The following is a 55,422-nucleotide window of genomic DNA, read 5'->3' as shown; positions in this document are numbered from 1 at the left end:
TGATACGGCCCGCGAACCGGCCCCTGCCCTGTCCTTATCCGGATGACCGGAAAGGAACGCCAGCAGGGGCGGAAGAACCGCTTTCGGATTGGTTTCGAGCATGAAGTGGCCGACGTCCCGCAATTCGACCACCCGATAGTCGCCCTGCGCATAACGGCGGGACGCCTCGACCGTGCTTTCCGAGACGGCGGGCCCCTTGCTCCACAGGAACAGCGCCGGAACCCGGACGGGAGGAACGGCGGCGAACTCATCCGGCACCAGCGCGGTGCCCCAATAGAGGCCGCCCAGAAGGACGCCGGGCTGCGACACGCGGGCGACATAGCGCTCCACATAGGCATCGGGCAGGCCGCTCTTGCCGAGGAAGGAGCGCAGGCCCGCGGCATTGTCCTTCAGCAATTCCCGCGACCGGGGAACCACATTGGCGGGGTCGATCTGCTTGCGCACCTCTTCCCAGGCCGCATGCTGCTGCGGATCGTTCCGTATGCCGTCGATGAAGGCCGCCGGATGCGGATAGCGCAGCGTCGTCATCGAGATCACCCGGTCCGGGTGGCGGGCCGCGAGCATCCATGCCATCGCGCCGCCCCAGCCGAACCCCGCGACATGGAACCGGCGCATGCCGTTGCGGTCGGCGATCCGCAGCGCATCGGCCAGGAAGGTGTCGAAATTATAGTCGGACGGATCCTTCGCCAGGGTCGCGGCGGAGGCGCCGCGCTGGTCGAAGGCGACGACCTTGTATCCCTTTTCCGCCAGCCCCTCTGCGACCGGCGCCCAGGCATCGGCATCCTGCGGGAAGCCGTGGAGGAGAAGCACGGCCTCGCCGTCCTCCGGCCCCCAGCGGAGGGTCCGCCATTCCAGCCCGTCCGCGGCGATCCGCTCGACCTTCGGCTTGCAATCGGTTTCCGCCGCCGCCGGATGCGCAGCCATCATCACCATGCTGCAAATGCCGCAAACAGCTTCCTTCAATCGCAACCGCCGCCACATCATGAAATCTCCCGTCTGGCGATGCCGCCCTGCCCGGCCGGATAGGGCATGCCGATGCATGCATTCCGACCTATCGTTCACCGACTCCGCATCTTATCTGTTCTGCCGGTCGCTTGTCCCGCCTCTTCGCCTGCGATTCTCTCGCGGTGGCCGATTACTTACTGACCGTTCAGTTAGCTAATACGCTTCCATCCTCTTTGTCAAGCATCTTCCCTGCTTTTGATTCACGCAATTTCCAGGCGGCGGACGACGGCCCACGCACCCTTTCCCGCCGGCGGGAAAGGGAAGGTTCGTTTCCCTCCATGCCCGGCATCGCTGCGGATCCTTCGACCCTCGGCCCGGCCTTCCCCGCAATGAAAGCTTGACCATGGGCTCGCCGCTGGGCAGAGAGGCGCTGAAGAGGCCGTTCAGGCCGGGTGCCCGGCTTGACGATCCGCTCGGCGTTTTCAACATCTCCCGCGCGGGACCTTATTGACTGACAGATTTGGGGCGACAGGATGGAACCGGAAGAAAATACGAAGAACATGATTATTGAATCTTCAATAACCCTGTTCTACCGCAAGGGTTACAAGGGGACCTCGGTCGCGGACATCGCCAGCGAATGCGATATTACGGCGGCGGCCATCTATTATCATTTCAAGAACAAGGACCATATCCTGTGGGCCTGCTATGAAAGGCTGATAGAGGAGCTGGACCGGAAGATCGTTCAGGAGGTCTGGAAGGCTGCATCCCCGGAAGAGCGGCTGGAAAAGCTCATCACCACCATATTCGATCTGTGGTTCGAGCGGCCGGAACTGGCCCTTCTGCAATCGGACCCGATCGCGCCGCTGACCGAGGGGCGGGATGTGCAGTACAAGCAGCATCGCGAGAACTGGTATAAATTCGTCGCCAGCCTGATCACCGATCTGAGCGGCTCCTTCAAAAGCAACGCGGAAGTCGAAATATGCGCTTTCCTGCTGTCCAAATCCCTGTCCTATCCGGAAATCATCTTTTCCGGCGATGACTATCGGGTGATAAGCGGCACGAAGAGGAAGCAGATCCTGAAAGTATTGAAGAAATTCTACATGCAGGCGCTACTCGGAAAGACTTTCTGACACTTGACCGCCATCGACTGCGTGCGTCGACGCATCCGGAAATTCTGTCCGGGGCGGGTCGACATGCAGTTCAGGTGGAGCCGAGAAGCGTGATGTTCGAGCACCGGAGCGCAGCGGACTTGAAGGTCCGTGAGCACCGGAGCACAGAAAAGCGCGGTTCGCAGGCCCGCATGGGCTGGATGTCGACCCGCCCCTAGCGGGGCATCCAGACGCCGCCGTCCACGCCCAGCACCTGCCCGGTCTGGAAGCCGCCGGTGACGGGAGAGGCGAGATACAGCACCGCGTGGGACACCTCTTCCGGAGCGGCGAGGCGGCGCAGCGGAACCTCCGCCGCCAGCTGCTTTTCGACCGCGCGGAACTGCTCCATGTCGTCCATGAAGCCGCGGAAGCAGCTGTTCGCGCTCACCTGGCTGAGGTCCGAGGGGGGCGTCCCGCCCGGCGCCACGACGTTGATGCGCACATTATGCTGCCCGACATCCAGCGCGAGCGTCTGGGCCAGATGGATCAGGCCGGATTTCAGCGCGCCGTAGACGGGCTCGATCGGCGTCGGCTTGCGCCCCATGACGCTGCTCATCGTGATGATGCAACCGTCCTTCTGCTCGATCATGATCGGCAGGACGATCTTGTAGGCGGTAAGGACGCTCTTGAAATTCTGCTCGTAGATCTTGTCCCACAGCGCCGGGTCGAGATCGAGGAAATGGCACAATATGTCCCACGCCACGCCATGATAGAGCACGTCCACGCTGCCCAGCTCGCGGGTCGTGTTCACGGCGTTTTCGACCGAGGCCCAGTCGGTCGCGTCCACCGCGACGACCTGAACCGAGCCCTTGCCGAGCGAGCGGGCCTTTTCCGCCACTTCCTCGGCCCGCCGGGTGTCGCGCGCGCCGATGACGATGTTCGCGCCGGATTCGGCAAAATGAAAGGTGACATGCTGTCCCAGATTCGAATGACCGCCGATCAACAGAACATTCTTGCCTTCCAGACCGGGATAATACATCTTCTACTCCTTCTTTTCTCATCTATACTGTCGATATGATGTAAAGGCCTATATCCGCGTCTCGTCGATACCGTCCGGCGCCGCCACCACCCTATTGACGAGCGGCCCCAGCCCGTCCGCCCGCACCTCGATCCTGTCGCCCGCCGATACCCTGACCGGCACGGGGGGGCAGCCGGTCGCGATGATGTCGCCCGGCATCAGCGTCATGAAGCGGGAGACATGACTGATGCAGCGCCGGATGCTGAAGATCATGTCGCTGCTATGGCCGCCCTGCACCTGCTCGCCGTTCAGCCAGGTCGCCAGTTCGCAGCCCTCTTCCAGCCGGTCCGTGACGATATGGGGGCCGAGGGGCGCGAAGCTGTCATAGCCCTTGGCGAGCGTCGGATTGCCGCCGTCGAGATGATAGCGGGTCACGCTCATCAGATCGTTGGTCAGCGTATATCCGAATATCAGCTCGCCCGCTTCCTCCTCATCGACATGGCGGCCCCGGCGACCGATCACCACCGCCAGTTCCCCTTCGGAAACGACCTCGGCGCCGGGCGGCAGGACGATATCTTCGCCGGTCGCGACGATGCAGCTGGTCGGCCTCACGAAGACGAGGGGCTCGTCCGGGATCGCCATCCCCATCATCCGCGCCGTTTCGCGATAGTTGACGCCGATGCCGATATATTTGCCCGGCACGCAGGGCGGCAGCAGGCGCACCTCCGCCCGGTTCACGCAGGAGCCTTCATCGACCAGCTCTTCGGGATCGCGATATCCGCCCTCGCCCGAAAACGGATCGCGCCGCAGCGCCCGGATGACCTCGCCATCGATGACCCCGTGGAAAATCCGGCCCCGATGCTCGACTCTGGCAATTTTCATGCGCCGCCTCGCTGCTGTCTGGAAGGGGAAGAGGTCAGTCCGCGAACCGGGCGATATAGCTTCCATATTCGCTGATCGTCATATGCGTGCCGGGCAGCACCACCACGGTGGTCGTCGGCTCGTCGATGATCGCGGGGCCTGCTATCCGGTTGCCATGGGTCAGCCGGGTGCCGTCATAGACCGGCGTGTCGACATAGCCGTCATATTCCTTGAAGAACGCCTTGCGGGTGCCCTTGATCGCCTGCGCGCATTCCTCGCCGCCGAACGGCAGCTTGCGGATTTCCGGTTTCGGCGTCCGGCCGATGGCGCGGACCTTCCACTGGAGGCATTCGACGGGCTGGCTCAGATCGTTGACCGCGTACATCTTCTCGTGAATGGCGTGAAAGCCGTTCACCAGCGCGTCGAGATCGTCCGGCCCGGCGATGCGGCCCGACCGCAGCGGAACGGACAATTCCCAGATCTGTTCGGGATAGCGCGCCTCGACATAGAATTCGAGGCGGCGATCCGCCTGCGCTATGCCGTGATGATCGAGGAAGGCGACCGCATTGTCCTCCAGCGATGCGAGCAGCGCATTGACGCCGTCGAAATCGAACCGGTCGCTTTCCACGAAGTTGATCGCGCTGAACTCCTTGACCAGATCGGCGAAAGCCCCGCCATAGGCGCTCAGCACCCCGGCGGCCTTGGGGATGATCAATTCCCTGATCCCCAATTCCATCGCCATCGCCTGAATATGCATGCCGGCCGCGCCGCCGCCCGAAACCACGATGAATTCCCGCAGGTCGATGCCGCGCGAAATGGCGAGGTCCTGCATCGCGGAGATCATGTTGTTGTTGACGGTGCTCCACATCGTGAACGCCGCCTGGGCGACATCCAGCTTCAGCGGATCGGCGACATGCTCCTGCACCGCCTTGTGGGCAAGGGCGGGGTCGAGCCGGGTGCCGCCGCTGGCGAACGCGCCGGTATCCAGATAGCCGAGCACGACATTGGCGTCGCTGACCGTCGGCCGCGTGCCGCCCCGGCCATAGAAGGCCGGGCCGGGATTGGCCCCGGCGCTTTCCGGCCCGACATGCACCAGCCCGCCGGAATCGACGCGGGCGATGCTGCCCCCGCCGGAACCGACGCTGCGGCTGTCCACCAGATCGACGCCGAGGAAGCAGCCGCCCATCACGATTTCCCGCGACAGGTTGATCTTGCCGTCCTGCACGACGCTGACGTCGAAGCTGGTGCCGCCCATGTCCACGATCAGCACATTGTCGATATCATGTTCGAGTTGGACGGCCGTCTGGCCGGCGACCGGCGCCATGGAAGGGCCGGAATTGATGCTGAAGATCGGCCGTTCCATCATGTCGCCGACGCTGACGATGCCGCCGGCCGAGGTGACCAGCGACAGTGGCTGCGTATAGCCATTGTCGCTCAGCTGGGCCTGAAGATCGGCGACATAGCTCCTGATCACGTCGAGCAGCGACGCGTTCACGACCGCCGAGGAGGTGCGGCGATATTCGCGCAATATGGGGTTGAGCTGCGAACTGAGCACCACCGGCACTTCGGGCCATTCCTCCCGGATGATTTCGCCGATGCGCAGTTCGTGGCTGGCGTTGGTGATCGACCAGATGAGCGCGACGGCGATCGCCTGGACATCATAGCGCCGCAGCTGGCGCACGGCCTCGCGCACTTCATTCTCGTCGAGCGGGATTTCCACGCCGCCTTCGGAATTGATCCGCTCCGTCACCGGCAGCGTCAGATAGCGCGGCACGAACGGTTCGGGATAATCGACTTTCCACAAAAAGGGCTCGCTGCGCCCCTGCTCGCGGGTGGTCAATATATCCCGGAACCCCCTGGTGCAGATCAGCCCGACCTTGGCCACCTTCCCTTCGATCAGCGCATTGAGCGCCACCGTCGATCCATGGACGAGCGACACGCAGTCCCCCAGGAAATCCTTGAGGTCCATCCCATAATGATCCGCCGCCTGCCGCAGGCCGGCCATCACGCCGTCACTGGGCTTGCTGGGGACGGTGAACGCCTTGAAGATATCCCATTCCCCGGAATTCTGATCGAAGACGAACAGATCGCTGAACGTACCGCCAACGTCTGAGCACACTCTGAAACGCATGATTTACGACCCCTTGATCAATTGGCGAGCTGCGCGCGAAGCTGTTCGGTTTTCGGGTAGTCGACGGCGAAATCCTCGGTCGACATGTCGAGTACGACGCCGTAGACGTCGCGCGCCTTCTGCTCGGAAACCCAGCCGTTGCGGACGCGGAAGCGGACCTTTTCGGGGTCGCGCTTCAGCGGATCGCCGAAACCGCCGCCGCCCGCCCACAGGCTGCCGATCCACTCGGTCGGCCTGATCTCCTCGCTCGCGATATCGGGAAGCGGGATTTCCTCGCCCGTTTCCGACACCTTCCACGCGGCGGGCGGCGCGCCCGCCTGCCCGCCCTTGATGCCCTTGGGCGGGAACACCTTGGAATCGAGGAAATAGGACCATAGCGCCGGATGATGCCGCGGGCGCATCAGGCACCTGATGCCCGGCGCGCCGTCCCATTGCCCGGCGCCGCCGCTGTCCGGCTCCACCTCGCAGCAACCGAACAGTATCGGCATCTTCAGCTCGAATATTTCCGCGCTGATGAAATCGACCTGGCATCCGCCCGGCGGGCCGAGATAGGTCAGCCACCCGTCATGGCCGTGCAGCGCGGGTCCGCCGCCGAAGCCGTAGATGACGGCGTTCACGTAGAGACGGTCATTATACCGGAAATCCTTGCCGCAGACCGAGGCGACGCTGGGCGGGAAGGAATTGGAGCCTTCCGCCAGCCCCTTGTCCGGCCCCAGCTCCCCGAACAGCGACTGGATGAGGTTGATCAGCCGTCCGGCCAGCCCCACCGTCGCCATCGAGGTGCTGTACGGCGGTTTCACGCCGCCGATGATCGCATTGTCCGCGGTGAGGATGTCGATGCAATTATACACCGCATCGTTGCGCGGCAGGTCGGAGGAAAGATTGTTGAGGATGCCGGTGACGACCGCCGACCGGGTGGTGGCCTCGCTCAGATTATAGCCGGATTCCATCGCGGGCAGGTTGTCGCGCAGGTCGACCTCGATCCTGCCTTCGTCGGGCCGGATCGATATCTTCACGGCAATGGGGATGCCGTCGGGCGCGAGCCCTTCTATGGGATCGTGAAAATTGCGGCCTTCCAGCGTCATGGCGGGCAGGCGCCCGATCTCGTCCACCATCCGGCGGCGGGAATAATCCTGCCATTCCTTCACGAACTGCCTTACGGTATCGACGCCGTAGCGGTCGCACAGTTCGATGATGCGCTTTTCGCCGATGCGCACCGCGCCGACCGCCGCCAGATAGTCGCCATACCATTGTTCCGGGTTGCGTATACGGATCTTCGCCATCCGGACGACATCGTCGACATCCTCATAATCCCGCTGGACGCGGACGCAGGGGAAATCCAGCGCGCCTTCCTCGTAGAGGTCCTTGGCGAACGGCATGAAGGTCGTCGGCTGGCTGTTGCCGATATCGGCCTGATGCGCCACCGCCAGCGCGGTCATCACATGCTCGCCCTTGTAGAAGATCGGCGCGATATACGCGAAATCGCCATGATGGCTGGACCCGTAATAGGGGGAGTTGTTGAGAAAGCAGTCGCCGGGCCGAAGATCGTCGAAAAGCTCCGTCATCTGCCGCGCCGCGAGGCTGCACGAGGCGACGATGATCGGAATGGCCTGCGTCAGGCAGAACAGGTCGCCGCTATTGGTCAGGATCGCGGAGGAAAAATCCTTGGAAAGATTGAGAGCCGCCGATCGGGACACTTTCTCGATGGTGTGGTTCATCTCATTGACGACCACGTTGAACTTGCGGGCCAAAATCGCGAGCATATGCGGCTCAAGCTGGGCAGGCTGATCCATTGCGGCTTCCACCTTTCATGCAATAACTTACTTAATGTTCATTCAGTTCATTAGCGAGACGGTTCCGGCCTGTCAACTCCGTTTCGCCCCGCCACGGGACGGCGCCGGCATCCCGTCCTGCGGGCGCCTCAATCCTTCGGGCGGAGATCCACGACGCGCTGCGCCTTGCCGGTCGAGCGCGGCAGGCCATCGGGGGGCAGCACGTCGACGGCGACGCTGATGCCGATCATCGTCTTGATCCGGTGGGCAAGCTGCCGGGCATTCTCCTGCCCGTCGCCGGAGGTCGCGCCGGGCCGCAACTCCACCTTCAGCCGCACCTGATCCATCCGGCCGGGCCGGGTCAGCTCGATCCGGAAATGCGGGGAGAAGGCGGGACAACCGAGAATATGCTCCTCGAACTGGCCGGGATAGGCGTTGACGCCGCGCACGATCAGCATGTCGTTCGACCGCCTCGCGATCCTTTCCATGCGCCGCATCACGCGCGAGGTGCCGGGCAGCAGCCGGGTCAGGTCCCGCGTCCGGTACCGGACGATCGGCATCGCCTCCTTGGTCAGCGAGGTGAAGACCAGCTCTCCCTCCGCCCCGTCCGGCAGGACGTCGCCGGTCGCGGGATCGATGACTTCCGGATAGAAATGATCTTCCCAGATGGTCGGCCCGTCCTTGGCCTCGACGCATTCCTGCGCGACGCCGGGGCCCATCACTTCCGACAGCCCGTAAATATCGACGGCATCGATCGCGAAGCTCTGCTCGATTTCCCGGCGGACGGTATCGGTCCACGGCTCCGCCCCGAAAATGCCGGTTTTCAGGGATGTTGCGGTCGGGTCCAGCCCCTGACGGCGGAATTCGTCGAGTAGCGCCAGCATATAGCTGGGCGTGACCATGATGATGTCCGGCCGGAAATCGCTGATGAGCTGCACCTGCTTTTCGGTCTGTCCGCCGGACATCGGAATGACCGTGCAGCCCAGTTCCTCCGCCCCGTAATGCGCGCCCAGGCCGCCGGTGAAAAGCCCGTAGCCATAGGCGATATGGACTTTCATGCCGGGGCGCCCCCCCGCCGCATGGATCGACCGGGCGACGATTTTCGACCATGTCTCGATATCCTTGCGGGTATAGCCCACCACCGTCGGCTTGCCGGTGGTCCCCGAAGAGGCGTGAAGGCGCGCCAGCCGCTCCATCGGCACGGCGAAAAAGCCGAAGGGATAGGCGTCGCGCAGGTCGGCCTTGGTGGTGAAGGGGAAGCGGGCCAGGTCCCCCAGCGAGCGCAGATCGTCCGGGTGGACCCCGGCTTCGTCGAATTTCCGGCGATAGCAGGGATTGCCTTCATAGGCATGACGCAGCGACCGGTGCAGCCGCTCCAGTTGCAGGGCTTGCAGCTCATCCCGTGAAGCGGTTTCGATAAGGTCAAGTCCTTTCAAGGACATAATGGAAGCTCCCTCTCGTCCCGGCCGTCACGCAGGAAGGCCGTCTGGAATTTTCCGGGAGAGGAGCGTCGGCGCGGTTCCCGCCCCGCGACCATAAGCGGACGCAGGAATGGAGCCCGCGCGGCAAAGGCGGGCGTCTTTCTCCTGTCGCGTCGCGCAATTCGCGCGCCTCTCCCGAAGTCGGAAGCTTAATGAATGATCAGTTAGTTTAACTCAAGCGGAAATTTGCCGGATGGCGACCAGATCGCGCGGCTTCCCCCCGACGATGCAGGCACGATCTTCCGGTCGCGGCCGCCGGACAAAGCGAAAGGCCCCGGCGGTTTTGCACCGTCGGGGCCTCTTTCCGTCGATGGCATCCCACGCACGGCCGCGCGGGGCGCCTCTCCGTTCGCCGGGCTCAATAGCCCTTGGCGGTGTCCCTGGCGTCGACCACGCCGTCGCTGTTATTGTCGAGGCGCGAGAACATGCGGTTGCCCGATTCGTTGAATTCGGCCGCCGACAGGGTCGCGGACTTGTCGGCGTCGAGCACGCCGAAGCGGACATGCGCCTGACGGATCTGGCGTGCGCGCTGCTCGGCCAGTTCCTTGTCGAGGCGGAACGTATATTCGGTCACATATTCCACCTCGGTGACCTGGCCGTCGCCGTTGAGGTCCAGCCCCTTGTAGTTGTCCGCCCGCCTGGCGGAGAACTCGTCCTTGGTCACCTTGCCGTCCTTGTTGGCGTCATGGGTTTCCACGAAGCCGTCCTTGCCATGGCCCGGCGCAGCCCTGTCGCCCATGGTCGCGGGGGCTCCGGCGGCGCCCGCGCGGCGGCCCTGCGGCGCCTGCTGCGCGACGGCGGTCGAGACGACGCCTGCGGCCGCGACGGCGGCAAGGGCGAATTTCAGATAGTCTTTCATTATATTCTCCTCTTCTACACTAGAGCATTTTCAAGTCAGATGGACTCACCTGACGCCTCGGAAAATGCGGAAAACAAAAGATAATCAGAGCATGATCGCTTCAGTTGAGTGGATCATGCTCTGGCCTCAGCGTTGAACCTCGAAGGTGAGCGACGTGGTGTAGCTGCGCTCGTCGGTCTGCGATCCCGCCGGCGCGTCCGCGCGATGCCGCGTCATGATCTCGTAGACGCCGGCCTTGTCGAATTTCAGCGACAGGCCGCCGTCCGGGCCGGTCTTCAGTTCCTGATGGAACTTCACCTCGTCATAGTCCGCCCCGGCGCGATCGATCACCACCAACTGGTCGGCCAGCGGCTTGCCGTCGAACAGGATCTTCAGGTCGAACTTGCCGTCCAGATAGATGTCGTTGGGATGGGTGACGGGCTGGATCGCAAGCCGGCCGATCTGCCTGTCGACCGGCGCGCGCGTCGGCCCCTTCCTGGTGACATAGGCGTCGGCGACGGTTTCGGTCTGGCTCGTCCGCACCTGGGTCGCCCCGGCGGGCGCGGCGTCGCCGCGCACCGGTTGCCACTTGCCGTCGACCAGCGCCGTCTTGCCCACCCTGCCCCGCCGCACGCCGGTGGTGAAACGATAGGTGCCGTCCTGCTTCAGCGGGCTTTCGAGGATGACGACCTGCCGGTGCTTGCTGACCGTTTCGAACTCGGCGCGGCTGCCGTCGGGCAGGATGACATGGAAATCCACCGAATCCACCGCCAGTTCAGGCTGGAAGAACTTCTCGGTGAACGCGCTCTCGACCGTCACATGCTCTTCGGTGTTGGCGGTGAAGATGTTGGGCAGCATATAGGAGGTATGGGCCTGCGCCGGGACGCCGCCGGCAAGGACGAGCGCCGATGCCGCGAGGAAGCCGAAGCGGGTGCGTGGGAATAGTGGGTTCATGACGATCCTCGATTATGGAATGGCTGAATTGGGGCGGGGCCTTCAGTTCCCCTTGATCTCGAATATGAAGGCGCGGGCGACATGCGGCGGCGGCGCGGGGAACGGCTCTGCACGCCGGACCATCTGCAATGCCTCGCCGTCGAAGCGGGACGAGCCGGACGTCTTGACGATGGCCAGCTCCGTCACCTTGCCGCGATCCTCCAGCGAGAAGCCGACGAACGCGGAGCCGGGGCCGACGACATTGGAGCGCCGGAAACGCTGCAAATGCCGCCAGATCTTGCCCTTGTAGGTCGCGCCCTGCGCGGTTTCGGCGGCAGGCGAGGCCTTTGCCTCGGCGGCCTTGGCGGGGGCCGCTTCCGCAGGTGCGGGCGCGGCAGGGGCTTCCGGCGCGCGCGCGGATGGGCGGTTGTCGGCCACCGCGACTTGCACCTGTTTCGCCGCCGCCATGGGCTGGGGCGTATCAGGCAGGGTCTTTGCCGGCTCCTGCAACGGCGGGGTCCTGGGAGGCTCCGCCACCGCCATGGGCTTGGGCGGCGGCGGAGGCTCGGCGGGCGGGGCCTTGGGGGCCTCGTCTGCGCGCTGCCCCTCCGGTGCGGCCAGCTCGAACGTCGAGAGGCTGGGCCTTTCGTGGCGCGGGTGGCTGCCCGGCACGGAAAGGCCGACGAGCGCCACCAGCATGCCGGCGGAAAGCATCGCCGAAAGCGCGCCGGAAACGAACCGCTCGCCCGCTATGATCTTGCCTTGCCCTCCATACATTCGCGTCACTCCCTGCCTGCCGCCGGATTTCGCCCGTTATCGGGCGCCTGCCGTCAGAACAGCTTCGAAAGGGTCAGCTTGAAGTTCCGCCCGGCCGCGGGCCGGGTGGCGAGCGCCGGCACATAATATTTGTCGAACAGGTTCTCGACGCTCAGCCGGGCGGTGAACCCGTCGAGCAGCCCGCCCGCAGGCGTGTAGGCCAGCCGCACATGGTGCACGTCATAGCCCTCATGCAAGGTGCCGTTGGTGTTCCGGTCCTCGGCCAGCACGCCTTCCCAGCGAATGTCGAACACGCGGCCGAAGCGCTTGCCGATCGCCAGCCGGTAGGTGTTGGCGGGCAGGTTGGTCCAGTCGTCGATCACCAGATTGGTGCGCAGCCGTTCGCCATCGACGATATTCGCGTTGAAATCGACATAGATGCCGCCGGTCATCGCATAGGAGGCTTCGAGTTCGAGGCCCTTGAGATAGACCTCCAGCACACCCGAATAGGAGGTGTTGTCGGTCATCTCGGTGTCGTAATAATTGGCCTTGATCGCGAGGCGATCCGTTTCGGACAGCAGGCCCACCCGGTCGAAGGAAAGGCCCGCTTCCCAGCTGCGGCTCTTTTCCGGCTGGTTCATATAGGCCGGGACCTGCAAGTCGTCGAGGATCGGCAGGCTCTTCGTGCGCGCCCAGCTGCCGAAGGCCGCGAGCCCGATGGGCAGTTCATAGCGCGCGGAAACGCCGCCCATCAACGCCTTGTTGTCGTAGCTGGCCCTGGTGCCGTTATCCAGCGTGCCCTGGATGCTCTGCCCTTCCCAGCGCACCGCCGGGGTGAGCGTGAAGCCCCGGAACGGCATGACTTCATAGACCATGAACGCCGCCATCCGGTCGTCGGTGCCGCCCGGCGCGGAATTGGCGTCCAGCCGGTTGCGGTGGATATATTCGAGGCCGAAGCGGACATTGTGGCGGATCGACCCGGTGGAGAAGATCGAGCCGTTCTTCAGCGTGATCTTGGTGGTTTCATAGCGATGATCGGCGTTGAGCAGCGCGTTGTTCGGGTCCGCCGGCACCGCCTCCTGCTCGATTTCCTGATTGGCGTAGGTGTAGACGAGGCTGAGGTCGATCATGTCGTTGCCGACCGGCTTGAAATAATAGCCGGCGGTGATCGTCTGCGTCTTGGTGTCGCGGTCGACGCGGCCGAAATTGCCGATGCCGAACGCGTCGTAGAGGACGTCGCGGTCGCTGGTCGTGCTCTGGTTGAAGCTGACCTTGATCGCATGCGCATTGTCGGCGCCGAAGCGGACCCCGCCCTTGATGAGGAAGCTGGGCAGGCTGAACGCGCTGTTCTCGATGCGGTCGCCATGGCCGTCGCGCTGGTCGTCCTGCTCGCGATAGGTGTAGTTGGCGAGGAATTCGAACGATTCGCTCGGCATGAAGGCGGCGGTGGTCGAGGTGACGAAGCCGTTGCGGTTCGACTGGCCGGTCAGGCTCTGGTTCAGCGCGAAGCCGGGCTTGCCTTTCAATATGTCGCTGGCGTCGCTGGTTTCCAGGCGCACGACGCCGCCGATCACGCCGGAGCCATATTCGAAGCTGCCCACGGTGCCGCGAATGACCTCGGCCTGCTTGTAGAGCAGCGGGTCGGTGAACAGCTGGGTGCCGATGCGGTAGAGCTCTTCCGATCCGGTGGTCGCGCCGTCGACCATCACCAGCACCTTCTGGTCGGTGCCGTAGGTGCCGTTGGCGCCGAAGCCGCGAATGTTGATGCCGGAGCCGACCGGCGTGGAGCCGTTGATGAGCGTCACGCCGGGAATGGAATCGAGCAGCTCGGCGATGGTGTTGGCCTGGCGGTCCTCGATTTCCTTGCGGTTGATGACGGTTTTCGGCGTGGCCGTGTTGGTCTGCACCATGCGGGTGCTTTCGCCGATGTCGATCGTGCCGAGAAATTCCTTGTCGTCGGACGCGCCGCCCGATGCCGTGCCGCTTTCCTGCGCCCCGGCGATGCCCGGCGCGGCCAGACCGCAGGCGAGCGCGATCGAGCAGAGCAGCCGGGATTTCACGGAAGAAGAGATATGCATTATTGCCCCCAAGGTTGATTATTAAGATCGATTCGCATTTGCATTAGCATTAGCGACCGGCGTGTCAATGCTTCGATGGAACGCCCGTCCCAATGGCCGCTCCCTTCCGCGCCCGGATCAGTAGAAGTCGCGCCGCAACCGGCCGTCCTCCAGCGCGCTGTCGATCCAGTCCCTCCCCAGCAGGCCGGAAAGCGCGGTCAGGCACTGTTCCCCCATCGCCATGTGCCCGCACAGCAGGATGCGGCCTTCCCCGCCCAGAAAGGCGCGGATATCGTCCCCCCATCGGGCGATCACATGCTGCACATAGGGCCCGTTGCCGCCGCCCTGCGACAGCGCGAAGCCGAGCCGTTCTAGCCTCCTGTCCACCTGCCATTGCCGCATCTCCGCGAGCAGCGGGCCGTGCTCCTCCCCGGCGCGCTCGCCGAAGATCAGCGCGCAACGCTGGCCCCTGCCCATCGCCAGCAGCAGGTGCGGGCGCAGCCCCGCCCAGCCCGACCCCGCGCCGATGGCGAGCAGCGGCCCGGCGCCGGTCGGCGGGTGGAAGGAGCGGTGCGTGCGGATGCGGCCCATCACCGTGGTCGCGCCCGCCTCGGCATCGGTGAGGTGCCCCGAACCATGGCCGACCACGCCCTTGTCCACCACCCGCCGGACGAAAAGCACGATTTCGCATGCCTCCGGCCGCGCATCGGGCAGGCTGGCGATGGAGTAGTCGCGCACATGGCCGCCGGGCGTGCGCAGCTCGAACAGGTCGCCGACCTCCCAGAGCGGCGGCGGGCCTTCCGGCGGGCGCAGCGCGATGCGGTAGAGGCCGTCGCTGCACAGTCCGCCCTGAGGATTGCGGACCGGCTCCGCCACCCGCTCCCGGCTGGCGACGCGCCAGCGCTGCGCCGTTTCGGGCGCCGGGCCGGTCCGCCGCGGATAGCCCGCGCCGGTCAGCCGCGCATCCCACGCCGCGAGATCGGCGCGCGCCAGATCGTCCACCTCCACCAGCGTGAACAGCATGTCCGCCCCGCTCCGCCGCGCCCAGGCGTCGATGCTGCGGCCGAAGCCGCAAAAGGCCGGATAGCGCCGATCCCCAAGGGCCAGCACCGCGACCTGCTTCGTCGCCAGATCGGCATCCTCCGCCAGCAGCCTGTCCGCGAACCGGCGTGCATTGTCGGGCGCTTCGCCCTCGCCGGTGGTGGAGGCGACGAAAAACAGCCTGTCCGCCTGCGCGATCATCGCGGGGGTGAGCTGATTGGCCTCGACCAGCGCGCAGGGCTCGCCGCTTGCCTCGATGCGGAGCTGCGTCTGCTCGGCGATATCGGTCGCCTGCCCCGTCTGCGAGGCATGGACGACGAGGTTGCGGGCCGCGCCGACCGGAACCGGCGCCCGCTTTCGGAGCATCCACAGCGTGAAAAGGGCCCAAGCCGCCACCAGCATGGCCGCGATCGCCCAGGCGGCCGGATCGGCGTTCAGGCGGAAAGGCGCCTCACCCATGGGCCGCCGCCCCCGGTCCGGGAAACGCCATGGCCCTCATGGACGGATGGAAACCGAAACCTTGCCGAGTTCGGCATCGCCGCTGGCCGAGGCGCTGGCGGATTTGCCCCGCTTCAGTTCGAACGGCACCTTGACCAGCTCGCGGCCGCCCTTTTCGCGCGCGGCCTCGACCACGACCGAATAGCGGCCCGGCGCCAGCTGATCGATGCCGGGAATGCCGACGGTCTGGCGCCCCGGCGCCTGCGTCGGGCGGGAAATGCCGTCGGCGGGCATGGTCATCGTTCGCCCGCCGGTGCGCCACCAGCTGCGCAGTTCGGGTATCCAGCGCCCGCCGATCCGCGCCTGATCGTGCAGCACGGCGAGGGTCTTCACCTGTTGTCCGCCGCCGTCCTCCAGCCAGACCGCGACATAGGGCTTGCGATAGGGAAAGGTGTCGATCTTCGGAATCTCGAAGCTGACGGTGCCGGCCAGCGGCCATGTCGATGCGCGCCGCCGCGCCTGAAGGAACAGCAGGCCGAAGCCGGTCAGCGTGAAGAGAAGGAAGAAAGCCGCGCCGATATCGATGAGCAGCTTCCACGCCGGGCCGGTGTTGCGGCCCTTGTGCAGATCGTTGACCATCGCGACCGGGCCGCGATCGACCTCCTCCAGGAAGATCTTGCGGGCGTTGAGGTCGATCGTCAGGCTGGCGTCGACCCCTGGCCGGGCGAGGTCGAAGCCCAGCTCGCCATATTGATTGTCGATCGTCCGCGCGAACAGCTCCGCGCCGGTCTGCCGGTGCAGCTCCGCGGCGATCGCGTCGGGCAGGACATGGCCGTTCTCCAGCCGGGCCAGCCGCGCGGACATCTCCTCCGAAAGCGGGAATTCCCGCGAGACGCTTTCGCCCTTGCCTTCGAAATAGTCGGCATGGTTGAGGGTGATGCCGCTGGCGGCGAACAGCAGCATCAGCACGAGGCAGACGGCCGAGCTGATCCAGTGCCACTGGCGCAGATGGCGGGACCAGAACTCCCTCTTGCTTGCCCACCCGACTGTCATATGCGCTCTTCGATCCCCATGTGCGAACCTTGAAACCCAAGGATGCGGCTGGCCGGGAACAGGCGCCCGCCCTTTCCCGGCTTACCGGGATGGTTCGCTAATAAGAATCATTACTATTTGCAATAGTGGAATCGGGACGAGCGCATGGTGCAGGTGGCCGCGCGGCCGCCCTCCTTACCGGCGGGGCGTCATTTCTTCGGGGATGATGGCGCGCAGCTTCGCGATGGTGCTCGCCGCGTCGCGATGGTGGACGAAGATGCCGCCCGCTTCCTCCCACAGGTGGGCGTGCCGCAACTGGTCGTCGACGAGGATGTCGTCCTGCCGCGCATGGTTGCGCTTGTCGACCGCCATCACGGTCAGGATGCGCGTGCCCGGGAAATGCTCGGCAGCCCAGCGGACCTTCTGCGGGGCGGCCCATTTGCCGCGCGGCAGGCCGGTCAGGATGACCGGATCGAGATGCCGCACCGCCTCGAACAGCTCCATCGCGTCGGGCATCAGCGGCAGCGTGCCGTAGAAATCGGGATGGCGCGCGATTTCGCGCCAGAAGGCGGCGATGCCGTGCTGCTTCTCATAATGGCGCGGCGGCATGCCGAGCAGCAGCGTCGCCGCGCGGTCGAAATCGGCAAGCACGCCGTCGCAGTCGAGATAGAGCTGCATCGCTCAGCCCGTCCAGCGCATCGGCGTCAGGCGGACCGGCACCGGCGGTTCGACCGGCCGCCATCCCCGCTGCCCGATCACGTCGTTGCTTTCCTTCGCCGCCCGGCCGGGGCCCAGCGACCAGGTGATGTGGAAATGGCTGCCGTCGCCGCGTTCGGTGGTGCCGCCGATCCGCACGACGAATGCCTGCACCCCCTCGCCGTCATCCGCCTCGCCGACAATCTCCCCGGCGTCGGCGGTGGGCAGTGGCGTGTCTCCGTCGGTGCCGAAGCGCAGCGTGACATGATCGGCGACGACGCGCGCATAGCGCGGCGGGAACCGGTCGAGCAGCGCCGCGCGATCTTCTCCGTCGAGTTTCCATCCCGCGATCGAGCGCGCCATCGCAGCCATCCTTTCCGGCCAGCCCTCCGGAACTATAAACCGGAAGGATGAAGGATGTTCCGCCGCCGGAAAGGGCCGCCCCGCCGGGGCTGGCGGGCCGGGCCCTTCCCTCGACCGGGGTTCAGAAGGCGGTCCGCAGCCCGAAGGCGAAGTTGCGGCCGCGCAGGGGCGAGGCGTCGCGGATGAACGAGGCATGGTTGTAGGCCAGCGCGTTCGTCAGGTTGGTCGCGCGCACGAACAGCTCCGCATTGGCCTTCGACCCGAAGTCCAGCCGATAGGCCAGCGTCGCGTTCAGCATGTCGTAGCCGGGCGTCCGGCTTTCGAAATCCGCGATCTTCCCCTGGCCGAACATATGATAATATTCGGCATCGGCCGAGATCGGCCCCCATTTGCCGTCGGCGCGCGCGCCGAGGCGGCCCGCCGGAATGCGCGGCAGGTTGCCGAGCCCGTGCTTCAGCTTCGCGCGGACATAGTCGCCGAAGACGGAAAGCGCGAGGCCGGGCGTCAGCTGGTGCCGGATCTGGCCGTCGATGCCGGTGAAGGTCGCATCCGTCGCCACATAGCGGATCAGCCGGAAATCCTCGTACCGATCGAGCGTGCTGGCGAAGATATAATCGTCGAAATCCTGATGATAGGCGCCGATGGTGAAGGTCGTGGCGCCCGCCGTCTTGCGCAGGGTCAGGTCGATCGACCGGCCCGTTTCCTTGCCGAGCGCCGCCGTGCCCAGTTCATAGGTGTTGGTCGCCATGTGGATGCCGCGCGCATAAAGCTCCTGCGCATTGGGCGCGCGCTGCGACCGGGCGAGCGAGAGGGCCAGCGAATATCCGCCCATGTCCCACACCGCCGCGCCGGAAATCGAGAAGGGGCGATGGCTGACCTTGCGGTCGAGCGTGGTCTCGATCGTCTGCCATTCCTGCCGCGCCGCCAGCTCCAGTCGCACCGGCCCGGCCTGCATGGTTTCCATCAGGAACAGCGCGGTGTTGCGCGTCTCGCTTTCGGGAATGAACGCTTCCTCGCCCAGCGCGCTGAACTCGCTGTCGGAATGCTGGACGCCGACGACGCCGCGAAAGGCCCCGAGCGGCTTGTGGGTCAGCTCGAAGCGGATGTCGCGCGCCTTGTTGCGGAAGGTCGTGGCGACGGTATCGCCCTCGACCTCGTCATGCGCATAATCGGTGAAGGCCATGCGGAAGCGGACCTTCTCGATGCCGGGCAGCGGGTCGGCATATTCGCTGCGGATGTCGAAGCGCTCGCTGCGCAGCCGCACGAAAGGCACGTCGTCATGATCGTGGTCATGATCATGGTCGTGGTCGTGGTCATGATCGTCCTCGTCATGACCGTGGCCGCCGCAATGCAGGGTGCTGCCATGGGGGTGGCAGCCCTCATAGTCGTGGCTGTGGCCGGGCAGCCCGTAGCGGCTGCGCTGGCGCGTATAGGCGACGCCCAGATAGCCGTCCGGGCCGATCCACGAGCCGCCGACGCTGACGGTGGAGGTGTCGTTGTACGATCCGTCGACGCGGCTGTCCCCGAAGCGGCGGGGCACGCGATAGTCGTTCGAGTTGCGGTCGACCCCCTCGACATGGAAGGCGAACGGGCCGACCCCGGCGGTGAGGCCGCCGACCAGCGAGCGTTCCCTGTCGGCGGTGCCCAGACGCCCCTCGGCGACGCCTGCTATGCCGCCTTCGGGAAGGGCGGACGGAACCTTGTCGTCCAGCAGGTTGACCGCGCCGCCGATCGCGCCGCCGCCATAGAGCAGCGCGGCGGGACCGCGCAGCACCTCTATGCCCCGCAGCAGCAGCGGCTCTGTCGTCACCGCATGGTCGGGCGAGATCGCGGAGGCATCCTGAAGGTTCGACCCGTCCGACAGCGCCTGCACGCGCGGTGCCGTCTGTCCGCGAATGACCGGACGGCTGGCGCCGCCGCCGAAATTGTCGAAATGAATGCCCGGCTGCCCCGCCAGCGTGTCGCCCAGCGTCGCCTGCCTGCGATGCACCAACTCCTCGTCCGACAGCGTGATGACGCTCGTCGCCGTCTCGTCCGCCTGCTGGCCCAGCGCGGATGCCGTCACCACGATCGACGTATCGGCCGGGCTGCCCGCCTGATCGGCGAAGGCCGTGGAGGGAAGAATCGCCATGGTCGAGGCCACGGAACCGAGGAGAAGATGAATTTTCACGATCAGCCCTTTTTGCTCTTGAGGTCGGGCGCCTATTAAGTGATGATATAACATCACACAAGAGGGTTTCGAGAAATATGTGTTCCAGGAATATCCGGCGGGCCGGGGGGCGGCGCGCCGACATGGTGGAGGGCGCGGCGGTTTCCGCCTCGCTATTGTGCCTCGTCCATTGCCTTGCGCTGCCGATCCTGCTGCTGGCGCTGCCGGGCATGGCCGGCCTGTTCTTCGGGTCGGAGGCGTTCCACCCCGTTGCGCTGGCGCTGGTCGTGCCGCTCGCGCTGGCGGCATTCCGGCTCGGCTATCGGCGGCATCGCACGCGCCGCCCAGCGCTGCTCGGCCTTGCGGGCATGGGCTGCCTGATCGCCGCGCTGCTGCCGGGCTTCGGCGAGCAGGGCGAAACAGGGCTCACCGTCGCGGGCAGCCTGCTGCTGGTCGCCGGTCATGTGATGAACTGGCGGCTGCGGAATCGCGCGGCCTAGCATCGCCCTGTCGCATCATCCCTTGGCATACTGGCAAGCGCGGCGGGCCTGTATTAGAAGAAGGCCATGACGGTGCTTTCCCCCGCGCGACAGTCCGGCCTTTCCGGCGAGGGCGCCTTTCTTCGCCTCGGCACGCTGCGGCCCTTGGTCGCGATCATGGACGCCTCGCGCCTGGCGCCCGCGCGCGTGCTGCACCGGGCCGGATTGCCCGAAGACCTGTTCGACCAGCCCGACGACAGCCGCATCCCCCTTTCCGACTATTTCCGGCTGTGCGAGCAGATGGCATTGCAGGGCGAGGACGAAAGCTGCCATGTGTCGCTGCGCCCGCTGATGGCGGGCACGTCGGAGCTGATACAGGCGCGGCTGCACGGCTGCCGCAGCCTGTCCGACATGCTCGACGTGGTGGCTAACAGCTACAACATCATCCACGGCCGCAAATATAATCGCGTCGCGCGGCGCGGCGGGCGGACCGTCTATGAGATAGACGACACCGATTTCCCCTATGCGCTGGACCATGACGAGCCGTTCGTCATCCTGTCGCTGGAATGCCTGCTGATCTATGTGCACACGCTGCTCCTCTCCTCGGTGCCGCGGCAGGAGGATGTGCGGCTGATCCGCATGACGACGCGCGGCGCGGCGGCGGCCGCGCAGAGCCATCTCGGCTTCTGGCAGGTGCCGGTGCAGGGCGGCGCGCCGCTCTTCTCGCTGGTCTATTCGGGCGATCTCGACCGCATCGCCGTGACGCCGCAGGCCAGCCCGGTGATCAATGCGCGCACCATCTATGGCGGCGTCGCCGACATGCTCGACCGCCTGTCTCCTCCGGTCCGGCGGGAAAGCTGGGCGAGCCGGGTCGAGGAGCTGATCGCCCGCCACTATCGCGACCAAGGCGAGGTGGCACGGCTGCTCGGCCTGTCGGTCGCCTCGCTGCGCCGGGCGCTGAGCGCGGAGGGCACCAGCTTTCGCGAGCTGCGCGCCGATATCCTCAACCGCCATGCGCGGCAGGCGCTGCGGGACGGTCAGTCGATCCAGACCGTCGCGGAAATGCTGGGCTTTTCCGACGGCCGCAGCTTCGCTCGCGCCTTTCGCCAATGGAACGGCATGCCGCCCGGCGACTATGCGCGCGATCCCGGTCTGAGCGAAAATGTCCCATAGAAATTGATCCCTACGGTCATCGACGCTGCCGCGATCCTTCCCTATTTTCAGGATCATGGCGCGAAGATGCCGAAAAGGGAGAGAATTTCGCACATGCCTGCCCTCGCGAACCGATCCGGCGCGCTGATCCCGCTGCTGCTGCTGGCCGCCTGCGCCGCCCCCGCGACGCGGCGGGACGCGTCAGCCCCCGTTGCGTCCTCCGTGCCCGCCGCCTCGCCCGACCGGATGGTGGAGATCGACGGCGCGCGCCTGCGCGTCCGCATCGAGGGGCCGGAAACCGCGCCGCCCATCGTCCTCATCCACGGCTTCACCTTCAGCCTCGAAACCTGGGACGGCTGGGCCGCCGACCTTGCGCGCGACCATCGGGTGATCCGCTACGACCTGTCCGGCCACGGCCTCAGCGATCCGGACCCGCAGGCGCGCTACGGCACCGCCGACCGGGTGCGGCAGCTCAAGGCGCTGCTCGGCCGGCTGGGCATCGCCCGCGCCACCCTTGCGGGCAACAGCTTCGGCGGCCTCGTCGCATGGAATTTCGCCGCGCTCTTCCCGGATCGGGTGGACAGGCTGGTGCTGATCGACAGCGCCGCCTATTCGATCAACGGCGTCACCGAGCGGCCGGTGCCGGTGCCCCCCGCGATGCGCGCCTATCTTTCCGCGCCCAGCCCGCAGGCGGTCGCCTTCTCCGCCGCGCAGATCTTCGCCCATCCCGAACGGCTGACGCCGCAGCGGCTGGAGCTGATGCGCGCGATGATCGCCCGGCCCGGCAACGGCCCGGCGCTGATTTCCCATCTGGAACAGTTCACCCTGCCCGAACCCACCGCGCAGCTGCGCCGCATCACCGCGCCGACGCTGATCCTGTGGGGCAGCAAGGACAAGGTGGTGCCGGTCGACCATGCCGACCGCCTTGCCGCCGCGATCCCGAACGCGCGCCGCATCGTCTATGAGGATGTCGGCCATGCCCCGCAGGAAGAGGCCGCCGACCGCAGCCTCGCCGACCTGCGCGCCTTTCTCAACGACAAGCCATAAAGGGAGGACTCTCATGAGCCATTATCGCAAAACCTGCCTGCTTTCCGCCGCCGCTTACCTGCCGCTGATGCTGCTCGCGCCCACCCCCGCCGCGCTGGCGCAGACCGGGGCCGGGGAAGCCGGATCGGGCGACATCATCGTCACCGCGCGGCGGCGCGAGGAAAGCCTGCTCGACGTGCCGGTGTCGGTCAGCGCCTTTTCCGGCGAGAAGCTGGAGGCGCAGGGCGCGCTCGATATCACCGATATCGGCAACATGACGCCCAACACCACGCTGGAGGCCTCGCGCGGCACCAATTCGACGCTGACCGCCTTCATCCGTGGCATCGGCCAGCAGGATCCGGTCGCCGGGTTCGAGCAGGGCGTCGGCATCTATCTCGACGATGTGTACCTCAACCGCCCGCAGGCCGCCGTGCTCGATATTTACGATGTGGAGCGGATCGAGGTGCTGCGCGGGCCGCAGGGCACGCTCTATGGCCGCAACACCATCGGCGGCGCGATCAAATATGTGACCAGGCGCCTGCCCGACACGTTCGAGCTGAAGGCGCGGGCGAGCTACGGCAATTACGATCTGGCCGAGGGCGTCGTCACCGTCGCCGCGCCGCTTTCCGAGATGGTCCGCGTCGGCGGCTCGGTCGCGCGGCTGTCGCGCGGCGGCTTCGGCAAGAACCTGACGCTCGGCCTCGACAATTACAACAAGGATGTGTGGGCGGGCCGCGCCACGCTGGAAATCGGCGGTCAGGGCCAGCCCGGCCTCATCCGCATCTCCGGCGACTATACCCATGACCGCAGCAACGCGCGCGGCGGGCACCGCCTGATCCCCAGCTTCGTCAGCCAGGCGCCGGTGCTGGACGATGTCTACGACACCCGCGGCGGGCTCAACAGCCCGAAGCAGGACGTCAAGGCCTATGGCCTTGCCGCCAATGTCACGCTGGACCTGTCCGACGCGCTGACGCTCAAGTCGATCAGCGCGTGGCGCAAGGACAAGAGCGCCTCGCCGATCGATTTCGATGCGCTGCCGCAGGTCGACCTCGACGTGCCCGCCTTCTACAATAACGAGCAGATCAGCCAGGAAGTGCAGCTCCAGATCGACAGCGGCCGCCTGCACGGCCTGATCGGTGTCTATTATCTGGACGCGACCGCGCAGACGCAGTTCGACACGCGGCTCTATACCACGCTGCCCACGCTGCTGCCGCAGCTCAGCTCCTTCACCGATGCCGATATCCAGACAAAGACGGCCGCGGTGTTCGCCGATTTCTCCTATGACCTGACCGACCGGCTCAGCCTGTCGGTGGGCGGCCGCTACACCTGGGACAAGCGCACCGGCTCGATCCTGCGCCAGAGCTATATCCTCGGCGGCCCGCCGGTGTTCGGCGGCAGCGGCATCGCCTATGGACCGGCGGACACCGATTTCGACGGATCGCGCAAGTACAAGAAGTTCACGCCGCGCGCATCGCTGAGCTTCAAGCCCGGCCGGGATCACACGCTCTACGCCAGCTATTCGCAGGGCTTCAAGGGCGGCGGCTTCGATCCGCGCGCGATCGGCGCCAATGCGCCGGACGTGAATGGCGATGGCAGCGTCAGCGTGCAGGAACGGACCGACTTCATCGCCTTCGCCCCCGAAACGGTCGACAGCTACGAAATCGGCTATAAGGGCGCGCTGCTCGACCGGCGGCTCAATATCGGCCTCGCGCTGTTCCGCATGGATTACAAGGACGTGCAGATACCCGGATCGGCGGGCTGCATCGTCAGCGGCCGGCCGAATTTCTGCGGCGTCGTCACCAATGCGGGCAAGGCGCGCTTCCAGGGCGTGGAGTTCGAGGCCAATGGCCGCCTCGCCCGCGACATGGCGACGGCCGGCGACATGCTCACCCTGTCGGCCAGCCTCGGCTATATCGACGCCAAATATAAGGAATATATCACCAACGTCACCATCGGCGGCGTTTCCAGCCCGGTGGACGTGGCCCGCTACCGCAAGGTGCAGAACACGCCCGAATGGACGATGAGCGGATCGCTGGGCTACAGCGCGCCGGTGGGCGACGGGCGCGTCGCGCTGAACACCGGCCTGTCCTATCGCAGCAAGACCTATCAGTTCGAGATTCCCAACCCCTATCTCGACCAGAAGGGCTATGCGCTGTGGGATGCGAGCATCGTCTACACCGCGCCGTCGGACCGCTGGACGCTGGGCGTCTATGGCAAGAACCTCGCCAACAAGCGGTACAAGACGTCGGGCTATACCTTCCTCGCCGCCGATCCGGTGACGGGCGCGCTGACCCAGCCGCTCACCTCCGCGCTGGGGACGGAAGGCACGCTGACCGCCTATTACGGCAATCCGCGCCAGGTCTTCGCCACGCTTGGGGTGAAGTTCTGACATGGGCGGAGCCGGGTCGCCCCCCACCTTGCTGTCGGGCCTGAACGAGGGGCGGCCCGGTCGAACCGGCGCGATGATGGCGATGCTGCTCATCGCCTATACGCTGAACTTCATCGACCGGCAGATCGTCGGCATATTGGCGGTGCCGATCAAGGCCGATCTGGGGTTGAGCGACCAGCAGCTCGGCCTGATGGGCGGGCTGGCCTTCGCGCTGTTCTACAGCGGCCTCGGCATACCGATCGCGCGGCTGGCCGACCGGCACGATCGCGGCCTGATCATGACGGTGGCGCTCGCGCTGTGGAGCCTGATGACGGCGGTGTGCGGTCTGGCGCAGAATTTCTGGCAGATCTTCGCCGCGCGGCTGGGCGTCGGCATCGGCGAGGCGGGCGGCGTCGCGCCCGCCTATTCGCTGATTTCCGACATCTATCCGGCGGACCGGCGCGCGCGGGCGCTCGCCATCTATTCCTTCGGCATACCGATCGGCAGCGCGAGCGGCATCGTCTTCGGCGGCGTCATCGCGACGCTGATCGACTGGCGCTATGCGTTCTTCATCGTCGGGCTGATCGGCCTCTGCCTCGCCCCGCTGTTCCGCAAGGTGGTGCGCGATCCGCGCGCGGACGCCCCTGCCCCCTCGCCCGCCACGGCGGCGCAGGAGCGCGCGGGCATCGGCGCGGTGCTGGCGCTGCTCGCCCGCAAGCCCAGCTTCTGGCTGCTGGCGGTCGGCGCGTCCTGTTCCTCGATGATGGGCTATGGCCTGTTCTTCTGGCTGCCGAGCTTTCTCGTGCGCAGCTTCGGCATCACGCTGCTTTCCGCCTCGCTGCATTATGGCGCGATCCTGCTGGTGGGCGGCATTGCGGGCATATGGCTGGGCGGCAAGCTGGCCGACGACATGGGCAAGCGCAGCCGGGGCGCCTATGCGCTGATTCCTGCGGTGGCCTTCGTCGCGACCGTGCCCTTCTATGCGGCGGGCATCAGCGCCCAGTCGATCCTGATGGCGATCGCGCTGCTGCTGGTGCCGACCGCGCTCGGCCTCGTCTGGCTCGGCCCGATCATCGCGGCGGTGCAGGGGCTGGTGCCGGTGACGATGCGGACGACCGCCTCGGCGATCTTCCTCTTCATCAACAATCTGATCGGCATCGGTATCGGCACGCCCGCGATCGGCTGGCTGTCCGATTATCTGAAGGCCAGCCATGGCGGGGAGTCGCTGCGCCATGCGATCCTCTGGGGCACGTGCTTCTATGTCGCGGCAGCGGCGCTGCTGCTGTTCGCCGCCCGCTTCCTCGCCCGCGACTGGCATGAGGAGGCGTCTCCCTCGGCCTGATATTTGCCTATATTTGCAAATGCAAATGAACCCTGCTAGACGCCGGATCGGAAACACTGTTCCAGCAGGGAGAGGGAAAATGAACCGATCGATAGCCGGCATCATGCTGCTTGCCGGGCTGGCGGGCGCGACCGCCGCGCGGGCCGCCGAAACGCCCATGCCCCCGGCCGCGCCGCAGGTGCAGGTGGTCGACCCCAGGACCATCGCGCCCACCATCACCCCCGGCAATCCGGCGGCCGAAAAGGGCCTGATCGTGCAGCGGCTGGTGATCGGCGCGGCCAATGGCGCGACCGGGCTCGACATGGATCATAACAGCTGGAAGGGCGGGCTCGACACCACCTTCCCGCTCGGCTTCGGCTATCGGGTGGAGGAGCTGTGCTATCTCCATTCCGGCCGCTTCGAGATGGAAAGCGACGGCGTGACGACGATCATGCGGCCGGGCAATTTCCTCTGGCGCCCCGCCGACGCGCTGACCCAGCGCGGGCACATCGTCGAGGATTCGACCGAAATCTGCGCCTTCGCCCCGGTGCGGCAGCAGGACGGCTACCGGCTCACCAAAACGGAGCTGGAAGCGCTCGCCGCCAGGCCCGCCGACCGGCCGCGCATGCGCTTCTACGACTATCGCTATTATGAGGCCGTTCCCCGCCCCGGCGACACGAGCGGCCTCGCCACCACCCGGCGCATCGTCACGCGCGAGCGCGACGGCACGCAGCAGATCGAGGCAAGCCATGACAGCTATCGCGCGGGCTATGCCGACGGCCCCTTCTCGAACCGCGTGGACGAGATCTGCTGGGTCGAATCGGGCGAGATGGAGCTGGTCGCCAACAGCGCCAGGGCCAGGCCGATGCGCGCGCGGGCGGGCGATTTCATCTTCCGCCCGGCCAGGTCGGTGACCTGGTCCCGCAAGGCGGCCGCCGACACGGTGGAAATCTGCTTCACCGGCCCGGCGGCGGGCGCGGCTGGAGCGCATGTGAAGCTGCCCTGAACCTTACCCCGCCGCGCCCTTGCGCCGCCGGTCCACGCCGTGGCAGGGCATCTGGCATGGCTTGTCCCGCTCGCCGCCGTCCGGGCCGTCATCCTTGTCGACCGGCAGCGGCACCGTCCGGCCCGACCCGCAGAGCGATGCCGTCATCGTCATCATCGGACGCGCCGGGGCCGGGACGGCCAGCTGCGCCAGCGCCAGCGCGGCGAGGCTCGCGGTGATGCCGCGGCGGCGGGAAGGAGGACGGGCGGCGGCCATGGCGGTCAACCCGGCCCGTCGTCGGCGTCGTCGTCGATCAGGATGCGCAGCGCCGCGCCGTCCAGATCTTCGAACTGGCCCGCCCGCAGCGACCAGAAGAAAGCGACAAGGCCGCCAAGGCCGAGGACCAGCGCGATCGGAATGAGGAACGTCAGGCCGTTCATTGGGCACTCCCCGCTTTTTTGGCGACCGCGATTGCCGGGCCGGCAGGCGTTGCCGCCTGCTTCGCAATCACCCGGAGTTTCAGCGCGTTGCCGATGACGAGAATGGACGAGGCGGACATGGAAAGCGCCGCCACCAGCGGCGTCACCAGCCCGGCCATCGCCAGCGGCACGGCGAACACATTATAGCCGATGGCGATCGCGAAATTCTGCTTCACGACGCGCAGCGTCCGCCGCGCCGCATCGACGGCGACCGGCACCGGCTCCAGGCTGTCGCCCAGGAACAATATGTCGGCGGCGGTCTGGCTGACGTCGCTGGCCGAGGCGGGCGCCATCGACACATGGCCGGAGGCGAGCGCGGGGCCGTCGTTGAGGCCGTCGCCCACCATCAGCACCTTGTGCCCGGCCTCGCCCAGCGCGCGGATCGCCGCCAGCTTGTCGGCGGGGGAAAGGTCGCCCTTCCCCTCCGCGCCGACCTCGCGCGCGGCGGCCTCCACCGCTGCGGCCCGGTCGCCGGAAAGGATCAGCGGATGCAGCCCCTGCGCCGCGAGCCGCGCAACGGCCGCTTGCGCGCCGGGCCGCAGCCGGTCGGCGAAGCGGAACAGCAGCGGCGCTTCCCCCTCCACCATCAGCGCGCAGGCGAGCGCCTTGCCCTCGACCGGCAGCTTTTCCGCCCAGCCGGGGCGGCCGAGCCGGACCCGCCTGCCCTGCATCGCCGCCTCGACGCCCATGCCCGGCACCTCGGTAATGTTCTCGACCACGGCGGCGGCGACGCCCCGCGCCTCCAGCGCGCCGGTCAATGCCCTGGCGAGCGGATGGCGGCTCGCCCGCGCCAGCGCCAGCGCGATGCCGGCGGTGTGCGGATCAAGGTCGGCCGGCTCGATCAGTTCCGGGCGGCCCAGCGTCAGCGTGCCGGTCTTGTCGAGGCAGATGCGGTCCGCCTCCGCCATGCGTTCGAGCGCGGAGCCGTCCTTCACCAATATGCCGCGCCGCATCAGCGCGCCGGAAACGACCACCTGCGCCACCGGCACCGCCAGCCCCAGCGCGCAGGGGCAGGTGATGATCAGCACGGCGACCGCGATCAGCAGCGACTGGTGCCAGCCCGCGCCGGCGATCATCCACCCGGCGAAACTCAGCGCGGCGAGGCTGTGGACGGCGGGCGCATAATAGCGCGCGGCCCGGTCGGCGATGCGGACATAGCGGGACTTGGCGCCGCCCGCCGCCTCCATCAGCCGCGCCATCTCCGCCATCGCGGTGTCGGGACCGGCGGCGGTCACGCGCAGGATGACGGGCGCGTCCATGTTGAGCGTGCCCGCATAGGCGCGTCCGCCGCGCCTCACCCGCTCCGGGGCGCTTTCGCCGGTGACGAGCGAGCGGTCCACCGCCGTCTCGCCTTCCTCGACCGTGCCGTCGGCGGCGAAGCGCTCGCCCATGCCGACCAGCAGGCGCATGCCCGGCTCGATCCGGTCGGCGCGCAGCCATTCGGTCCGCCCGTCGCTGCGCAGCACCATGCCACCCGGCGCGGTTTCGCGCAGCAGCGCGGCGGCGTCACCCCGCGCCCGCTTGCGCATCGCATCGTCCAGCACCCGCCCGGCGAGCAGGAAGAAGATCAGCGACACCGCGCCGTCGAAATAGGCGTGCGGCCCGTCGACGATGGTCTCGAACAGGCTCATCGCGGTGGCGAGCAGGATGCCGATGGAGATCGGCACGTCCATATTGGTGCGGCCCCGGCGCAGCGCGCCCCAGGCGGAACGGAAGAAGGGCCGGCCCGCATAGGCGACGGTCGGCATCGCGATCAGCGCGGAAAGCCAGTGGAACATCTGCCGCGTCGCCCCTTCCGCCCCGGACCAGACCGAGACGGACAGCAGCATCACGTTCATCGCCGCGAAGCCGGAAACGCCGAGCGCGCGGAGCAGGCGCTGGTCCTCCTTCGCCTCGGCGGGGGATGGCGCGCCTTTCTCGATCACCGGTTCGGCGGTGAAGCCCAGCGCGCCCAGTTCGTCGCGCAGCGCCTGCATGTCGAGCGCCGCGTCATGATCTATCGCCACGCGGCGCGCGGTGAAGTTGACGCGGGCGGCGTGCACGCCGGGCGTCTTCGCCAGCCCCTGCTCGATCTTCGCGATGCATCCGGCGCAGCGTATGCCGGGCAGCAGGAACTCGCTATGGTTGGGCAGCGCGGTCATGCGGGCAGGTCCTCGATCAGGCGGACGCGGCCGTTTTCGTTGCGGATGTCGAGCCTGACGCGCCAGCGCCCGGCGGGCAGCGCCCCGGCCGAGCGGAAGCGTCCGCCGCCCAGCGCCTCGAAGCGGAGCGGAATGTCCTCCTGCAACCCCAGCGGATGCTGGGCGACGGCGGCGACGCGGGCATCGGCGAGCGGCCCGTGCGGCCCCGCGAGGGTGAGGAGCAGGCGGTCGCCGCTGCGCTGCGCCACTGCCTTCCAGCCGAGGTCGCGCTCGGCCTCCGCCTCGTCCAGCCAGCGGTTGAAATGCTGGCTCGCCACATAGCTGTTGTCGACCACCGTGCCGCCGAAGGTGCGGCTCGCCTGCACCGCCATCACCAGGTTGACGGTGACGATAGTGCCGAAAAAGGCGATGCAGATGGCGAGCATGTGGCGCCCCGTGAAAGTCCGCTTCATGGCTGTTCCTCCGGCCGTTCGAATTTGCTTTCGTCGCGGTCCCGCCCGCCTTCGCCGTCATCGGCGGAAAGGACGAAGGTGAAATCCTCGCTTCCCGCCCCGGCGGGCGCGCGCACGAAGATGCGCTGCTCGCTCACCCGGTCGGGCGGCAGGGTGAAATGCAGTGCCGTGCTGCGCTCGCCCTCATCCTGCATCGCCCCCCACATCGCCGCGCCGGGAAGCCCCTCCAGCGCCAGCGTGACGGCGCGCGGGCGCGATTCCATGTTGCGCAGCTTGACGGTATAGCCGTTGCGGATGCTGCCGTCGGCCATGCGCACCCAGAGTGGGTTGCGGTCATGCGCGACATGCAGGTCGAGCCGCGGGCGCACGCCCAGCGCGAACACCATCGCCAGCCCCACCGCGCCCCACAGGCCGAAATAGAGGAAGGTGCGCGGGCGCAGCACGGTGCGGCGGATCGGCACCGGCGGCGCGCCCGCCGCCTCCGCCTTGCAATCCTCCAGCGTCGCATAGTCGATCAGGCCGCGCGGGCGGCCGACCTTCGCCATCATCTGGTCGCAGGCGTCGATGCACAACGCGCAGGTTATGCAGGCCATCTGCGCGCCGTCGCGTATGTCGATGCCGGTCGGGCACACGGCCACGCAGGCGTTGCAGTCGATGCAGTCGCCGACCTTCTCCCCGGCCTCCGCATCGCGCTTGAGGCCCTTGCCGCGCGGCTCGCCGCGCCAGTCCTTGTAGGTGACGATCAGCGAGCGCTCGTCCAGCATCGCGCCCTGAATGCGCGGCCAGGGGCACATATAGATGCACAGCTGTTCCCGCATCAGCCCGCCGAACACATAGGTCGTCGCGGTCAGCACCGCGATGGTCGCATAGGCGACGGGCGCGGCGCTGCCCTCGACCAGCGCGCGGGCGAGCGTCGGCGCGTCGGCGAAATAGAATATCCACGCGCCCCCGGTCAGCAGGCCGATCGCCAGCCAGATGCCGTGCTTCGCCCCGCGCCGGACGATCTTGGCGGGACCCCAGGGCGCCTTCTTCAGGCGGAACTGCGCGTTGCGGTCGCCGTCGATGAAGCGCTCGACATGCAGGAAGAGGTCGGTCCACACCGTTTGCGGGCAGGCATAGCCGCACCATGCCCGTCCCACCGTCGAGGTGACGAGGAACAGGCCGATGCCCGCCATCACCAGCAGCCCCGCGACATAATAGAATTCGTGCGGCCAGATTTCGATGCTGAAGAAATAGAAGCGGCGGCGGGCCAGATCGATCAGCACCGCCTGATCGGGGGCATAAGGCCCCCGGTCCCAGCGCAGCCAGGGCGTGACGTAATAGATCGCCAGCGTCACCGCCATGATCGCCCATTTGAGCCGCCGGTAGAAGCCGTCGACCGCGCGCGGGAAAATGTCCGGGCGGCGGGCGTAGAGGCGCGCCTTCGCGCCTTCTCTCTTCGCCGCCGCCCGGTTCTGGTGGCTGGACATCACTCGCCGCCGCCCAGCTGATGGACATAGGCCGTCAGCATGTTGATCGTCGCCGGGTCGAGCCGCTGCCCCCAGGCGGGCATCACGCCGTAACGCGCATTGGCGATGGTCTGGTGCAGCGTGTCGCGGTCGCCGCCATAGAGCCAGATCGCATCGGTCAGGTCCGGTGCGCCGAACTGGCGTCCACCGCTGGCGTCGTTGCCGTGGCAGACCGCGCAATTGGCCGCGAACAGCCCTGCGCCGCGCCGCGCCGAGGCGCTGTTGCCCTCCAGCCGCGCCGCATGGCGGACGAAGGAGACGACATCGTCGATCTGGTCGGCGGGCAATATGCCGTCGCGGCCAAAGGCGGGCATTTGCGACGTGCGGGTGTCCGCGTCGTCGGGCTGGCGGATGCCGTGGATGATCGTCTGGCGGATATCGGCCATGGTGCCGCCCCACAGCCATTCGTCGTCATTGAGGTTGGGATAGCCCTTCGACCCCGCCGCGCCCGACCCGTGGCACTGCACGCAGTTGATGCGGAAGGCGGCGCGCCCGCCCTCCACCGCCGCGCGCATCAGCGGCGACTTGGGGTCGAGCGTGGCGATGTCGACCTTGGCGAGCTGCGCCAGCACGTCGGCCCGCGCCGCCTCCGCCTTCGCGGTTTCGGCGGCGAGCTGGCCCCGGCTCGACCAGCCGAAGCTGCCCTGCGTCGCCGAATTGAGCAGCGGGATCGCGGGGTAGACCACGCAATAGGCGATCGCGAACAGGATCGTCGCATAAAAGGTCCACAGCCACCAGCGCGGCAGCGGGTTGTTCAGTTCCTCGATGCCGTCCCATTCATGGCCCATCGATTGGGGGCCAGCTATCGGATCGTTCTTCTTGTCAGTCATGATGCGGTTCCTCATCCCGCAAGGGGATCATCTTGGCTTCCTGCTGCGGTTTGCGCGCCGAGGGGCGCAGCGCGAACCACACCGCCGTCAGGAAGGTCAGCGTCAGGAAAACCAGGCCCCAGCTGTCGGCCGCATGGCGGATCGCGTCATAGTTCATCGCGGCTGCTCCATCGGTTCGGCGGCGCGCGTGTCGACCAGCGTGCCGAGCATCTGGAGATAGGCGACCAGCGCGTCCATCTCCGTCACCTGCGACGGGTTGCCGTCGAAATCGCGGACTTGCACCTTGGGATAGCGGGTGGCGAGGCTGCCTGCGTCGGCGGTCGGATCCGCCTGCGCCAGCGCGTCCTTCGTCGCCTGCTTCACATCCTCGTCGGCATAGGGCACGCCGACGCGGCGCAGCGCGACCAGATGCTTGCCCAGATCGTCGGCCTTGAGCGGGCGCTCCTTCAGGAAGGCATAGCCCGGCATGATCGATTCCGGCACCACCGACTGCGGATCGGCGAGATGCTGCACATGCCATTCGTCCGAATAGCGGCCGCCGACGCGGGCGAGGTCCGGCCCGGTGCGCTTCGACCCCCATTGGAACGGGTGGTCGTACATGCTCTCGGCGGCGAGGCTGTAATGGCCGTAGCGCTCCACCTCGTCGCGGAACGGGCGGATCATCTGGCTGTGGCAGTTGTAACAGCCCTCGCGGATGTAGATGTTCCGCCCCGCCAGCTCCAGCGGGGTGTAGGGGCGAACGCCCTTCACCTTCTCCACCGTGGAGTCGATCCAGAACAGCGGCGCGATCTCCACTATGCCGCCGATGGCGACGGTAATGAGGGACAAGACCAGCAGCAGCGTGACGTTGCGTTCGATCCGCCCATGGTCGAGGATTTTGGTGCTCATCGATGGTTCCTTCACTCGGCGGCGGCGGCCAGCGGGGCCGGGGCGATTGCAGGCTCCGTCCGGGTCAGCGGCCGGTCGGCGGCGGCGTCATAGGTGGCGTCGTCCAGCGGCGCTTCCTCGCGCAGCCTGCCGCGGATCGTCTGCGCGACGTTCCAGGCCATGAAGACGGCGCCGGTCAGGTAGAGCAGGCCCCCGCTGGCGCGGATCAGATAATAGGGCTGCATCGCGGCGACCACGTCGGCAAAGGCGTAGACGAGATAGCCGTCGGCCCCATATTCGCGCCACATCAGCCCCTGCATGATCCCCGCGACCCACATCGACGCGGCGTAGAGGACGATGCCGATGGTCGCGCACCAGAAGTGCCAGTTGACCATGCGCAGCGAATAGAGCCGCTGCCGCCCCCACAGGCGCGGGGTCATGAAATAGATCACCGCGAAGGTGATCATCCCGTTCCACCCCAGCGCGCCGGAATGAACATGGCCGATGGTCCAGTCGGTATAGTGGCTCAGCGAATTGACGCTCTTCACCGACATCATCGGCCCTTCGAAGGTCGACATGCCGTAGAAGGCGAGCGCCAGCACCATCATGCGGATGATCGGATCGGTGCGGATCTTGTCCCACGCGCCCGACAGGGTCATCAGCCCGTTGATCATCCCGCCCCAGCTCGGCATCCACAGCATGATCGAGAACACCATGCCCAGCGTCTGCGCCCAGTCGGGCAGCGCGGTGTAGTGCAGATGGTGCGGCCCTGCCCAGATGTAGAGGAAGATCAGCGACCAGAAGTGGACGATCGACAGGCGATAGGAATAGACCGGCCTTTCCGCCTGCTTCGGCACGAAATAATACATCATGCCGAGGAAGCCGGCGGTCAGGAAGAAGCCGACCGCATTATGGCCGTACCACCATTGGGTCAGCGCGTCCTGCACGCCCGCGAAGGCGGCATAGCTCTTCGACCCGACGATCGACACCGGCATCGCCAGATTGTTGACGACGTGCAGCATCGCGATGGTGACGATGAACGACAGGTAGAACCAGTTGGCGACGTAGATGTGCGGCTCATGCCGCTTCACGATGGTGCCCAGATAGACGATCAGGTAGCAGACCCACACGACCGTCAGCCACAGGTCGACATACCATTCCGGCTCCGCATATTCCTTGCCGCCGGTGACGCCGAGCAGATAGCCGGTCGCGGCGAGCACGATGAACAGCTGATAGCCCCAGAACACGAAGCGGGCGAGCGCGGGCGCGAACAGGCGCGCGCGGCAGGTGCGCTGCACCACCCAAAAGCTCGACGCGATCAGCGCGTTGCCGCCGAAGGCGAAGATCACGGCGGAGGTGTGCAGCGGCCGCAGCCGCCCGAAGCTGGTATATTCCAGCCCCAGGTTGAGCGCGGGAAAGGCGAGCTGCAACGCGATGTAGACGCCTGCCAGCAGCCCGGCCAGCCCCCAGAACACCGTCGCGATCACGCCCCAGCGCAGCACGTCGTCATAATAGCCGGTTTCCGGCTCCGCCTTGCTGCCGGTGGCGGCGGCGGTGGTGGCGCCGAAGGCCGAATAATCGGCCTGCGCCATGCCGACGCCCATGGCGATCAGCGCCGCGAACGCGACGATCGCCATCTGCACGGCAAAGGCGGAATCGGCCGCCAGCGCGGTCGCCACGACGGCAAGGCAGGCGATGGCGAGCCATGCGCCGGATCGGATAAGTAAGCCTTCCATGAAATATAGTCCCCTGCACGGGCGGAGCATGGACCCCATGTGCCCGATCTGATTTGCCCGGCCCCAATCGCAGGGGGAGGACCGGACAACATTGATCGCCGTCAAATTGCGGAAAAAGGAAAGGGGCGGCGCGATGCGCGGCTTTCGGCCCGTTCCGGCGGCGGCCCGGCGCGCGGGAGGAACGCGGCCGGGCCTGCGGCGTTTCTTTTGGCACGGAGGGCGGCGGACGGACGGCGGAAAGCCGAGGAGGATGGAATGAAGAAGCCCGAACAGCGCCCCCCGGATCGCCCCCGGAACCGGCCCAAGAACAGGGAGGTCGAGAACGAGATGGTCCGCCCGCCCGAAGAGGAAGGCGAGCCGCCCCGCCCCGCGACCGAGCCAGGAGGGGTTTCGAAGCAGGTGGAATCACCTGCTGACCCGGAAATCACGGGAAGCAAGGAATATCCGCCCTCCGTCCGGGTCGACCCGAACCGGCCGGAGGCCAAGGATGCGGACGCAAAGCACTAATTCAGGGAAATGGCAGCCATGAAGAAAATCCCCTCCTCGCGCATCGCGCAGCTTTCCCTGCCGGAAAGGCTCGATGTCAGGATCATCGAGGCGCTGCGGCCGTGGCTCGAAAAGCGGTCGACGCAGCGCATCGGCAAGATCGGCAATCTGGGCGACGAGCCGCCGCTGCTGATCCTGTCCGCCACGCTGGTGGGCGCGGGGCTGCTGACCCGCAATTACCGGTTGCAGCGCGCCGGGCTGCGGATGGGGCTCGCGCATCTGATCGCCATCGCGATCAAGGAAATCGGCAAGAGCAGCGTCGACCGCACCCGCCCGGCCGAGCAGCTGGACAAGGGCCGCTATGTGATGAAGCCGGGCACGTCGCACGCGGCGCGCCTGCGGTCCTTCCCTTCCGGCCACACCGCCGGGTCGCTCGCGGTGGCGAAGGCGTTCGGCCGCGTCTTTCCGCGCTATAAGACGCCCGCGCTGCTGGCGGCGGGCGTGATCGGCGTGCTTCAGGTGCCACGCCGCGCGCATTTTCCCGGCGACGTGATGGCGGGCGGGGTCGCGGGCCTGTTCGCCGAACAGGCCGCCGACGTCCTGATTTCCCGCCTGTTGCCGCGCGACGGAAGGGCCCGCCGCCGCAGCCCCGCGCGCGCACGGCGCGGGCGCGGCCATGCGTTCCGGCACGACGGGCGCTGGGCGGCGGCATAATTGCATGGCCATGGGCGGTGCGGGGTGGTACGGTGCCGCTATCGGGCCTGACCGTCACGCGCGGCCTGACAGAGAGACATATGTGCTCCCGCGATAGAGGAGCATATGCATGAAGGCCGATCTCATCAGCTTGCAGGCGCTGATCGTCGCCGCCGCCATTCTTGGCGTGGTGTTCGGGCGCCGGGCGTTTTTCTCGTGGCGTCAGCGCGTCGCGGCGCGCCGGGCGGGCGGCGGTTTCGACCGGCCCGTCGATTGACGGGCCGCGCCGACATGCGCGCCGGGACATCCTCCCACTTCTATCGCCAATGGTCGTCCCGCGCCGCCGAGGTGGCGCTGACCAGCCGGGACCGGCGCATCCAGCTGCGCTGCGCCCATAGCGCGAATATCTGGGCGCTGATCGCCGACGCGATCGAGGGTGGCGACGAGCGCGGCTTCCGGCGCCTGACGCAAAATCTGATCTGCCTGCCGCAGGGCCGGTAAGCTGCGGGGCGCTCCGGCGCCCGCTCCTCCCCTCCAGTTCGGGATTGCCCAATCATGACGACCTCCACCCTCGCCCATTTCGCGATTCTGCCCGACGGCGATCAATATCGCCTTCGTCTTGCGATGAAGGACGGATCCACCACGGACATAATGGCGACGTTCGACCAGCTCGATGCGCTGGCCGAGGAAATCGACCGGCGGCTGGATGCCGATCAGGACATACCGATGCCCTCCGACGATTAGGACGGTTTCGGAAGATTGGCGGTTCGGATGATGCGGCCAGGCCGGGGCCTTCGGCAGAAGCCGCCGTCGACGGTGGCGAAGCCCTTGGCGTTGCGAATTGGCGGGATCGAGGGGCGTGCTGCAAGGCGGATCGTCATGGCCAAATGGTAAAGCGGCCCGCGCCTGCCCGCTTCATCGGCGGAAAGGCGCGGGCCGTAGCTGTTTCGGATGCGGCGCTTTACAGGCTCGCGTCCCGTGCGGCTTTCTCGGCCGCCTGGGTCCGCCGGTCCGCCTCGCTCTTGAGCACGCGGTTCGCCAGTATCTGCCACGCCGCCTGCGCGCGCAGGCAGCGCTCCCGCACATTGACGAGATCGGTTTCCTGCGCCTCGCGGCCGCTCTGGGCGGCGCGGGCGATGTAGAAATCACTGGTGGCGGACATGGCGGTTCTCCGGTGTGGGGTGCTCAGCCGACCATTTCGGCGACGATGCGGCGCAGATCCTGCGGAGACAGGGTGCCGCTCGCCTGCCGGGGCTTCGCCTGCAACAGATAGCGCAGCGGATGGAGGGCGGTGGAAATAGAAGACGTTCTGAAATTCATGATAATCCTGATCGCGCCTGAGGCGCGGTAATGATGATGGTTATGGGCGGCCTTTTCCAAAGGCTCGCGGATGCGGGTGCGCGCTTCGTGCGGCGCTGCCCATGGGGGCCGGCGGGCGCGATGATCGCGCCAAAGACCGGCATATGGGGAACCGGTGCGGTCCCGAAGCCGCCATCGGGTGGCGGCGGCAACGATCCGGGGATCGCTGCTCCGAACGGACGCGGCGCGCCCGTTCGGCAAATCTCTTGCGATATGCCATGGAGGATCGCCCGACCCTCCATGGCCCGGCCTTCTCAGGCCGCTTCGAGATTGACGGCCGACGACTTGCCGCGACGATCGGTTTCGATCTCGTAGCTCAGGCGCTGGTCCTTGTGCAGGGTCGCCATGCCGGCGCGTTCGACCGCGCTGATATGAACGAAGCTGTCATTGCCGCCATCTTCGGGCGCGATGAAGCCATAACCTTTGTCTGCATTGAAGAATTTGACGGTGCCGATGGGCATGGGATGTTTCCTTTCACGAAAACGGGTTACCCGCCCACAACAGCGCGAGCGGAGCTGGTAGCGCGAGAAAGGAAGGAGAGATCGCCCCGAAGGCGGTGTCAAATTCCGTCGCAGGCGACGTTAGCAGCCCCCATATGGGCGCTTTCTCTCCGAAAGTCAATGTCCGCCCGTTGCGGCAGCCCTTCCACCAGCCCGTCGCCGAGCGCGCGATAGAAACGGCCGATCGCTCCGATCGCGTCGGGCGACAGGCGCAGAAGGCCCGGCGGAGGGCCTGCGGGGGCCGCCGCTGCCTCCCTTCCCTCGGCCAGCAGCAGGTCGCGGTGGAGGCCGGGGGCGTGGATCGTCCCGGCGCAATGATGCAGGCAGGCGCTGATGCGGCCGATCGCCCGCAGCCGCGCCTCGTCCCGCGTTACCGCCGCCCGTTCCATCCCCATCATCGCATGGACATGGCCGAGCTTGCGCGGCGTGTTGCGCCAGCGCGCGAAGGACCGGCCGTCATGCCCGGCCGCGCCCCACGACCCGGCGACCTCGTCCAGCAGCACCGAAAGGAAGCGGTCCAGCTCGCGCAGGCGATTGCCAGTCAGGCGGCTGAACGTCCGGTCCGGCATCCAGCCGGTGGGGCGGGCGCGATCCTCCCGGTGGAGGATGAGGAAGGCGCATCCGTCCGTCAGCGTGGCGTGGGCGCGGATGAGGGCGGAAAGGGCGGGTGTCAGCAGGAAAAGGGTTCCGTCCGCAGCAACCCCGGTCCTCCGGTGGACCGGCGCCCGCGCTCGCCCCGGATCTTTTCGGCATAGCCGGTGGCCGACGCGACATGGATGGCCCGCTCGCCGGAGGTCGCGGCCGTGGCGGCGAGCATGAGCGCCATCTGGTGGCGGGCGTAATAATGGTTGAAGTCCATGTCGATGCTCCTTCGATAAGCGGGAGCGCGATGGTCTCTCAGCCGCCGGTGCTTGGAAGGGGGAGCCGACGGTTTCCCGACCGTAGCAGGCTTTGCCCTTGCCGTCCATCGCGGGCGGGGGGATGGGCCGCGCCGCCCGGCTTGCGGTCGAAACGGTGGCGAAAAAGCTTGACCTGCGCCGCCCGCACGGGTTGGAGTGGCGGACGGAACCGCAATAAGAGGGTCGCATGACGGAGCAGGCAGAGAATAATATCCATCGTCTTGCCGATCGGCCGGAGGCGTCGCTGACCGGGACCCTGCTGGAAAACATGATCCGGCGCGGCGTCCTGACCAATGAACAGGCGCGGCAGGTGCTGGACGACCTGCTGTCGCAATTGCCCGACGGGGACCCCTTCCGCACTTTGGTCGAGCAGTTGAAGGAACGCTTTCCCGACGGTGCGGCGCAAGCCGTGCGGATGGGCTGACGCCGCCGGGCGAACGGCGCGCCCCAATCGCTGAATTACTGCGGAAAATGGCTGCGGGTCGTTGCTTCGCCTCACGCCTTCCCGTCGACGCGCGGGCGCAGCAGCATCGGGCCATAGATTGCGAGGAACAGCAGGAACGCCCCGCCCCAGCCTGTCCCGGCGATGTCCATGCCCAGCCGATACTCGACCAGCCCCGCCGAGGCCGCGACCCGCAGCGCCGCGCCCAGCGTGACCAGCGCGTAGATCAGCACCGTCGGCGCGTCGGCGCGCAGCTCCCGCCCGGTATGGCCGAGCGTCGCGCGCGTCATCACCGCTAGGATCATCGTGCCCATCGCGCCCGCGGTCAGCGCGTGGATCGCCGCCGATCGCGGCACCGCGCCGTCGATCAGGCTACAACCCAGCAGCGCCAGCCCCACCGGCACCCAGAGATAGCCGATATGCAGGATCAGCAGCAGCGGATCGCGCGCCGTCCGCTCGCCGCCCCAGCGCGCGAGGCGGATAATCTGGAGCAGCGCGGCGGCGAGCAGCAGCAGGCCGGTCGCCCGGCTCTCCGCCCAGCCCGTCCACGCCGCCAGCGCCAGCGCGGTGACGGCGATGGTCGCGAGGTCGTAGCGGCCCGCCGGCGCGGGCAGGCGGCGGGTGGCGCCCTGCTTCGTCATCCAGTTGCGGGTGAAGGCCGGGATGATGCGGCCGCCGATCAGCGAGATCATCACCACCACCACCGCGATCGCCGCGCGCATGCCGAGATCGATATCGGCGAGCAGGCCCGCGGCGGCGGCATGGTCCGCGCCGCTCGCCGCGCCGAGCAGCAGCACGAGCACGACCATCGGCAGGTTGCGGTTCTTCGCGGCGACTATCTCGCGCCCGGCGACCAGCGCCAGCACGACGAAAAAGCCCGCATCGACAGCGGCGGCGGCGAGCGGCCCGATGACCGCCGACCCCAGCAGCACGGCCCGCCCGGCGATCCACAGCGCGAACAGCGCGGCGAGCGGCGCGCCGGAAACCGGCGGACGGCCCGTCCAGTTGGCGATCGCGGTCAGCAGGAACCCGGCGACGACCGCGCCGACGAAGCCGAACAGCATCTCATGCCGGTGCCAGACCGGCGGTTCCATCGCGCCCGGCAGGCCGATCAGCCCGGAAAAGGACAGCAGCCACAGCGCCAGCGCGACGGCAGCCCACAGCGCGCCGCCGAGGAAGAAGGGACGGAAGGCGCCGCGCAGAAAGACGCTCGCCACCGGCCGCCGTTCGCCATCAAGAGTCATGATCCGCTCTCCTGCCCGGTTATTCCCCGGCCGTGCCGCGCGGGTGTTTCACAGCGGCCGGTCGTCATCGCTCAATATCCGTTCCGCCGCCCCGGCGACGTCCTCATATTGGCCGCTGCGCAGCGCCCAGAAGAACAGCGCCAGCCCCAGCGCCCCCAGCGCGAGCGAGATGGGCAGCAGATACCAGAGCACGTTCATGCCGGACGCTCCCGCAGCGCGCGCGCAGGCCTTTCCCGCCCGGCCCGTCGCTGCGCCGGGCGGTCGGCAAGGCCGGAGCCGAGCCGCAGCGCATTGGCCACCACGAGGATCGACGAGCCGGACATGGCGAGCGCGGCGACCAGCGGCGTCACATGACCGGCGATCGCCACCGGCAGCGCGACGACATTGTACAGCACCGCGAAGGCGAAATTCTGCCGGATCAGCCTGTCCGCCGCCAGCGTGATCGCAAGGGCGTCGGGCACCGCGCGCAGGTCGGAGCGCAGGAACACGAAATCGGCCGCCTGCCGCCCCACATCGGCGGCGCTGCCCGGCGCGATCGACACATGGGCGGCGACCAGCGCCGGAGCATCGTTGAGGCCGTCGCCGACCATCAGCGCCCTGCGCCCCTCCGCGCCCAGTTCGGTCAGCCGCGCGGTCTTTTCCGAAGGCAGCAGCCCCGCGCGCACCCGGTCGATGCCGAGGTCCGCCGCCACCGGCGCGACCGCCTGCGCGGTGTCGCCGGAGACTATCTCCAGCGCCAGCCCCTGATTGCGCAGCCGGGCGGCGGCCTCCGCCGCGCCGGGGCGCAGCTCGTCCTCGAAGGCGAAGGCCTGCACCAGCCGGCCGTTGCGGGCCAGCACGGTGCCGGCCATACCCGCCGCCTGCGCCGGGTCGAGCGCCCATTCGGCGCGGCCCAGCCGCCATAGCTCGCCGCCTGCCTGCGCCTCCAGCCCCTGCCCGGCCTGCTCGGCGATGCCGTCGAAGGCGATGTCCGCCTGCCCCTCCAGCCCCGCGCCCGCCTCGGCCAGCGCCTGCGCATAGGGGTGGCGCGAATGGGCCGCCATGCGCGCGGCGACGGCAAGGGCGGCGTCGTCCATTGCCCCGTCCCGCCGCAGGCGCGGCCGCCCGGAGGTCAGCGTGCCGGTCTTGTCGAACAGCACGGTGTCGATCTCGGCCAGCCGCTCCATCGCCGACCCGTCCTTGACCATGATGCCGCGTTCGAACAGCGCCTTGGCCGCGACCACCTGCACCATCGGCACGGCCAGCCCCAGCGCGCAGGGGCAGGTGATGATGAGCACGGCGACGGCGATCGTCACCGCGCGGTGCCAGTCGCCGCTCGCCAGCATCCAGGCGAGGAAGCTCAGCGCCGCCGCGCTGTGCACCACCGGCGCATAGAGCCGCGCCGCCCGGTCCGCGAGGCGGCGATAGCGCGATCGCCCGCCCTCCGCCGCCTCCATCAGCCGGATCATCTCGGCAAGGAAGCTGTCCTTCGCCGCCGCCGTCGCGGTGAGGATCAGCGGCCCGGTGAGGTTGAGCGTCCCGGCGCGCAGCGCGCTGCCCGGCAGCACCGGCTCCGGCACGCTCTCCCCGGTGGCGATCGACGCGTCGATATCCGACCGCCCCTCCCGCACCGTCGCGTCGACGGGAATGCGTTCCCCGGCGGGGACGAGCAGGGTCATGCCCGGCTCGATCTCTTCCGTAGGGCGATAGCTGCGCGCGCCGTCGGGGTCGATCACCGTTGCGCCATAGGCGGCGAGGCGGCCCAGCCCCTTCACCGCCGTGCGCGCCTTTTCCCGCATCACATGGTCGAGCGTGCGGCCGATCAGCAGGAAGAACAGCAGCGAGATCGCCGCGTCGAAATAGGCGTGCGGCTGGTGGTGGATGGTGTCGTAAAGGCTCATCGCGAAGGCGAGCAGCACGCCGATCGAGATCGGCACGTCCATGTTGGTCTGCCCGCGCCGCAGCGCCGACCAGGCGGAGGCGAAGAAGATCCGCCCCGAATAGAGCAGCGTCGGCAGGGCGATCGCCGCCGACAGCCAGTGGAACAGGTCGCGCGTCTCCCCCGCCGCGCCGGACCAGACCGACACCGACAGTCCCATGATGTTCATCGAGGCGAACCCCGCGACCGCCAGCGCGCGGATCTGGCGGGCCAGTTGCGGGTCCTGCCCCTCCTCCTCGCGCGTTGCGTGCAGGCAGGCGTCATAGCCCAGCGCGGCCAGCGCCTCGCCCAGCGGCGGCGGGCCGTCGCTCTCGCGCCAGTCCACCGCCAGCCGCTTGGTCGAGAGGTTGACCCGCGCCCGCGCGACGCCGGGCAGTCGCCCGACCGCGTCCTCTATCTTGCGGATGCAGCCGCCGCAGCTGATGCCCGGCACGGACAGGTCGGTCTGGCGCAGGCCGTCGCCGACTGCCCGGCTCGCCAGCCGCAGCTCGTCGGCGGAAAGCCGCCGCGCGACGGAGGCCGCCGCGCCGGTCATGGCGTGCGCACCGCCCGCCAGCCGTGCCACGTCGCATGGCCCAGCCACGGAAAGACGATGATGAGGCCGAGAAAGCCCGTCGCCACCGACAGCGCGAACAGCAGCAGGATGATCGCCCCCCAGACCAGCATCGCCGGCAGGTTGTTCCACACCAGCGCCCAGCTCGTCCCCATCGCGGTCAGCGCGTCGACGCGCCGGTCCAGCATCATCGGGATGGAGAAAGCGGAAATGGCGAAGGAAAAGGCGGCGAACAGCCCGCCGACCAGCGTGCCGACGACCAGCATCGCAAGACCGATCGGGGTGGTGAACAGCATCGGCGCGATATGATCGAGGCCCGGAAAGGGGCGCAGGCCGAAGAACAGCGCGTAGAGGATCACCGCCGCGCGCATCCACAACAGCATCACCCCGCACAGCAGCGCGCCGGTGAACAGCACCTGCCCTCCGGCCAGCGCATGGGGCAGCAGCATCGCGCGCAGCGTCACCGGCTCGCCCTGTTCCAGCGCCCGACTCTTGGCATAGAGGCCGATCGCCAGCGCGGGCGCGAACACCAGGAAGCCCGCGATCGCCGGGAACAGCGCATAATCCCACGCCAGCCACACCAGCCCGGCGACGATGCCCGCCGACAGCAGGAACACGAACAGGCCGTAGAGCAGGCTGAGGCCGGGCTGCGTCGCAAGGTCGCGCCAGCCCGCGCGCAGCCAGTCCAGCGCGGCGCCCGGCGGCAGGTCGCGGGCATAGGGGCTTGTCGTGGCAAGCGGCGGAACGACTGGCGGGATGGTGGTCATCTTCGTCTCCCGGTTCAGCAGGACGGCCGGGCCGCGCCGAACGCGCCGCCCACCGGTTTGTCGCCATCCGCCCGCGCATGCGGCACGCAGGCGGGCTGGCTGGTCGAGGCGACATAGACCAGATGCGCGTTGGCGATCAGCACCAGCGCCAGCGCCGCCCCGGCCAGCAGCAGGAAGAAAGCGCGGGAGCGCGGCAGTCTCATCGCGGCGCTCCCTTTGCCGCCCCGGCCTTCAGCGCCTCGCCCCTGTCGAGCAGGTACAGCACGAGGATCTTGCGGTCGGCCGGGCTGAGGCGATGCTCCCATGCGGGCATTTCGCCCTGCCGCCCGTTCTCGATCGTTGCATGGATGGCATCGATATCGCCGCCATAGATCCAGTTCCGGTCGGTAAGGTCGGGCGCACCCAGTTCCTGGCTGCCCTTGCCCTGCGGCCCGTGGCAGGCGACGCAATTGGCCGCGAACACGCCCTTGCCCCTGGCGACGGAGGCCGCCTTGCCCTTCGCCCAGCCGGGATCGGACAGCGACTTCACATAGTCGGCGGTGGCCATCACCTCCTCGCCGGTCAATATGCCGTCCTTGCCGAACGCCATCATCTGGCTGACGCGCGTGTCCTTGCTGACGGGGCTGTTGACCCCGACGGTGATCGTGCGCGCGATCGCGTCGGGACTGCCGCCCCACAGCCAGTCCCCGTCGACAAGGTTCGGGAAGCCGCTGTTCCCGGTCGCGTCCATGCCATGGCAGGCGGCGCAATTGTCGCCGAACAATCGGTGCCCGTCCTCGCGCACATGCGCCATCAGCGCGGGATCGGCGCGGACCTCGGCATAATCCATCGCCGCGATCCGCTGCGCCCAGGCCGCGCGCTCCTCCGCCGCGGCCTCGACGCGCCGGGCGACGATCTCCTTCTGGTCGCTGCCCAGCAGGCCGCGCGTATAGCTGTCGCCCAGCGGCCAGGCGGGCATCAGCACCCAATAGCCGATCGAGAAGATCACCGTCACGATCAGGAAGAACCAGACCGCGCGCGGCACCGGGGTGTTCAGTTCCTTGATGCCGTTCCATTCATGGCCGGTCGTCATGTGCCCGCTATGGGGGTCGCGCTCGCCTAGTGCCACGGCCTGTCCTCATCGTCGATAATGTCGCGCGCCGCCTTGTCGAACCGGTTGCGGTTCGCCGGCCAGCAGGCGTAGATCAGCGCCACCGCCGCCATCGCCAGCAGGTAGAACAGCCCGAACGACTTGGCGAAGCCGACCAGCATGTGATGGTCGATGGTCATGGCCGCGCCTGCCCCCCTTCCGCCGCTGCTGGCGCCGTCGCTGCCGCCGCGACCGCCTTCGCCGGCTGCTCCGCCGCCTTGCTCAGCTTGCCGAGGATCTGGAGATAGGCGACCAGCGCGTCCATTTCCGACACCGTCCGCCTGTCGCCGTCGAAGGTCCGCACCTGCGTCTCCTCGCCATAGCGCTCGACCAGCCCGGCGGTGTCGTCGTCGGGCGAGGCCTGCGCCACCGCGTCGGCGGCGGCGTTGGCGATCATCGCGTCGGTATAGGGCACGCCGACCGCCCGCATCGCGCGCAGGTCGTCGCCCAGATGCGCGGTGTGCAGCTGCGCGCGGCCGAGCCAGCCATAGCGCGGCATGATCGACTGCGGCACCACGTCGCGCGGATTGGTGAGGTGCGCGGTGTGCCACTGGTCCGAATATTTGCCGCCGATACGGGCGAGGTCCGGCCCGGTGCGCTTCGACCCCCACAGCATCGGATGGTCGTATTTCGATTCCACCGCCAGCGAATAGGGGCCGTAGCGCTCCACCTCGTCCTGCAAGGTGCGGATCATCTGCGAATGGCAGGCGTAGCAGCCCTCGCGGATGTAGATGTTGCGCCCGGCCAGCTCCAGCGGCGTGTAGACGCGCATGTCGGGGTCGGTCTCGACCGTGTCGTCGATGGTGAAGAGCGGCGCGATCTCGATCAGCCCGCCGATGCTGGCGACGATCATGATCGCCACGGCCAATATGACCGACTTGCGCTCTATCCGGTAATGGGTTCCGAACATCGGGGCTTATTCCGCAGGCTGCATGGTGGCGGGAAGGGGCGTGTCGGCGGTGGCCTCCGCGCCTGAGGGACGGCGGATGGTCATCCAGATATTATAGCATCCGACCACCGCGCCGATCAGGAACAGCAGGCCGCCCACCGCGCGCGCGACATAATAGGGGTGCATCGCGACCATCGAATCGAGGAAGGAATAGGTCAGCGTGCCGCTGTCGCTGTAGGTGCGCCACATCAGGCCCTGGATGATGCCCGAATTCCACATCGCGAAGACGTAGACCAGCGTTCCGGCCAGCGCGAGCCAGAAATGGACCTCGACCAGCGCGGGCGAATACATGCGCTCGCGCTTCCACAGCCACGGCACCAGCGCATAGATCGACCCGAAGGTGATCAGCGCGACCCAGCCCATCGCGCCCGCATGGACATGGCCGATCGTCCAGTCGGTATAGTGGGAGAGCGAGTTGACCGAGCGGATCGCCATGAACGACCCTTCGAAGGTGGAGAGGCCGTAGAAGATCGCCGCCATCATCATGAAGCGCAGCGTCGCGTCGTCGCGTACCTTGTGCCACGCGCCGTTGAGCGTCAGCAGCGCGTTGGCCGCCGCGATCCACGAAGGCACGATCAGCATCACCGAGAAGGTCATGCCCAGCGTCTGCACCCATTGCGGCAGCGCGGTGTAGTGCAGATGGTGCGACCCCGCCCACATGTAGAAGAAGGTGATCCCCCAGAAGCCGATGATCGACATGCGGTAGGAATAGATCGGCCGCTCCGCCCGCTTGGGCAGGTAATAATAGAGCATGCCGAGGAAACCGGCGGTCAGGAAGAATGCGACGGCATTATGGCCGTACCACCATTGCGTCATCGCATCCTGCACGCCCGCGAAGGCCGAATAGCTCTTCGCGCCCGCGAACGAGGCCGGAACCGCGAGGTTGTTGACGACGTGGAGGATCGCCACCACCAGGATGAACGCCAGATAATACCAGTTGGCGACATAGATATGCGGCTCCTTGCGCCGGGCGAGCGTGCGCAGGTAGAGCAGCAGATAGGTCACCCAGACGATGACCAGCCAGATATCGGCATACCATTCCGGCTCCGCATATTCCTTCGACTGGGTGATGCCGAGGAAATAGCCGCTGACGGCGAGCAGGCAGAAGAGGTTGTAGCCGATCAGCACGAACCACGGGCTGAACTGGTCGGGCATGCGCGCGCGCGCGGTGCGCTGCATCACATGGAAGGAGGTGGCGATCAGCGCATTGCCGCCGAAGCCGAAGATGACGCCGGTGGTATGCGCCGGGCGCAGCCGTCCGAAGCTCGACCAGGCGGCGTCGAAGGTCAGGTCGGGGAAGGCGAGCAGCCACGCCACCCAGTCGCCGACGAACATGCCGAACACCGCCCAGCCCATGGCGAGGACGATGCCGACCTTGCTGGGGTCGTCATAATAGCTGTCGAGCCGCGTCGCGGGCGGTTCCGGCGCGAAATAGCCCTTCAGCAGCACGCAGCCGATGCCGATGCTGAACAGCAGCACGATATAGCCGTGCGCCTGCAACGGATCGCCCCGCCCGGCCCCCGCCACGGCCATCGCAAGGCCGATGAAGGCGAGAACCGCAAGGACGATCAGCCCCCGCTGACGCTCGCTCAAGGTAAGTCCTGAAACCACGCTATCATTCCCTCCGCGCGCTGTTCGGGCCCCTTAGCATTAAAGAAGTATTTTGTATACATGTTTTATTGCGGCCGCGCGAGCGGGCTTTCCGGGCGCGGCAGAGCGCGCCCGGACGGGGTTTTTCCGAAGGCAGGATTTCTCGCGGGGCAGGACGGGGCCAGTGCCCCTGCCCCTGCCCCTGCCGATCGGTTCCTGAGCGCTATTTCAGCGTCAGCAGATAGTCGATCACTTCCTTGCGCCTGACCGGGTCGGCGATGCCGCGGAAGGGCATTTTGGTGCCGGGCACCGCCTTTTGCGGCGAGGTCAGCCAGATGTCGAGGCTGGCCGCCGTCCAGATGAGGCCGGAGGCCTTGAGCGCCGGGCTATAGGCATAGTCCGGCAGGCTCGCGGCGCGGCGGCCGCCCACGCCCGCGAGGCTCGGCCCGAAGCCGTTCCTGCCCCGCTCTATGGTGTGGCAGGCGATGCATTGCGCGAAGATCGCCGGGCGCGGCTGCGTTTGGGCCAGCGCCGGTTGACCGGTAACTGTCCAGACGCTCCCCACAGCACCGCACGCGGCGACGATCGCGGCCATGCCGCCTGCCATCCCTTTTCCCCGGAGGTTCATCCCGTCCTTCTCCAGCGCTTGCGAAAACGGCGGCGCGTGGTGTGCGCCGCCGTCCCCCGAGTGCGACCCTCAGGGTTGGAGCGCGCTGCGTAGAATCCGACGCGGGCCGCGCGCTCTTTCCTTGTTGTCGCATCGTTTGTTGCGCAAAACCGGTTCCCACTTTTGCGCACGATGCTCTAGTCGCGACCCAGATCCATCACCTTGGTCCATGCCTTCACGAAGTCGGTCACGAACTTCTGCTTCGCATCGTCGGCGGCGTAGACTTCCGACACCGCGCGCAGCTCGGAATTCGATCCGAACACCAGGTCGACCGGCGTGGCCGTCCAGCGCAGCTTGCCCGTGGCGCGGTCGTGGCCCTCGTACAGCCCCTCGGCCTTCGCCGACTTCGACCATTTCGTGTCCATGCTGAGCAGGTTGACGAAGAAGTCGTTGCCCAGCGTGCCGGGGCGGTCGGTGAACACGCCGGCCTTCGACCCGCCGCTATTGGCGTCGAGCGCCCGCAGGCCGCCGACCAGCACGGTCATTTCCGGCACCGTCAGCGTCAGCATGTTGGCGCGGTCGACCAGCATCTCGGCCGGGGACAGGCGGCTGTCCTTGCTGTAATAGTTGCGGAAGCCGTCCGCTTTGGGCTCCAGCACCGAGAAGGACGCGACGTCGGTCTGCGCCTGGGAGGCGTCCATGCGGCCGGGCGTGAACGGCACCTGCACCTCGATCCCGCCCTGCTTCGCGGCCTGCTCGACCGCCGCATTGCCGCCCAGCACGATCAGGTCGGCGAGAGAGATCTTCTTGCCGCCGGTGGCCGAGCGGTTGAAGTCCTTCTGGATTGCCTCGTAGCGCCTGAGCACCTTGGCCAGTTCCGCCGGGTCGTTCACCGCCCAGTTGCGCTGCGGGTCGAGCCGCAGGCGGCCGCCATTGGCGCCGCCGCGCATGTCGGTGCCGCGATAGCTCGCCGCCGCCGCCCAGGCGGTGCGGACCAGTTCCGGCGTCGTCAGGCCGGAGGCGAGGATGCGCGATTTCAGCTGCGCGATGTCCTGCGCATCCACCAGCGCATGGTCGACGGCCGGGATCGGATCCTGCCAGATCAGCTGCTCGGCCGGGACCATCGCGCCGAGATAGCGGCCGCGCGGCCCCATGTCGCGATGGGTCAGCTTGAACCAAGCGCGGGCGAAGGCGTCGGCGAACGCGTCCGGATCCTCGTGGAAGCGCTCGGCGATCTTGCGATAGGCCGGGTCCATCTTCAGCGACAGGTCGGTGGTGAACATGATCGGCGCATGGCGCTTGTTCGGGTCATGCGCATCGGGGACGAGCGTCCTGGCGCTTTCCTCGCTCGGCACCCACTGGACCGCGCCCGCCGGGCTGCGCGTCTGCACCCAGTCGAAGCCGAAGAGATTGTCGAGATATTGCGTCGTCCACGCGATCGGATTGGCCGACCATGCGCCTTCGAGGCCGCTGGTGATCGTGTCCTCCGAATGGCCCTTGCCGCATTTATTGGCCCAGCCCAGGCCCTGCTGCTCGACGCCCGCGCCCGCCGGGTCGGCGTCCAGGCACTCATCCGGCTTGTGCGCGCCATGCGCCTTGCCGAAGGTATGGCCGCCCGCGATCAGCGCCACCGTCTCCTCGTCGTTCATCGCCATGCGGCCGAACGTCTCGCGAATGTCGCGCGCGGCGGCGATCGGGTCGGGGTTGCCGTTCGGCCCCTCCGGGTTGACGTAGATCAGGCCCATCTGCACGGCGGCGAGCGGGTTCTGGAGTTGGCGGTCGCCATGATAGCGCTGGTCGGCGAGCCATTTGTTCTCCGGCCCCCAATAGACGATGTCCGCTTCCCAGTCGTCGGTGCGGCCGCCGGCGAAGCCGAAGGTCTTGAAGCCCATGGATTCGAGCGCGACGTTGCCGGTCAGCACCATCAGGTCGGCCCAGCTGATCCTGCTGCCGTATTTCTGCTTGATCGGCCACAGCAGGCGGCGCGCCTTGTCGAGGCTGACATTGTCCGGCCAGCTGTTGAGCGGCTCGAACCGCTGCTGCCCGCCGCCCGCGCCGCCGCGGCCGTCCATCGTGCGATAGGTGCCCGCGCTGTGCCACGCCATGCGGATGAAGAAGGGTCCATAATGACCGTAATCCGCCGGCCACCACGCCTGCGACCGGGTCATCAGCGCGGCGATATCCTTCTTGACCGCTTCGAGGTCGAGCGTCTTGAACGCCTCGGCATAGTCGAACTTGTCGCCCAGCGGGTTGGATTCCACCGCGTTCTGGCGCAGCGGACGTAAGTCGAGCCGTTCCGGCCACCAGTCCTGATTGGTCATTATCTTTGTCTCTGCCGAAGCCGGACTTGCGACGACCGCCGGTGACATGGCCGCTACCAGAATGGCCAGAACGGATACTGTTGATTTGATCATGATGCCCCTGCTCCCATCAATGTCTTTCAGGATTTGAGAACACTATATTTGATGGCATCAATCAAAAAATTGATTTTGATCATGAGAGTAATCGGAAATCCCGCACTTCCCTCTCCCGCCCCTTGCACGGGGCGGAAAACCGCGCTGGCGCATGGCTTTCGCGCTGGCGCTTCGCCCGGTTCAGGGCACCGGATGCTTCAGATAGGCGATCAATGCCTTGCGGTCCTCCGGCTTCGGAAATCCCCGGAAGGGCAGGCACAGCCCCGGAATTTCGGCCTGCGGCTGCTGCAACCAGCGGTCGAGCTGCGTCTCGTCCCAGATATGGCTCTGGGCGCGCATCGCGTCGCTATAGGCGAAATCCGGCAGCGAGGCGACCTTGCGCCCGACGATCCCGGCCAGATGCGGGCCGGTGCGGGGCGGCGCGTCCGCGCTGACCGCATGGCAGGCGACGCAGCGGATGAAGAGCTTGCGCCCGGCCTCCGCGGGCGTCGGCGGTTCGGCCGTCGCCGGGGAAAGGAACGCGGCGCCGAACAGGGCGGCGGCCGCCATCGCAATGGCGCCGGGGAGGCCGCCACGCCGCGCCGTCAGCATTCTCGTTTCCCGTTCCACTGCGATCCCATGCCTTTTTTCTGCCGATCCGGTCCACTTGGAGTTTGTTTATTCCGGTATATAAGGGCAAGATAATAAAACGCATCTTCCAGGGGTAGAGGAGAAAAAATATGAGTCGTAAACATCCCGATGCGGGCGAATGCCCGGTTACGCACCTGACGACCGCCTTCGGCGCGCCGGTGCCCGACAATCAGGACAGCCTGACCGCCGGACCGCGCGGGCCCTTGCTGTCGCAGGACGTGTGGCTGAACGAAAAGCTCGCCAATTTCGTGCGGGAAGTGATCCCCGAACGGCGCATGCACGCCAAGGGATCGGGCGCGTTCGGCACCTTCACCGTGACCAACGACATCACCCGCTACACCCGCGCGAAGATCTTCTCGCAGGTCGGCAAGAAGACGGAGATGTTCGCCCGCTTCACCACCGTCGCGGGTGAGCGCGGCGCGGCGGATGCGGAACGCGACATTCGCGGCTTCGCGCTCAAATTCTATACCGAGGAAGGCAATTGGGACATGGTGGGCAACAACACCCCCGTGTTCTTCCTGCGCGATCCCCGCAAGTTCCCCGATCTCAACAAGGCGGTGAAGCGCGATCCGCGCACCAATTTGCGCAGCGCCACCAACAACTGGGATTTCTGGACGCTGCTGCCAGAGGCGTTCCATCAGGTGACGATCGTGATGTCCGACCGGGGCATTCCGAAAAGCTATCGCCACATGCATGGCTTCGGCAGCCACACCTACAGCTTCTGGAACGAGGCGGGCGAGCGCTTCTGGGTGAAGTTCCATTTCAGGACCCAGCAGGGCATCGAGAACCTGACCGACGCGGAGGCGGCGGCGCTGGCGGGCGGCGACCGCGAAACGCACCAGCGCGACCTCTATCAGGCGATCGAGCGCGGCGACTTCCCGAAATGGAAAATGTATGTGCAGATCATGCCGGAGGCCGAGGCGGAAAGCTATCGCTTCCACCCGTTCGACCTCACCAAGGTCTGGTACAAGGCCGATTATCCGCTGATCGAGGTCGGCGAGTTCGAGCTGAACCGCAATCCCGACAATTTCTTCGCCGATGTGGAGCAATCCGCCTTCGCCCCGTCGAACATCGTGCCGGGCATCAGCGTCTCGCCCGACAAGATGCTGCAGGCGCGGCTGTTCAACTATGCCGATGCGCAGCGCTATCGCCTGGGCGTCAATTACCAGCAGATCCCGGTCAATGCCGCGCGATGCCCGGTGATGAGCAACCATCGCGACGGCCATGGCCGGGTCGACGGCAATTATGGCAGCCGCCCGCATTATGAGCCGAACAGCTTCGGCCAATGGCAGGAGCAGCCCCAATATCGCGAGCCGCCGCTGAAGATAAACGGCGATGCCGCGCACTGGGATTTCCGCGAGGACGACGAGGATTATTTCACCCAGCCGCGCAAGCTGTTCCAGCAGATGAGCGCGGAGCAGAAGCAGGCGCTGTTCGGCAACACCGCCCGCGCGATGGGCGATGCGCCGGACTTCATCAAGCAGCGGCATATCGACAATTGCACCCGTTGCGACCCGGAATATGGCGCGGGCGTCGCCGCCGCGCTGGGCCTGCCCGCGCCCGGCCCGGCCGAAGTCGCCGCGCGGCCGATCGAAACGCCCCGGACGCGCACGACGGCGTAACGAACCGCCGGTCCCGCCGCCCCCGCGCCATGCCGAGCGGGGGTGGCGGGATCCGCTCCATCCATGAATTCGATAGGTGCCCACCCGATCAATTCATGGATCGAATTTGCGCTGGATCAAGAAAAAGCCGGCCCGCCTGCCCCATCCCATCCATCGGCAAGATGGAGTTTGGAAAATGGCGATCACCGGGATCAGGAGGCTGGTTTTCCGTGTCGACGACCTCGACACGGGCTGCCGCTTCTTCACCGATTACGGCCTCTACCCAAAGGAGCATGACGCGACCTCGGCGAGGTTCGAAACCATGGACGGCGGCGAGGTGCTGCTGCTGAAACGCGGCCACCCCGCCCTTCCCGCCCAGGCGGCGCAGACGGGCATCGGCGTGCATGAATGCGTCTGGGCGGTGGACAGCGACCGCGCGCTCGCGGACTTGTGCGCCGACCTCTCGCGCGATCATGAACTGACCACCGGCGCGGACGGCACGGTCCATTTCGTTTCCCCGTTCGGGCAGGCGATCGGGCTTCAGATCTGGCGGCCGCGCGCCGTGCACGGCGCGCCCTCGCCCGGCAACACCGTCGGCCATATCGGCAGGCTGAACCAGCCGCGCAAATGGATCGACCGGGCGGTGCCCAAGCGCATCCACCATTGCGTCTGGACCTTTCCGGATGTGCAGGAGGCGCTGGACTATTATCGCGACCGTTTGGGCTTCCGCGTCACCGACCTGCAAAAGGGCTTCGGCGTCTATATGCGCGCCGACGGCGCCTATGAGCATCACAATATCTTCCTCGCCAATGCGCATGCGGGCATGCCCAATTTCGACGGCACGCTGCGCTTCCACCACTGCAATTTCGAGCTGGAGGATATTGACGAGGTGATGGTCGGGAAAAATTATCTCGACCGCAAGGGCTGGCGCAACAATGGCTGGGGCCTCGGTCGCCATCGCCTGACCTCCGCCGCCTTCCTCTATACCGATACCGTCGCCTTTCTCGGCGGCGAGATGGAATATGGCGCCGATTGCGACTGCATCGACGACAGCTGGAAGCCGCGCGTGTGGGACGGCCCGTTCGGCACCGCCATCTTCATGCACGAGCTGCCCCACTGGATGCAGGCCTACCCCAATTGGGACGTCAGCTTCGCGCGGGACGACCAGCTCCGCTACCTTCCCGCCGACCCGAAACCCGTTGCCGAACCGGCTGAATGAGAAAGGACAGGACCATCATGAGCAAGGCCAGGAATATCTTGGTGATCGGCGGGGGCGTCGGCGGTCTGGCCGCCGCGATCGGCCTCCACCAGCAGGGCGTCGAAGTCGAGGTGGTGGAGCGCGACAAGGACTGGAAGGTCTATCATGTCGGCATCATCGTGCAGGCCAATTTCGTGCGCGCGCTCAACGTGCTGGGCATCGGCGATGCGGCGGTGAAGGCGGGCTATGCCTATCGCGGCGCGCGCTTCTGCGACCTCGACGGGCGCGTGCTGAAGGAGCTTCCGGGCGAGACGGCGGTGGACGGCCTGCCCTCCGACCTCGGCCTCACCCGCCCGGCGCTGCACAAGGTGCTGACCGAGAAGGTGCGCGAACTGGGCATCCCGGTGCGCCTCGGCGTCACCTTCGAGAGCATCGAGGATCGCGGCGACCGGGTGGACGTGAGCTTCACCGACGGCACCAAGGGCAGCTATGATCTGGTGATCGGCGCCGACGGCAATTATTCGGCGGCGCGCAAGCTGCTCTTCCCCGATGCGGTGCCGCGCTACACCGGGCAGGGCGTGTGGCGGTACAATGTGCCGCGCCCGCAAGACCTCGAATGGAGCGACCTCTATATCGGCAAGGACAAGGGCAAGGCCGGCTATTGCCCGCTGACGCCGGAGGACATGTATATCTTCGCGGTGTTCGAGGAGCCGGGCAACCCCCGCTTCGCGCCGGAGACGCTGGCCGACGAGATGCGCAGGCGGCTGGAGGGCTATGGCGGCATCCTCGGCGAGGCGGCGCGCCATGTCACCGACCCGGCGCTGGTGGTCTATCGCCCGCTGGAAGCCTGCATCCTGCCCTCGCCCTGGTACAGGGGCCGGGTGGTCCTGATCGGCGACGCGGCGCACAGCGCGACGCCCCATCTGGGGCAGGGCGCGGCGATGGCGATCGAGGATGCGGTGGTGCTGGCGGAGGAGATCGCCGCCCGTGACGTGGAGGACGCGCTCGACGCGTTCATGCAGCGCCGCTTCGAACGCGCGAAACTGGTGGGCACCAGCTCGATCCAACTGGGCGAATGGGAAATGCATCCCGAAACGGCGGGCGACCCGATCGAACTGACCGACCGTATCCGAAAGGCGCTCGCCGAACCCGTTTGAGCTGTGGGGAAGGCGATCGTCCGGCGGACTCCCCGGACCTTCCGGTCCGGGGAGTTTCGCGCGTGGATTTGCGAAAAAGAGACCGGGCCGGAAACGGTCTTGCGCCCGTCCGGCCCGATCAGGTTACCGCCCTGCCCTCAGGGAGAGGGGCTCAAGACGGACAGGCCGGGGGATGCCCGCTCATGACAAAGGGGGTCATGAGCATCGGGACCGGCACCCTCCGGCATGTCGCTCATTCCGTCGCACCGGCTCACCACGCTGTTGCGCCGGCATCGACGGGGATATCTGCGCCTGTGACGTATCGCGCTTCGGTGGAGGCGAGCCACAGGGCGCACCATGCGAT

57 protein-coding genes (1 of these 57 only partly in view) are annotated in these 55,422 nt (G+C 67.0%); 16 read left to right on the top strand and 41 right to left on the bottom strand.

Annotated features, from left to right (window positions below):
• On the bottom strand, positions 1-933 hold the 5' portion of the coding sequence (locus GGR43_RS12225; protein WP_246343709.1) for an alpha/beta fold hydrolase. The gene continues 15 nt to the left of window position 1, outside the view; only the first 933 of its 948 coding nucleotides appear in the window; the start codon lies at positions 931-933; the stop codon falls past the left edge of the window.
• A 572-nt stretch (positions 934-1,505) separates the two neighbouring features.
• Between GGR43_RS12225 and GGR43_RS12220 the strand changes: the two genes are divergently transcribed.
• Entirely contained in the window at positions 1,506-2,075 is a 570-nt protein-coding gene (locus GGR43_RS12220) for a TetR/AcrR family transcriptional regulator (RefSeq protein WP_246343707.1), read from the top strand.
• A 193-nt stretch (positions 2,076-2,268) separates the two neighbouring features.
• On the opposite strand, the gene GGR43_RS12215 is transcribed toward GGR43_RS12220, so the two are convergent.
• From GGR43_RS12215 to GGR43_RS12150, 14 genes are all read right to left on the bottom strand, one after another.
• Positions 2,269-3,072 (bottom strand): SDR family NAD(P)-dependent oxidoreductase, encoded by an 804-nt coding sequence (locus tag GGR43_RS12215; protein ID WP_188072251.1) that lies wholly within the window; start codon positions 3,070-3,072, stop codon positions 2,269-2,271.
• A gap of 48 nt (positions 3,073-3,120) precedes the next feature.
• Positions 3,121-3,933, bottom strand: a complete 813-nt coding sequence (locus tag GGR43_RS12210) for a fumarylacetoacetate hydrolase family protein (protein ID WP_246343705.1) — start codon at positions 3,931-3,933, stop codon at positions 3,121-3,123.
• Between the two features lie 34 nt (positions 3,934-3,967).
• Positions 3,968-6,043, bottom strand: a complete 2,076-nt coding sequence (locus GGR43_RS12205; RefSeq protein ID WP_188072249.1) for a hydantoinase/oxoprolinase family protein — start codon at positions 6,041-6,043, stop codon at positions 3,968-3,970.
• A gap of 17 nt (positions 6,044-6,060) precedes the next feature.
• Complete coding sequence (locus tag GGR43_RS12200; protein ID WP_246343697.1) at positions 6,061-7,836, bottom strand: hydantoinase B/oxoprolinase family protein; 1,776 nt, start codon at positions 7,834-7,836, stop codon at positions 6,061-6,063.
• A 128-nt stretch (positions 7,837-7,964) separates the two neighbouring features.
• Positions 7,965-9,257, bottom strand: coding sequence for a phenylacetate--CoA ligase PaaK (gene paaK, locus GGR43_RS12195; RefSeq protein ID WP_188072248.1), 1,293 nt, complete (start codon positions 9,255-9,257; stop codon positions 7,965-7,967).
• A gap of 397 nt (positions 9,258-9,654) precedes the next feature.
• Positions 9,655-10,155 (bottom strand): EF-hand domain-containing protein, encoded by a 501-nt coding sequence (locus tag GGR43_RS12190; protein ID WP_188072247.1) that lies wholly within the window; start codon positions 10,153-10,155, stop codon positions 9,655-9,657.
• Between the two features lie 126 nt (positions 10,156-10,281).
• Positions 10,282-11,088, bottom strand: a complete 807-nt coding sequence (locus GGR43_RS12185) for a DUF4198 domain-containing protein (RefSeq protein ID WP_188072246.1) — start codon at positions 11,086-11,088, stop codon at positions 10,282-10,284.
• A 42-nt stretch (positions 11,089-11,130) separates the two neighbouring features.
• Positions 11,131-11,844 (bottom strand): TonB family protein, encoded by a 714-nt coding sequence (locus GGR43_RS12180; protein WP_188072245.1) that lies wholly within the window; start codon positions 11,842-11,844, stop codon positions 11,131-11,133.
• Between the two features lie 53 nt (positions 11,845-11,897).
• Positions 11,898-13,883 carry a TonB-dependent receptor plug domain-containing protein gene (locus GGR43_RS12175; protein WP_284277063.1) on the bottom strand — a complete coding sequence of 662 codons (1,986 nt, stop codon included), beginning with the start codon at positions 13,881-13,883 and terminating at the stop codon, positions 11,898-11,900.
• 135 nt (positions 13,884-14,018) lie between these two features.
• On the bottom strand, positions 14,019-15,380 hold the full coding sequence (locus GGR43_RS12170; RefSeq protein ID WP_188072243.1) for an NADPH cytochrome P450 oxidoreductase family protein: 1,362 nt from the start codon (positions 15,378-15,380) through the stop codon (positions 14,019-14,021).
• Between the two features lie 36 nt (positions 15,381-15,416).
• On the bottom strand, positions 15,417-16,412 hold the full coding sequence (locus GGR43_RS12165) for a PepSY-associated TM helix domain-containing protein (RefSeq protein ID WP_188072242.1): 996 nt from the start codon (positions 16,410-16,412) through the stop codon (positions 15,417-15,419).
• Positions 16,413-16,586: 174 nt separating this feature from the next.
• Positions 16,587-17,069 (bottom strand): hypothetical protein, encoded by a 483-nt coding sequence (locus GGR43_RS12160; RefSeq protein ID WP_188072241.1) that lies wholly within the window; start codon positions 17,067-17,069, stop codon positions 16,587-16,589.
• Between the two features lie 3 nt (positions 17,070-17,072).
• Positions 17,073-17,450 carry a hypothetical protein gene (locus tag GGR43_RS12155; protein ID WP_188072240.1) on the bottom strand — a complete coding sequence of 126 codons (378 nt, stop codon included), beginning with the start codon at positions 17,448-17,450 and terminating at the stop codon, positions 17,073-17,075.
• A 121-nt stretch (positions 17,451-17,571) separates the two neighbouring features.
• On the bottom strand, positions 17,572-19,620 hold the full coding sequence (locus GGR43_RS12150; protein ID WP_284278763.1) for a TonB-dependent receptor domain-containing protein: 2,049 nt from the start codon (positions 19,618-19,620) through the stop codon (positions 17,572-17,574).
• 77 nt (positions 19,621-19,697) lie between these two features.
• On the opposite strand from GGR43_RS12150, the gene GGR43_RS12145 reads away from it, so the two are divergent.
• The 6 genes from GGR43_RS12145 (at position 19,698) to GGR43_RS12120 (ending at position 26,951) form a co-directional block, all read left to right on the top strand.
• On the top strand, positions 19,698-20,099 hold the full coding sequence (locus tag GGR43_RS12145; RefSeq protein WP_188072239.1) for a MerC domain-containing protein: 402 nt from the start codon (positions 19,698-19,700) through the stop codon (positions 20,097-20,099).
• A 66-nt stretch (positions 20,100-20,165) separates the two neighbouring features.
• Complete coding sequence (locus tag GGR43_RS12140) at positions 20,166-21,251, top strand: helix-turn-helix transcriptional regulator (protein ID WP_188072238.1); 1,086 nt, start codon at positions 20,166-20,168, stop codon at positions 21,249-21,251.
• A 93-nt stretch (positions 21,252-21,344) separates the two neighbouring features.
• Positions 21,345-22,277, top strand: coding sequence for an alpha/beta fold hydrolase (locus GGR43_RS12135; RefSeq protein ID WP_188072237.1), 933 nt, complete (start codon positions 21,345-21,347; stop codon positions 22,275-22,277).
• Positions 22,278-22,290: 13 nt separating this feature from the next.
• Complete coding sequence (locus tag GGR43_RS12130) at positions 22,291-24,645, top strand: TonB-dependent receptor (RefSeq protein WP_188072236.1); 2,355 nt, start codon at positions 22,291-22,293, stop codon at positions 24,643-24,645.
• Positions 24,646-24,718: 73 nt separating this feature from the next.
• Positions 24,719-25,966, top strand: coding sequence for a spinster family MFS transporter (locus GGR43_RS12125; protein ID WP_188072400.1), 1,248 nt, complete (start codon positions 24,719-24,721; stop codon positions 25,964-25,966).
• Positions 25,967-26,045: 79 nt separating this feature from the next.
• The gene (locus GGR43_RS12120) at positions 26,046-26,951 is read left to right on the top strand and encodes a cupin domain-containing protein (RefSeq protein WP_188072235.1); all 906 of its coding nucleotides are present in this window, start codon (positions 26,046-26,048) and stop codon (positions 26,949-26,951) included.
• A gap of 3 nt (positions 26,952-26,954) precedes the next feature.
• On the opposite strand, the gene GGR43_RS12115 is transcribed toward GGR43_RS12120, so the two are convergent.
• From GGR43_RS12115 to ccoN (GGR43_RS12075), 9 genes are read right to left on the bottom strand one after another with little or no spacing between them, the layout of a single operon-like run.
• The gene (locus GGR43_RS12115; RefSeq protein WP_188072234.1) at positions 26,955-27,215 is read right to left on the bottom strand and encodes a hypothetical protein; all 261 of its coding nucleotides are present in this window, start codon (positions 27,213-27,215) and stop codon (positions 26,955-26,957) included.
• Positions 27,212-27,370 carry a cbb3-type cytochrome oxidase assembly protein CcoS gene (gene ccoS, locus GGR43_RS12110; RefSeq protein ID WP_188072233.1) on the bottom strand — a complete coding sequence of 53 codons (159 nt, stop codon included), beginning with the start codon at positions 27,368-27,370 and terminating at the stop codon, positions 27,212-27,214. The genes GGR43_RS12115 and ccoS (GGR43_RS12110) overlap by 4 nt, the downstream gene beginning before the upstream one ends.
• Positions 27,367-29,550, bottom strand: coding sequence for a heavy metal translocating P-type ATPase (locus GGR43_RS12105; protein WP_188072232.1), 2,184 nt, complete (start codon positions 29,548-29,550; stop codon positions 27,367-27,369). Before GGR43_RS12105 ends, ccoS (GGR43_RS12110) begins: the two co-directional genes overlap by 4 nt.
• Entirely contained in the window at positions 29,547-30,002 is a 456-nt protein-coding gene (locus GGR43_RS12100; RefSeq protein WP_188072231.1) for a FixH family protein, read from the bottom strand. Before GGR43_RS12100 ends, GGR43_RS12105 begins: the two co-directional genes overlap by 4 nt.
• Positions 29,999-31,471, bottom strand: coding sequence for a cytochrome c oxidase accessory protein CcoG (gene ccoG, locus GGR43_RS12095; protein ID WP_188072230.1), 1,473 nt, complete (start codon positions 31,469-31,471; stop codon positions 29,999-30,001). The genes GGR43_RS12100 and ccoG overlap by 4 nt, the downstream gene beginning before the upstream one ends.
• On the bottom strand, positions 31,471-32,340 hold the full coding sequence (ccoP, locus tag GGR43_RS12090; RefSeq protein ID WP_188072229.1) for a cytochrome-c oxidase, cbb3-type subunit III: 870 nt from the start codon (positions 32,338-32,340) through the stop codon (positions 31,471-31,473). The genes ccoG and ccoP (GGR43_RS12090) overlap by 1 nt, the downstream gene beginning before the upstream one ends.
• Positions 32,333-32,497 carry a cbb3-type cytochrome oxidase subunit 3 gene (locus GGR43_RS12085; protein WP_188072228.1) on the bottom strand — a complete coding sequence of 55 codons (165 nt, stop codon included), beginning with the start codon at positions 32,495-32,497 and terminating at the stop codon, positions 32,333-32,335. The genes ccoP (GGR43_RS12090) and GGR43_RS12085 overlap by 8 nt, the downstream gene beginning before the upstream one ends.
• Entirely contained in the window at positions 32,494-33,228 is a 735-nt protein-coding gene (gene ccoO, locus GGR43_RS12080) for a cytochrome-c oxidase, cbb3-type subunit II (protein ID WP_188072227.1), read from the bottom strand. The genes GGR43_RS12085 and ccoO (GGR43_RS12080) overlap by 4 nt, the downstream gene beginning before the upstream one ends.
• A gap of 11 nt (positions 33,229-33,239) precedes the next feature.
• The gene (ccoN, locus tag GGR43_RS12075; RefSeq protein WP_188072226.1) at positions 33,240-34,943 is read right to left on the bottom strand and encodes a cytochrome-c oxidase, cbb3-type subunit I; all 1,704 of its coding nucleotides are present in this window, start codon (positions 34,941-34,943) and stop codon (positions 33,240-33,242) included.
• 255 nt (positions 34,944-35,198) lie between these two features.
• On the opposite strand from ccoN (GGR43_RS12075), the gene GGR43_RS12070 reads away from it, so the two are divergent.
• The 5 genes from GGR43_RS12070 (at position 35,199) to GGR43_RS12050 (ending at position 36,866) form a co-directional block, all read left to right on the top strand.
• The gene (locus GGR43_RS12070) at positions 35,199-35,450 is read left to right on the top strand and encodes a hypothetical protein (RefSeq protein ID WP_188072416.1); all 252 of its coding nucleotides are present in this window, start codon (positions 35,199-35,201) and stop codon (positions 35,448-35,450) included.
• Positions 35,451-35,468: 18 nt separating this feature from the next.
• Positions 35,469-36,143: a phosphatase PAP2 family protein gene (locus GGR43_RS12065; RefSeq protein ID WP_188072225.1), complete on the top strand. Its 675-nt coding sequence runs from the start codon at positions 35,469-35,471 to the stop codon at positions 36,141-36,143.
• 109 nt (positions 36,144-36,252) lie between these two features.
• The gene (locus GGR43_RS12060) at positions 36,253-36,399 is read left to right on the top strand and encodes a hypothetical protein (protein ID WP_188072224.1); all 147 of its coding nucleotides are present in this window, start codon (positions 36,253-36,255) and stop codon (positions 36,397-36,399) included.
• 14 nt (positions 36,400-36,413) lie between these two features.
• Positions 36,414-36,623 (top strand): hypothetical protein, encoded by a 210-nt coding sequence (locus tag GGR43_RS12055; RefSeq protein WP_223177429.1) that lies wholly within the window; start codon positions 36,414-36,416, stop codon positions 36,621-36,623.
• Positions 36,624-36,677: 54 nt separating this feature from the next.
• Positions 36,678-36,866, top strand: a complete 189-nt coding sequence (locus GGR43_RS12050; protein ID WP_188072222.1) for a hypothetical protein — start codon at positions 36,678-36,680, stop codon at positions 36,864-36,866.
• 217 nt (positions 36,867-37,083) lie between these two features.
• On the opposite strand, the gene GGR43_RS12045 is transcribed toward GGR43_RS12050, so the two are convergent.
• The 5 genes from GGR43_RS12045 to GGR43_RS12030 form a co-directional block, all read right to left on the bottom strand.
• A complete protein-coding gene (locus GGR43_RS12045) occupies positions 37,084-37,284 on the bottom strand; it encodes a hypothetical protein (RefSeq protein ID WP_188072221.1) in 201 nt (66 codons plus the stop codon).
• Positions 37,285-37,307: 23 nt separating this feature from the next.
• Positions 37,308-37,442: a hypothetical protein gene (locus GGR43_RS23775; protein WP_281392488.1), complete on the bottom strand. Its 135-nt coding sequence runs from the start codon at positions 37,440-37,442 to the stop codon at positions 37,308-37,310.
• A gap of 293 nt (positions 37,443-37,735) precedes the next feature.
• Positions 37,736-37,942, bottom strand: coding sequence for a cold-shock protein (locus GGR43_RS12040; protein ID WP_188072220.1), 207 nt, complete (start codon positions 37,940-37,942; stop codon positions 37,736-37,738).
• 98 nt (positions 37,943-38,040) lie between these two features.
• A complete protein-coding gene (locus GGR43_RS12035; RefSeq protein ID WP_188072219.1) occupies positions 38,041-38,550 on the bottom strand; it encodes a hypothetical protein in 510 nt (169 codons plus the stop codon).
• Between the two features lie 101 nt (positions 38,551-38,651).
• A complete protein-coding gene (locus GGR43_RS12030) occupies positions 38,652-38,840 on the bottom strand; it encodes a hypothetical protein (RefSeq protein WP_188072218.1) in 189 nt (62 codons plus the stop codon).
• Between the two features lie 227 nt (positions 38,841-39,067).
• On the opposite strand from GGR43_RS12030, the gene GGR43_RS12025 reads away from it, so the two are divergent.
• A complete protein-coding gene (locus tag GGR43_RS12025; protein WP_188072217.1) occupies positions 39,068-39,304 on the top strand; it encodes a hypothetical protein in 237 nt (78 codons plus the stop codon).
• A 71-nt stretch (positions 39,305-39,375) separates the two neighbouring features.
• Here GGR43_RS12025 and GGR43_RS12020 read toward each other — a convergent pair whose 3' ends face one another.
• The 12 genes from GGR43_RS12020 to GGR43_RS11965 form a co-directional block, all read right to left on the bottom strand.
• The gene (locus tag GGR43_RS12020) at positions 39,376-40,566 is read right to left on the bottom strand and encodes an NnrS family protein (RefSeq protein ID WP_188072216.1); all 1,191 of its coding nucleotides are present in this window, start codon (positions 40,564-40,566) and stop codon (positions 39,376-39,378) included.
• A gap of 48 nt (positions 40,567-40,614) precedes the next feature.
• Complete coding sequence (ccoS, locus tag GGR43_RS12015; protein WP_188072215.1) at positions 40,615-40,764, bottom strand: cbb3-type cytochrome oxidase assembly protein CcoS; 150 nt, start codon at positions 40,762-40,764, stop codon at positions 40,615-40,617.
• A complete protein-coding gene (locus tag GGR43_RS12010; protein ID WP_188072399.1) occupies positions 40,761-43,019 on the bottom strand; it encodes a heavy metal translocating P-type ATPase in 2,259 nt (752 codons plus the stop codon). Before GGR43_RS12010 ends, ccoS (GGR43_RS12015) begins: the two co-directional genes overlap by 4 nt.
• Positions 43,016-43,804: a DUF2189 domain-containing protein gene (locus GGR43_RS12005; protein ID WP_188072214.1), complete on the bottom strand. Its 789-nt coding sequence runs from the start codon at positions 43,802-43,804 to the stop codon at positions 43,016-43,018. The genes GGR43_RS12010 and GGR43_RS12005 overlap by 4 nt, the downstream gene beginning before the upstream one ends.
• Before the next feature lie 14 nt (positions 43,805-43,818).
• Entirely contained in the window at positions 43,819-44,007 is a 189-nt protein-coding gene (locus GGR43_RS12000; RefSeq protein WP_188072213.1) for a hypothetical protein, read from the bottom strand.
• Positions 44,004-44,912: a cytochrome-c oxidase, cbb3-type subunit III gene (gene ccoP / locus GGR43_RS11995; protein ID WP_188072212.1), complete on the bottom strand. Its 909-nt coding sequence runs from the start codon at positions 44,910-44,912 to the stop codon at positions 44,004-44,006. The genes GGR43_RS12000 and ccoP (GGR43_RS11995) overlap by 4 nt, the downstream gene beginning before the upstream one ends.
• Positions 44,903-45,073, bottom strand: a complete 171-nt coding sequence (locus GGR43_RS11990) for a cbb3-type cytochrome c oxidase subunit 3 (RefSeq protein ID WP_188072211.1) — start codon at positions 45,071-45,073, stop codon at positions 44,903-44,905. Before GGR43_RS11990 ends, ccoP (GGR43_RS11995) begins: the two co-directional genes overlap by 10 nt.
• A complete protein-coding gene (ccoO, locus tag GGR43_RS11985) occupies positions 45,070-45,843 on the bottom strand; it encodes a cytochrome-c oxidase, cbb3-type subunit II (protein ID WP_188072210.1) in 774 nt (257 codons plus the stop codon). The genes GGR43_RS11990 and ccoO (GGR43_RS11985) overlap by 4 nt, the downstream gene beginning before the upstream one ends.
• Before the next feature lie 6 nt (positions 45,844-45,849).
• On the bottom strand, positions 45,850-47,493 hold the full coding sequence (gene ccoN, locus GGR43_RS11980) for a cytochrome-c oxidase, cbb3-type subunit I (protein ID WP_188072209.1): 1,644 nt from the start codon (positions 47,491-47,493) through the stop codon (positions 45,850-45,852).
• Positions 47,494-47,695: 202 nt separating this feature from the next.
• Positions 47,696-48,079, bottom strand: coding sequence for a c-type cytochrome (locus GGR43_RS11975; RefSeq protein ID WP_246343677.1), 384 nt, complete (start codon positions 48,077-48,079; stop codon positions 47,696-47,698).
• Between the two features lie 197 nt (positions 48,080-48,276).
• Entirely contained in the window at positions 48,277-50,448 is a 2,172-nt protein-coding gene (gene katG, locus GGR43_RS11970; protein WP_425502221.1) for a catalase/peroxidase HPI, read from the bottom strand.
• Between the two features lie 225 nt (positions 50,449-50,673).
• Positions 50,674-51,084 (bottom strand): c-type cytochrome, encoded by a 411-nt coding sequence (locus tag GGR43_RS11965; protein ID WP_188072207.1) that lies wholly within the window; start codon positions 51,082-51,084, stop codon positions 50,674-50,676.
• A 128-nt stretch (positions 51,085-51,212) separates the two neighbouring features.
• On the opposite strand from GGR43_RS11965, the gene GGR43_RS11960 reads away from it, so the two are divergent.
• The 3 genes from GGR43_RS11960 (at position 51,213) to GGR43_RS11950 (ending at position 55,079) form a co-directional block, all read left to right on the top strand.
• Positions 51,213-52,745, top strand: a complete 1,533-nt coding sequence (locus GGR43_RS11960) for a catalase (RefSeq protein ID WP_188072206.1) — start codon at positions 51,213-51,215, stop codon at positions 52,743-52,745.
• A gap of 175 nt (positions 52,746-52,920) precedes the next feature.
• A complete protein-coding gene (locus GGR43_RS11955; RefSeq protein ID WP_188072205.1) occupies positions 52,921-53,943 on the top strand; it encodes a VOC family protein in 1,023 nt (340 codons plus the stop codon).
• 17 nt (positions 53,944-53,960) lie between these two features.
• On the top strand, positions 53,961-55,079 hold the full coding sequence (locus tag GGR43_RS11950) for an FAD-dependent monooxygenase (protein ID WP_188072204.1): 1,119 nt from the start codon (positions 53,961-53,963) through the stop codon (positions 55,077-55,079).
• Positions 55,080-55,422 lie beyond the last annotated feature (343 nt).

The organism is Sphingobium jiangsuense, assembly GCF_014196495.1.
Lineage (GTDB): Bacteria > Pseudomonadota > Alphaproteobacteria > Sphingomonadales > Sphingomonadaceae > Sphingobium > Sphingobium jiangsuense.
The sequence above is the reverse complement of the archived record's forward strand: the minus strand, read 5'-3'. Positions and strand labels throughout refer to the sequence as shown.

Bases quoted from the DNA above. Each gene is read 5' to 3' on its own strand.
- GGR43_RS12130 (WP_188072236.1), top strand. From the start codon at position 22,291: ATGAGCCATTATCGCAAAACCTGCCTGCTTTCCGCCGCCGCTTACCTG.
- GGR43_RS12125 (WP_188072400.1), top strand. From the start codon at position 24,719: ATGATGGCGATGCTGCTCATCGCCTATACGCTGAACTTCATCGACCGG.
- GGR43_RS12100 (WP_188072231.1), bottom strand. From the start codon at position 30,002: ATGAAGCGGACTTTCACGGGGCGCCACATGCTCGCCATCTGCATCGCC.
- GGR43_RS12040 (WP_188072220.1), bottom strand. From the start codon at position 37,942: ATGCCCATCGGCACCGTCAAATTCTTCAATGCAGACAAAGGTTATGGC.
- GGR43_RS12165 (WP_188072242.1), bottom strand. From the start codon at position 16,412: ATGACAGTCGGGTGGGCAAGCAAGAGGGAGTTCTGGTCCCGCCATCTG.
- GGR43_RS12185 (WP_188072246.1), bottom strand. From the start codon at position 11,088: ATGAACCCACTATTCCCACGCACCCGCTTCGGCTTCCTCGCGGCATCG.
- GGR43_RS12220 (WP_246343707.1), top strand. From the start codon at position 1,506: ATGATTATTGAATCTTCAATAACCCTGTTCTACCGCAAGGGTTACAAG.
- GGR43_RS11960 (WP_188072206.1), top strand. From the start codon at position 51,213: ATGAGTCGTAAACATCCCGATGCGGGCGAATGCCCGGTTACGCACCTG.
- GGR43_RS12140 (WP_188072238.1), top strand. From the start codon at position 20,166: ATGACGGTGCTTTCCCCCGCGCGACAGTCCGGCCTTTCCGGCGAGGGC.
- GGR43_RS11955 (WP_188072205.1), top strand. From the start codon at position 52,921: ATGGCGATCACCGGGATCAGGAGGCTGGTTTTCCGTGTCGACGACCTC.
- ccoO (WP_188072210.1), bottom strand. From the start codon at position 45,843: ATGTTCGGAACCCATTACCGGATAGAGCGCAAGTCGGTCATATTGGCC.
- GGR43_RS12105 (WP_188072232.1), bottom strand. From the start codon at position 29,550: ATGACCGCGCTGCCCAACCATAGCGAGTTCCTGCTGCCCGGCATACGC.
- ccoP (WP_188072229.1), bottom strand. From the start codon at position 32,340: ATGACTGACAAGAAGAACGATCCGATAGCTGGCCCCCAATCGATGGGC.
- GGR43_RS11950 (WP_188072204.1), top strand. From the start codon at position 53,961: ATGAGCAAGGCCAGGAATATCTTGGTGATCGGCGGGGGCGTCGGCGGT.
- katG (WP_425502221.1), bottom strand. From the start codon at position 50,448: ATGTCACCGGCGGTCGTCGCAAGTCCGGCTTCGGCAGAGACAAAGATA.
- ccoO (WP_188072227.1), bottom strand. From the start codon at position 33,228: ATGAGCACCAAAATCCTCGACCATGGGCGGATCGAACGCAACGTCACG.
- GGR43_RS12200 (WP_246343697.1), bottom strand. From the start codon at position 7,836: ATGGATCAGCCTGCCCAGCTTGAGCCGCATATGCTCGCGATTTTGGCC.
- GGR43_RS12190 (WP_188072247.1), bottom strand. From the start codon at position 10,155: ATGAAAGACTATCTGAAATTCGCCCTTGCCGCCGTCGCGGCCGCAGGC.
- GGR43_RS12035 (WP_188072219.1), bottom strand. From the start codon at position 38,550: ATGCCGGACCGGACGTTCAGCCGCCTGACTGGCAATCGCCTGCGCGAG.
- GGR43_RS11990 (WP_188072211.1), bottom strand. From the start codon at position 45,073: ATGACCATCGACCATCACATGCTGGTCGGCTTCGCCAAGTCGTTCGGG.
- GGR43_RS12060 (WP_188072224.1), top strand. From the start codon at position 36,253: ATGAAGGCCGATCTCATCAGCTTGCAGGCGCTGATCGTCGCCGCCGCC.
- GGR43_RS12155 (WP_188072240.1), bottom strand. From the start codon at position 17,450: ATGGCGCGCTCGATCGCGGGATGGAAACTCGACGGAGAAGATCGCGCG.
- GGR43_RS12030 (WP_188072218.1), bottom strand. From the start codon at position 38,840: ATGGACTTCAACCATTATTACGCCCGCCACCAGATGGCGCTCATGCTC.
- GGR43_RS12010 (WP_188072399.1), bottom strand. From the start codon at position 43,019: ATGACCGGCGCGGCGGCCTCCGTCGCGCGGCGGCTTTCCGCCGACGAG.
- GGR43_RS12055 (WP_223177429.1), top strand. From the start codon at position 36,414: ATGCGCGCCGGGACATCCTCCCACTTCTATCGCCAATGGTCGTCCCGC.
- GGR43_RS12045 (WP_188072221.1), bottom strand. From the start codon at position 37,284: ATGTCCGCCACCAGTGATTTCTACATCGCCCGCGCCGCCCAGAGCGGC.
- GGR43_RS12135 (WP_188072237.1), top strand. From the start codon at position 21,345: ATGCCTGCCCTCGCGAACCGATCCGGCGCGCTGATCCCGCTGCTGCTG.
- GGR43_RS11965 (WP_188072207.1), bottom strand. From the start codon at position 51,084: ATGCTGACGGCGCGGCGTGGCGGCCTCCCCGGCGCCATTGCGATGGCG.
- GGR43_RS11975 (WP_246343677.1), bottom strand. From the start codon at position 48,079: ATGGCAGGCGGCATGGCCGCGATCGTCGCCGCGTGCGGTGCTGTGGGG.
- GGR43_RS12025 (WP_188072217.1), top strand. From the start codon at position 39,068: ATGACGGAGCAGGCAGAGAATAATATCCATCGTCTTGCCGATCGGCCG.
- GGR43_RS12205 (WP_188072249.1), bottom strand. From the start codon at position 6,043: ATGCGTTTCAGAGTGTGCTCAGACGTTGGCGGTACGTTCAGCGATCTG.
- GGR43_RS12160 (WP_188072241.1), bottom strand. From the start codon at position 17,069: ATGCAGCTCTATCTCGACTGCGACGGCGTGCTTGCCGATTTCGACCGC.
- GGR43_RS12145 (WP_188072239.1), top strand. From the start codon at position 19,698: ATGTGTTCCAGGAATATCCGGCGGGCCGGGGGGCGGCGCGCCGACATG.
- GGR43_RS12120 (WP_188072235.1), top strand. From the start codon at position 26,046: ATGAACCGATCGATAGCCGGCATCATGCTGCTTGCCGGGCTGGCGGGC.
- GGR43_RS12000 (WP_188072213.1), bottom strand. From the start codon at position 44,007: ATGAGACTGCCGCGCTCCCGCGCTTTCTTCCTGCTGCTGGCCGGGGCG.
- GGR43_RS12170 (WP_188072243.1), bottom strand. From the start codon at position 15,380: ATGGGTGAGGCGCCTTTCCGCCTGAACGCCGATCCGGCCGCCTGGGCG.
- GGR43_RS12050 (WP_188072222.1), top strand. From the start codon at position 36,678: ATGACGACCTCCACCCTCGCCCATTTCGCGATTCTGCCCGACGGCGAT.
- GGR43_RS12065 (WP_188072225.1), top strand. From the start codon at position 35,469: ATGAAGAAAATCCCCTCCTCGCGCATCGCGCAGCTTTCCCTGCCGGAA.
- GGR43_RS12210 (WP_246343705.1), bottom strand. From the start codon at position 3,933: ATGAAAATTGCCAGAGTCGAGCATCGGGGCCGGATTTTCCACGGGGTC.
- GGR43_RS12180 (WP_188072245.1), bottom strand. From the start codon at position 11,844: ATGTATGGAGGGCAAGGCAAGATCATAGCGGGCGAGCGGTTCGTTTCC.
- GGR43_RS12070 (WP_188072416.1), top strand. From the start codon at position 35,199: ATGAAGAAGCCCGAACAGCGCCCCCCGGATCGCCCCCGGAACCGGCCC.
- GGR43_RS12215 (WP_188072251.1), bottom strand. From the start codon at position 3,072: ATGTATTATCCCGGTCTGGAAGGCAAGAATGTTCTGTTGATCGGCGGT.
- GGR43_RS12005 (WP_188072214.1), bottom strand. From the start codon at position 43,804: ATGACCACCATCCCGCCAGTCGTTCCGCCGCTTGCCACGACAAGCCCC.
- ccoN (WP_188072226.1), bottom strand. From the start codon at position 34,943: ATGGAAGGCTTACTTATCCGATCCGGCGCATGGCTCGCCATCGCCTGC.
- ccoG (WP_188072230.1), bottom strand. From the start codon at position 31,471: ATGTCCAGCCACCAGAACCGGGCGGCGGCGAAGAGAGAAGGCGCGAAG.
- GGR43_RS23775 (WP_281392488.1), bottom strand. From the start codon at position 37,442: ATGAATTTCAGAACGTCTTCTATTTCCACCGCCCTCCATCCGCTGCGC.
- ccoS (WP_188072233.1), bottom strand. From the start codon at position 27,370: ATGAACGGCCTGACGTTCCTCATTCCGATCGCGCTGGTCCTCGGCCTT.
- GGR43_RS12085 (WP_188072228.1), bottom strand. From the start codon at position 32,497: ATGAACTATGACGCGATCCGCCATGCGGCCGACAGCTGGGGCCTGGTT.
- ccoS (WP_188072215.1), bottom strand. From the start codon at position 40,764: ATGAACGTGCTCTGGTATCTGCTGCCCATCTCGCTCGCGCTGGGGGCG.
- paaK (WP_188072248.1), bottom strand. From the start codon at position 9,257: ATGTCCTTGAAAGGACTTGACCTTATCGAAACCGCTTCACGGGATGAG.
- GGR43_RS12020 (WP_188072216.1), bottom strand. From the start codon at position 40,566: ATGACTCTTGATGGCGAACGGCGGCCGGTGGCGAGCGTCTTTCTGCGC.